Origin of the sequence: Sphingomonas sp. PP-CC-1A-547 (assembly GCF_003610375.1) — a bacterium.
Taxonomy (GTDB): Bacteria; Pseudomonadota; Alphaproteobacteria; order Sphingomonadales; family Sphingomonadaceae; genus Sphingomonas.
Genome location: NZ_RAPZ01000011.1, coordinates 1,023,023 through 1,066,163, shown reverse-complemented (window position 1 = coordinate 1,066,163; position 43,141 = coordinate 1,023,023). Strand labels below are relative to the sequence as shown.

The following is a 43,141-nucleotide window of genomic DNA, read 5'->3' as shown; positions in this document are numbered from 1 at the left end:
AGACGTCCAGACCCACGAAATGCGTCATCGCTCTCACTCCTTCCCTCGATGCACGAGGTCAGGTCGACCCCGATCCAGGCATCGTACGTGAAGGGGCTGCAAATCTCATCTGCTGTCGAAATGCAGCCGCCGCGATACACCATCTTTTCTCCCATCACGCCCTTCGCGAGCGGAAATCTAGGCCGTGAATGTCCGCCCAATAGGTATGGCAAGTATCGTTGCGAGGCGTCTGTTTCGCAGCCTCCTGTCAGAGTCGTCGCCAAACTGGCATCATGCGGCGCAGTTCGCGGTGTCGGTCGATCCATTCATGCTTGAGCGCGCCGCCGATGTGAAACGCGACCAGAGTATAGAGCAGGTAGGACAGGTAGACGTGCGAGGCGCCGAAACCATCGTGGACGGCGTCGCGCGTGGCGGGCGGCAGGGTCAATATCGTGCCGATCCGCGGCCATTCGAACAGTCCGAACAGGAACATCGGGTGGGTCGCCGCATCCTTGTACGCCGAGTCCATGATCCAGCCCGTCAGCGGCATCGCAAAGATCAGCGCGTACAGCAGCCAGTGGGTCACATGAGCCGCGCCGATTTCCCATTTCTGATAACCGCTGGGCATCTCGGGAGGCCGATGCGTCAGCCGCCAGAGCAGGCGCATGATCGCTAGGCCGAGGATGGTGATCCCGATCGACTTGTGCAGGTCGATCGCGGGGCGCACGCGGTCGTCGGCAAGATGTGGCCAGAGCCAGGGCAGGGTCAAGTTGATGACGATCCCCACCGCGACCAGCCAGTGGAAGGCGATGGCGACGCCCGTGTATTTGGTATTCATCCGCTGCAATCCGCTCCACCACCTCGCGCCGATTCCCGATCATCGACGCACTCTGCAATAGCGCGTTCATCGAGCCGGCGTTAGGCGTTGGTCGATGCAATCCCTCTCGGCTATCTTTACCGCACAGTCGCCGCGTCTGTCGCCACGGCCGATCCCATTGGCCAGCCGGCTGATCAACTTGGCCGCCCCGCTGGTGTTCGTCGTGCTGATCGCGCAGGCATTTCTGCGCCAGGGGCTTGCCATATGGTCGGTGGGGATCGCGTACATCCTGTACGACACGGCGCTGCTCGTGTTCACGGCCTGGCAGATCCGTAACCTGGCGAAGACTGCGACGCCGGCCCCGAGCGGCGTGCAACCAAGCTTCGGCGTGATCGTCGCCGCACATAACGAGGCAGGCGTGATTCGGCTGGCTATCGACCGGCTCCTTGCCCAGGACCAGCCACCCGAGGCGATCCTGATCGCCGACGACGGATCGAGCGACGATACGCCGTCCGCCATGGCAGCGGGCTATGCGTTGCCGACGCCGCCCCTCGGGGGCCTCGTCGAGATCGAGATTGGGCACACGCGGCTTCAGTGGCTCCGCCTGCCGCACGCCGGCAAGGCGCGCGCGCTCAACGCCGCGCTTGAGCGGATCGCGACGGACGTGGTGCTGACCGTGGATGCCGATACGTTGATCGAGCCCGGCTCGATTGCGGCGATGCGTGCCGCCTTTGCAGCGGAGCCCGAGTTGGTGGCGGCCACCGGAGTCCTGGCGCCGATCTGCGGTCCAAACCTGAGCGGTCGGATATTCGAGTGGTTCCAGTCCTACGAATATGTCCGCAACTTCCTGTCGCGCGACGCGTGGATGCGGATCGACGGACTGTTGCTGATATCGGGCGCCTTCGCGGCGTTCCGGCGCGACGCGGTGCTGACGGTCGGGGGTTTCGATCCCGATTGCATGGTCGAGGATTACGAACTGATCCACCGGCTGCACCGCCATGCCCACGACGTCGGACTGCGCTGGACGGTGCTGGTCGTCGGTGGCGCATTGGCCCGAACCGATGCGCCGGCCAGCATCCCCGCGTTCCTGAAGCAGCGCCAGCGCTGGTTCGGCGGCTTCCTGCAGACGCAGCACTGGAACCGGGACATGGTCGGCAACGCGCGTTACGGGCGGCTGGGTACGCGGATGCTCCCGGTGAAGGCGCTCGATACGGTGCAGCCGATCTACGGGCTGGCAGCCTTTGCCGTGTTGATCGGGCTCGTCGTCACCGGTCGCTACACGCTCGCCTTCCCGATCCTGCTCGTGATGATCGCCAAGATCGCGATCGACCTGAGCTTCCACCTCTGGTCGCTCCGCATCTACAAACGCTGGACCGGGCAGCGCGAAGGTTTGAACCTCGGCCCCGCGATCGTCGCCGCGATCGCCGAACCGTTCAGCTTCCAGCTGTTCCGTCACGCGGGCGCGATCTATGGCTGGTACGCCTTTCTGCGCGGCGGTCAGACCTGGAGCGCACAGACCCGGACCGCGCTTGAGCAGCGCGCTTGACGGAGAAGCCGGCGGTGTCCGACGACTACGCCCACGGACGAGGTCAAGTGGGAAACACTGCTCTGCCGGAGCTGATCATGCCGCATCATCCGAGACTTCGGTCGAACGGCCGAACAGTTTCTAACCGAGCAGCCCGGCGACCAGCAAGCCCACGATAACCCAGGTCAGGTTGCCGAGCAGGCTTGCGATCGTCTGAACCTGGGCCGGTTTTCGCTTAGCCCGCGTTGCGAACGCCTCGGCGTAGAGCTAGCCTCGGTCCGGGGGGCATCGACGCATGGAGTGCAAAGACCGGATCGGCCGGCGTTTCGTAACGAAGCGTTGTCGTCTGTCCGCTACGCGTTCGTCGATGCAGAACCCGAGTCCTCACCTGCGCTACGGCCTATGTTCGCGATCTTCCTGACGCCGGCTTACGCGCCGTTCGCGATCGCGTTCGTCGTGATGATCGGGATCGGGCTGATCGAGGCGATCGGCCTTGGGCTCGGTCATCTCGATCTCCACGCGGACGTCCATGCCGAAGCGGATGGCGGCAGCGTGCTCGACTGGCTCGGGCTCGGCCATGAACTGCCGATCCTGATCTGGCTGACCTCACTGCTTGGCTGCTTCACGCTGGCCGGGATTGCCATCCAGCAGGGCGCGACCGCGCTGGCCGGCGCCCCGCTGCACTGGGGCCTCGCCTCGGGCGGCGCATTGATCGCCGGCAGCCTGCTCAACACGCTCGCCGCCAACGGCCTCGCCCGGATCATGCCCGGCTTCGAGACCAGCGTGATCTCGACCGACGACTTCCTCCGGCGCCGCGGTACGATCCTCGAAGGTACCGCCCGCCGCGGATCGCCCGCCCGCGCGAAGATCGTCGACCAGCACGGCCAGGCGCATTTCATCATGGTCGAGCCGCACGACGACACCGACACGATCGCCGCCGGCGAGACCGCGCTGATCGTCCGCCGGGACGGCAAACTCTTCTACGCACTGCCCGAAGCCAACACGCTTCTGCGGTCGATCTAACCACGCATAACCGGGGAGGGTTTCATGCCCGCACAGCTTCTGAACGTCCTGATCTACGCCGGTATCGTGCTGTTCGCACTGGTGGTGATCGGCATCATCCTAACCCGGCTCTACCGCCGCGCGACCAAGGACGTGGCGCTGATCCGCACCGGCTTCGGCGGCGAGAAGGTGGTGCTCAACGGCGGCATCATGGTCATCCCAGTGCTCCACGAATTGATGCAGGTCCGCCTGACGACCGTGAAGCTGGAGGTGTCGCGCCTTAACAAGGATGCGCTTATCACGCTCGACAAACTGCGTGTCGACGTCGTCGGGCTGTTCCATATCAAGGTGAAACCCGACGCGGAGTCGATCGCCGCCGCTGCACAGACGCTCGGCGATTCGGTCAATAGCCCCGATGCGGTGAAGTCGCTGCTCGACGGCAAGCTCGTCTCCGCGCTGCGATCGGTCGCCGCGACGATGACGATGGAGCACCTCCACGCCAACCGCGCCGACTTCATCCAGAAGGTGCAGGAGGCGCTGATGACCGATCTGGACATGAACGGCTTTCAGCTCGAATCGGTCAGCATCACGCATTTCGATCAGACCGCGTTCGAGCATTTCAACGAGAACAACGCATTCGATGCCGAGGGGCTGACCGTGCTCACGCGGACGATCGAGGAGCGCAAGAAGATCCGCAACGACATCGTCGCCACCAACCGCGTCGAGATCGAGCAGCGTAACCTCGACGCCAACAACCAGTCGCTCGAAATCGCGCAGGCCGCGGAACAGGCCCGGCTGACGCAGGAGCAGACGCTGTCCGCCCGTCGCGCCGAGCAGGCGACCGCGATCGCCACCGCCGAAGCCGAGCAGACCCGTCTCGCCGAGATCGCCCGCATCACCGCCAGCCAGGCGCAGACCGTCGCGCAGACCGAAGCCGACAAGGTGATCCAGACCGCGACGATCGCCCGCGACGGCGCGATCCAGACCGCAACGATCGAGCGCGACCGCACCATCGAGATCGCTCGCATCACGACGGCTGTGCAGACCGCGCAGAAGTCCGAAGAGGAATCGACCGCGACCGCCGCCGCCAACGAGGCCCGCGCGCTCGCCGTCCGCGCCGAGGAAAGCGTCGCCACCGCCAAGGCGACCGAAATCGCCAACCGCAACAAGAACGTCGCCGTGATCGCCGCCACCCAGCGCGCGCAGGAAGAGGCCGTCGGCATAACCGTCGCCGCGACCGCCGAGAAGGAAGCGGCAGAGGCTCGCGCGAGCGCCCTGCGCACCGAAGCGACTGCCGAAGCCGACGCCGAAAAGGCGCGTGCCGAAGGGCGCGAGGCGGCGTTCAAGGTCGACGCGGCAGGTCAGGCATCGCTCAACGAGGCGACCAACCTGTTGAGCGATGCGCAGACCGCGCTGCTGATCCGGCGCGCGATGCTCGAAGCCCTGCCCGCGATCATCGCTGCCGCGAGCAAGCCGATGGAAAACATCGACAAGATCAGCATCCTCGATGCCCGAGGGCTACACGGTGACGGCGGCAGCGACGGCGCGTCCGGCGGCGGTCAGGGCAATCTCGCCGATGCCGCGGTGGCGGCCGCGATGCGCTACCGCGTCGGTGGCCCGCTGATCGACGGACTGATGGCGGAACTGGGGATGACCGGCAGTTCGTTGAACGGCATGCTCGCCGGAAGCAGCGCTGACGCAGCGCCAGCCCGAGCTTCCGCCACCGATGCCCACAAACATCCCGCTGCACTCAACGGCGGATCGGGCAAGCCTCCGGCCTGATCGGGTAGGTGCGGTCGCAAGATCCCGCGAAATCGATCTATGCGCCGCTAGGTTCGGAAATGGATTTTCAATCGCGATAATTTTGGGGCGAGGCGGGATATTCCATTGGAACGCCATCCTCGCTAACCGCGGGCTTAAGCTATCGTTCGCTGGCAACTACGGTCCACCCAGCGTCGATCACTCGACCTATGGGTCTTCCCGACTAGGGGGCTACCGGGTGATCTTCCCGATCCGGCTCGCAACACGGCATAGTCTGGCGGTCGAGTGAGTATATCGTACGAGCCGTCGAGCGTGCCTAGCCGCCGGTGGGCAATGAGGTCGTCGTGGCGTGCTCAAAGTACGCTGCCGGCTGCCGGCGTTATCGATGTGTGGGACGTCGAAAACTTTGATGCCCACCTCTTCGACACGCCGGCCGTTCATAGCGAACTGCTAATCGCAATCACCTTAGTGAAATGGTCTTCGGCGCTTGTCCGATCGCCACCTGCCGTCCTTCCAAGTGTACCGCGCCGGCGATATTCATCGGCGGAACGACCAAGGTCGACGTTCCGGCAGCCGAGTCTTGAACGATGTTGGTCTGCTTACCCTTTACGCTGGCAGTGCCGGCGCCGTCCCAGCCGTGGACGGTGACAGCGATGGTCTTCCACCACGGCTTGAAGTTCCCCTCGGGCTTGGCGAAGTCGATCGACAGGCCAGTGGGCGTAATCGTGCAGCGCACCGTCTGGCGGAAATAGCCGCGGCGGGTGTACGCCAGCGTGCGGCCGTCGTCTTCGTACAGCGTGCCGAGGCAATCCGCGCCGGGATAGACGTCCAGGCGCAGCGGGCCGTTCGGGGTTTCGCTCGTGCTCTGGACCAGGGGCTGCCGGGGCAGGATCGTACCGGCGCGGACGAACACGGGCAGGCGATCGAGACGGGGCGTCTCCGTCACGCGGTCGCCGAGCGTGCGCGCGGTCGGCACCGCCTGCGTCGCCGACTGGATCGGGCCGGCGGCGGCGGGCTCGGGCGTGCCGACGCGCTGACCGGTCCAGTAATCATACCAACCACCAGCGGGCAGGCAGACATCGTAGGTCTGCGGCGATTCCGGCTTGGGCGGCGGCGCGATCAGCAGCGACTTGCCGAGCGTGAACGCCATCGACTGATCGCACGAGGCGGTCGCGGCGGCCGGGTAGTCGTAGAACACCGGCCGCATGATCGGATCGCCGAACCGCGCGTTCTGGTCCGCCAGCGCGTAGAAATACGGCATCAGGCGATAGCGTTCCTCGATGAACCGGCGGCGGATCGCAAGGTGGTCGGGGCCGTCGACCCACGGCTCGACGCGCGGCGTGCCGGTCGCCGAATGGTTGCGGAACACCGGCGTGAACGCACCGATCTCGGTCCAGCGCGTGAGCAGGTCGGGGCTCGGGCCGCCCGCAAAGCCGCTGACGTCGGCGGCGCTGTAGCCGAAGCCCGACAGGCCGAGGTTGATGATCTGCTGCACCGACAGCTTTAGGTGATCCCAGGTCGCGCTGTTGTCGCCGGTCCAGGTGACGGCATAACGCTGCCCGCCGGCATAGCTCGCGCGGGTCATCACGAACGGGCGCTCGTCGGGGCGCAGCTTGAGCAGGCCGTCGTACGTGGCGCGCGTATTCTGCATGCCGTAGACGTTGTGCGCCTCGCGGTGATCGGTGATCCGCGCGGCGAAATCGTCGCTATCGATGCGGTGACGGGTGTCGAGCGGCATCGTCTTGGTCGGCGTCTCGAAGATCGCCGGCTCGTTCATGTCGTTCCAGAACCCCGCGATCCCGGCGTCGAGGAAGCCCTTATATTGCGTGCCCCACCAGGTCCTGGCGGCGGTCTTCGTGAAGTCCGGGAACACCGACGGGCCGGGCCACACCGGTGCGACATAGGGGCTGCCATCGGCGTTCTTGATGAACGCGTCGGCCTTCATGCCGCTCTGGTAGGGCGCGTAACCCTGCTCGACCGCGGCGATGTGGAGGTCGGTGATCGCGACCAGCTTGATCCCGTCTGCCTTCATCTCGGTGGCGAGCTTGGGCAAGTCGGGGAAGGTCTTGGCGTCGGTGGTGAACGGCCGGTTGCGATCCTGATAGCCGATGTCGAGCCAGATCACGTCGGTCGGTACGCGGTCGCTGCGCAGGCGGGCGGCGATCTGGCGAACCTCGTCGGCGCTGCCATAGCTGTAGCGCGACTGCTGATAGCCGAGCGCCCATTTTGGGGCGAGCGGCGCGTGGCCGGTCAGGTCGGCATAGCGGCGCGTGACTTCCGCCATCGATGGGCCGGCGATGAAGTAATAGTCGATCGGGCCGTCGGGACCGCCGAACGAGAGCGTCTCGGCATCGCGGTGGCCGAAGTCGAACCAGGTGCGGAACGTATTGTCGAGCAGGATGCCGTAGCTGCCGCCAGCGCCACCGGTGCCGATGAAGAAAGGGATCGACTTGTAGATCGGATCGTCCGCGCTGCTGAACCCGAACGCGTCGGTGTTCCAGTCGACGAAGCCGTGGCCGCGCCGGTCGAGCCCCTGCGTCTTGTCACCAAGGCCGTAGAAATGCTCGGCGATCGGCAGCGTCTTCGCGATCGCGAACGCCTTGCCGTCGGTCGCAACCGGCGCGGCGTCGGCGGAGATGATCTTGCCGTCGAGCGTCTCGAAGGTGATCGCGCCGCCGGCACCGACGCGGACGCGGACGCTGGCGGTGGTGAAGCCATCGGGGGCCGCGGTGACGGCGATCTTCTGGCGGCGGATCGCGGCGGGGACGGCCCAGCTGGCGTCCTCAGGGAACAGGCCGTTCTTGTCGACGCGGACGCGGACCAGACCGTCGGTCATCGCGGTGATCCGCGTGGTGGTCGTGCCGACATGGACGTCGATACCGTCGCTCCGTGGCGTCAATGTGGGCGCGGGTGCGGCGGCCGCTGCGGGCGTCTGCGCGTAGACGGGGACGCTGCAAACGCCAGCGGTGGCGGCGAGCAGGAGGGCGATGCGTTTCATACGTGATCCTTGTGGTCCGCGGCGGCGCGGAGGCGAGAGGCGTGCGACCGGAAATTCGATGCGCAACGGGTCAGGAAATCGTCGATCTTCGGCAGGTCGATGGGATCGATGTCGGCGCCGGGCGGGATCAGCCGCGCGGCATCGGGAAAAGTGCCGTAGCCCGCGAACAGGCAGTGCCAGCTGGTCGCCGAGTAATAGCGGCCGAGCCCGGCGCGATCGATCGCGGCGACAATGTCGGCGCCGGTGAACCAGGTGGACATCAGCATCTTAAGGTCATCGGACAGGACGTCCACGCCCCGCGCTTCCGCCCAATAGCCGGTCGGGTCGTCGTGGCGCTGGTTCAGCCGATAATGCGCGACGATGTAGTCGCGGACGCCGTCGTAGCGCGCTGCGATGCGCGTGTTGAACGCGGTGCGGACGGCGTCGGTCGCGCCGCCGTGATCGACCATGTCGAGGAACGCTTCAACGGTGGCAATGACGAGATGCAGTGCGGTCGCTTCGAGCGGCTCGAGGAAGCCTTGTGCCAGCCCGACCGCGAGTGCGTTGTGCGACCAGCTGTCGCGAACCCGGCCGACGCGCATCTTGAGATGGCGCGCTCCGCCGGCCTCGGCGCCGATATGCGCGCGCAGTTCAGCCTCGGCCTGTGCTTCGGTCAGGTGGCGGCTGGAATAGACATAGCCGTTGCCGTTTCGGCTGGTCAGCGGGATGTGCCACGCCCAGCCTGCCGACAGCGCAGTAGCGCGCGTCTGACTGGGGATCGGTGCGCCGGTATTATGCGCGGTCGGCATCACTACCGCGCGGTCGTTGAACAGTGCGTCGGCGTAGCTGACGAACGGCACGTCCAGCGCACCGAAGATCGTGCTGCGAAATCCGCTCGCGTCGATGAAGAAGTCGCCGGCGATGCGTCCGCCGTCGGTATCGATCAGTGCGGTGATTTCGCCGGTCAAGGCACGCTCGACGCTGGCGATCCGGCGCTGGAGATGGACGACGCCCAGCGTCTCGGTCGCGTGCGCGGCGAGGAACGCGCCGACCTTATACGCGTCGAAGTGATAGCCGTAGCTGACCTCGAACGGGAAGTTCGCGGCGGGCTGCGGCGCGCGGTGTGCGGCGGCCAGGCGGGCGGGGAGCAGGAACTGGTCGGGATGCGCGTCGACATTACGCCCGGTGCGGCGTGCCCGCGAGTTGTAGAAGAATTGCGGTGCGGTATGGCCGTCGAGCGCGGTGGGGAAGGGGTGGAAATAGCGCTCATGCCCCTCGCGGTCGGACCAGCCATCGAAGCCGATCCCGAGCTTGTAGGTCGCATCGCACGCCGACATCCACTCCGCCTCTTTGATGTCGAGCGTGTCGAAGAAATGCTTCAGCTGCGGTGTCGACCCTTCGCCGACGCCGACGATGCCGATCTCCGGGCTTTCGACCAAGGTCACGCGGACGCCGCGATCCCGCCAGCGATGCGCGATCAGGCACGCGGTCATCCACCCGGCGGTGCCGCCGCCGAGGATGACGATGTGCTGGCCGAGCCCGTCGATCACCGCCGCAACACCAGCCCGGACAGCGGCGGCAGCGTCGTCGTGTCGGCACGATCGGTTGCGAACAGCATGTCGCCATCGGTGGCAATGCCGGTCGGCCAATCACGCGCTTCGTCGCCGAGATTGAACACGCAGAGCAGCGTCTCGTCGCCGGACTCCCGTTCGAACGCGATCACCGCATCGTCGCTGTGGACGATCCGCAGGCTCCCAAGCCGCAGCGCTGGATGCGCCTTTCGCGCGGCGATAAGCGCCCGTGTCCAGTGCAGCAGCGACGTCGCGTCCGCTTCCTGCGCATCGATCGCGATCGCGCGGTGATCCTCGCCGAACGGCAGCCAGGGCTCGGTGCTGCCGAACCCGAGATCGGGCGCCGCGCCGATCCAAGGCATCGGCGTACGTGCGCCGTCTCGCGACAAGGTCAGCGGCCAGTTCGCGATCGCCTCCGGATCGAGCAGGTCGTCGAACGCTATGTCGACCTGCGTCAGGCCGAGCTCCTCGCCCTGGTACAGGAAGATGTTGCCGCGCAGCGCGACGAGCAGCAGGATCTTCATCCGCGCGAACGCCTCGCGCTGGTCGGGCGTGGTCCAGCGCGACACCGCGCGCGGCGCGTCGTGGTTCTCGAACGCCCAGCTCGGCCAGCCGAGACCCGGCGTGTCGGGCCAGTTGCCGACCGCATCGACGATCAGCTCGGGCGTCAGCCGGTCCGCGTACAGGAAGTCGAATCCGTACGCGCTGTTGAGCCGGCCATTGCCGCCGGTAAACAGCTTCATCTCGCGGTCGCTGTCGTCGCCGCCGACTTCGGCGACCGTGAACCCGGCGCCGTATTCGTCGAGCAGTGCGCGGATCCGCTCGATGAAGCCGACGATGTCCGGATGGCTCTGGTTGTACAGCTTCTGCTGGAAATCGAACGACCGCGTGCGTGCGCGATTGGTCGCGGGCGCGGGCGGATTGTCGGTCAGCGCCGGATCGTGCATCGCGAAGTTGATCGCATCGAGGCGGAAGCCGTCGACGCCGCGATCGAGCCAGAACCGCGCGGTTGCGATCAGCTCGTCCTGCACCGCGGGGTTATGGCCGTTGAGCTGCGGCTGATCCTTCAGGAAATTATGCATGTAATATTGCCCGCGCCTGGCATCCCAGGTCCAGGCGGGGCCGCCGAACACCGACTGCCAGTTCGACGGCGGCGTGCCGTCGGGCTTGGCATCCGCCCAGACATACCAGTCCGCCTTGTCGCCGCTGCGCGCGGCGCGGCTCCGGCGGAACCAGTCATGCTCCTCCGAAGTGTGCGAATAGACCTGATCGATGATGATCTTGAGTCCCAACGCATGCGCGCGGGCGATCAGCGCGTCGAAATCGGCGAGCGTGCCGAAAATCGGATCGACGTCTCGGTAATCCGACACGTCGTAGCCGAAATCCTTCATCGGCGAGGTGAAGAACGGCGACAGCCACACTGCGTCGACGCCCAGCGCCGCGACATAGTCGAGGTGCGCGGTGATACCCGGCAGGTCGCCGATCCCGTCGTCGTTCGAGTCCGCGAAACTGCGCGGATAGATCTGGTAGATCGTCGCACCCTTCCACCAGGGAAGGTCGGCGGCGGTTTCAGGCAATCGTGCAGGCATCAACGAGTCTCCGCGGCGCAGACGGCGTAGCCGAACGCAGGCAGGGTTATGGTGACACTGCCGGGGGCGGCAGCGCGGGGCGCGCATGTGCCGGCGAGCGTAGTGAAGCGGGTGGAGCCGGTCTTGACCTGCACCGCCCGCGTGATCGGCTTGGCCGAGGTGTTGAACGCGAGCAGGGTTTCCACACCCGTCGTCGGATCGAAGCGCGAAACGGCGAGCAGTCCCGGCGTTTCGCTACGGCTGCGGATGACCGTCCGGCCCCGCGTGAGAGCCGGATGCCCAACGCGAACCTTCGAAAGCTCCGCGATCTGGCGGAACAACGGATTGGTCTCGCCAAAGCTCTCGGTCGCGGTCGTCTTGGTCGTGCCGAGCAGCCGGTTATCGTTGTAGATCGCGACCTTCGACGCGAACATGTCCTCGCGCGCGTCCTGGTCGTTGCCGTCGCCGACGAAGCCCTGTTCGTCACCCGAATAGATCGTCGGCACGCCGCGCAAGGTCAGCAGCATCGCGTTCGACAGCAGGACGCGCTTGAGGACCTCGTCGTCGGACGCCTGCGGGAACGCCTTCCGTACGAACGTCGCGAAGCGTCCATCGTCGTGGTTGCCGGTAAAGGTCGGCAGGATCGCCGCGGTATCGACGCCCTTCGCATACAGCACGTCGCCGTCGAACAAGGCCTCGAACGCATCGGTGCCGCGCGTGCCCGCGACCGTCTCGACCACCGCCTGGCGGAACGCGAAATCGAGCACCGCGGGCAGCTTGTCGACGATCGTGTGCTGCGCGAGCACCGCGGGGCGGACCTCGTGATCGGAGACCTCGCCGAAGATGTGGAAGTTCGGGATGCCGTTCGCCTGCGCCCGCGTGAGCATCGCGGGCACGAACTGCGCCCAGAATTCGGGGTTCACATGGCGCGCGGTATCGATGCGGAAGCCGTCGACCTTGAACCGGTTGATCCACGATCCGAAGATGTCGATCATGCCCGACACGACGCGCGGGTTCTCCGTCATGATGTCGTCGAGGCCCGAGAAATCGCCCATCGTCGAGCTCTCGTTCATGAAAGTCGTGTCGCCGCGATTATGGTAATAGATCGGGTCGTTGAGCCACGCCGGCACCTTCACGGTCCGCTCGGCGGCGGGCACGTACGGCGTGTAGGCGTAGGTCGTGTCGGTCAGCCTGGCGAAGTTCGCCGCGGTCTGGACGCCGTCACCGACGAACCCGGGATTGATCGCCTTGCCACCGACGCCCCCCCTGCGCTGGTACGGATAGGTCGCGCGGTCGCGGTACGGGCAGGGCATGCCGACCAAGCATTCGCGGTACTGGATCACGTCGGCGGTGTGGTTGATGATGATGTCCATGTACACCTTCATCCCGCGCTTGTGGGCGGCATCGACAAACGCCGTCATGTCGGCATTGGTGCCGAGATGCGGGTCGACCTGCGTGAAGTCGGTGATCCAATAGCCGTGATAGCCAGCGGATTCGTGGCCCGGCGCGCCTTGCACCGCCTTGTTCTTGAAGATCGGCCCCAGCCAGATCGCGGTCGCGCCGAGATGCTGGATATAGTCGAGCCGCTTGGTCAGGCCCTTCAGGTCGCCGCCATGATAGAAGCCCTTCGCGGTCGGATCATAGCCGGTCTTGAGGCGATCGCCGGCGATCCCGCCGCGATCGTTGCTCGGGTCGGCATTCTCGAACCGGTCGGGCAGGACGAAATAGATGACCTCGTCCTGCGGCGCACGCGCGCGGTAGTCGGCGGGTGGTACGGCTGCCGCGCTGGACAGCGCGAGCAGGATGGCGGCGGAAATGCTCATGCGCCGAGCCCTGCCGGTGACGCACAATGCTGCGCGACGAACGCCGCGTGATCCTGCATCTGGCCTGCTTCGCGCGCGTTCAGCTTGTCGATCGTGTCCATGAATTCCCCCAGGTCGCTCGTCGATATCGCGTCCGCCAATGGATGGTGGCCCGTCGGCATGATGCCTTGTCCCGCCAGCACCTGAAGCCAGCCGACTTCGGTAAACAGCTCCTCATGCTCGCGGACGATGTGTCCGTTGCCGCGCCACAGGTCGATCTTCGCGGCGAGCGTGTCGGGCACCGCCATGTCGCGGCACTGGCGCCAGAACGGCGTGTCGTCGCGCGCCGTCGCCTTGTAGTGGAGGATGATGAAGTCGCGGATGCGTTCGTATTCGAAGTCGCTCTGGCGGTTGAACTCGGTGCGATCGGCGTCGGCGATGACGCGGCCGGGCAGCAGCTTGAGCAGTCGCGAGATTGCCGACTGGATCAGATGGATGCTGGTGGATTCGAGCGGCTCCATGAACCCGGCGGCAAGCCCGAGCGCGACGACGTTGGAGTTCCACATCTGCCTGCGACGACCCGTGCGGAACGAAATCGTTCGCGGATCGGCCATTGCAGGTGTGTCCAGCCCGGCGAGCAAGGTTGCGGTCGCCTCGTCGTCGCTCATGTGTGCGCTGGAGAAGACGACGCCGTTGCCGATACGGTGCTGCAACGGGATCCGCCACTGCCAGCCGGCAGCATGCGCGGTCGAGCGCGTGTACGGCGTGAACTTTTCGCTGCGCGCCGACGGCACCGCGATCGCGCGGTCGCACGGCAGCCAGTGCGTCCAGTCCTCGTACCCGGTGGCGAGCGCCTCCTCGATCAGCAACCCGCGAAACCCGGTGCAGTCGATATACAGGTCGGCGGCAACGGTGGTGCCGTTCTCCAGCACGAGGCCGGAGACGTCGCCGCTCTCGCCGTCGCGGGTGACGCGGACGATCTTGCCCTCGATCCGGTTGACGCCGCGCGTCTCGGAATAGCGCCGCAGGTAACGCGCATAAAGCCCTGCGTCGAAATGATAGGCGTACGGCATCGACGGCAGCGTCCGCGCGGTACGGGCAGGGCCGCGCTGCATCCGCTCGGCGAGCGCCGCATGCGTGTTGAGCGAATAGGCGCCGAGATCGCCGGCCAGCCCGAGCGACCGCGCGCGCAGCCAATATTGGTGGAACGGCAGCAAGCCGACATCGCGACCGACATCGCCGAACGCGTGCATGTAGCGATGGCCCGGCTTGAACCAGTCGACGAACTCGATGCCGAGCTTGAACGTGCCCCCGGTCGCGCGGAGGAACGCATCCTCGTCGAGCCCGAGCGCATCGTTGAACAGATGGATCTGCGGGATCGTCGCCTCGCCGACGCCGACCGTGCCGATCGCGTCGGACTCGATCAGGTCGATCTCGTACCCCGTCTCCAGGAACCGCGCGAACGTCGCCGCCGCCATCCAGCCGGCGGTGCCGCCACCGGCGATCACGATACGCAAAGGGTGATTGGCCATCGTCCGCGTCCCCGCTTCGAAACCGTCAGGTGCCGCCATTGCGGGGCAAATGCGGGGCGGCGTCAACCGCCCCGCCATCGACTTCAGAACTTATAGGTGATGCCGACATAGTAATCGCGACCATAGCGCTGGTAGTCGATCACCTGGCGGGGATCGTCGTTCTGGTAGGTCACGAACGGTCGATCGGTCAGGTTCTTCGCCTGTGCCAGGATCGCGAAGTTCGCGAGCGGACCGCTCTGGAACTCATAGCCGATCTGCGCATCCAGGATGCCCTCCGATCGCGCGGTGCGATAGGTCGGGTTGGCGGACAGGCCGGCGACTTCGGCGAGGAAACTGGAGCGGTAGCGATAGTTCGCGCGCGCCTGGAAGCCCCATTTCTCGAAGTAGATCGTGCCGCTGCCGGTCCACTTGGACAGGCCGGGCAGGGTGATTGCCTCGGTCGGGTTGCTGCCGTACTTGATCGTCGACTGGGTGTAGTTGCCGCTCGCGAAGATGCCGAAGCCGTCTAGCGCGGACGTGATAGCCTTGAACGGCAGCGACACCGTACCTTCGACGCCCAGCACTTCGCCGCGACCGGTGTTGGCGGGCGACGACACGTTGCCGATCGTCTGGCCCGCGGCGATCACCTGCGCCTGCTGCGCCGCGGTCAACGCCGGCAGCAACGCCGAGAAGTCGTACGGCAGCGAATTGTTGGGATCGACGAAGTCGGTGAGGTGCTTGAAATAGCCCGACAGCGCGACATAGCCGCCACCATTGAAATACTTCTCGAACGACAGATCGATGTTGGTCGACTGGTACGGCTTCAGGTTGACGTTGCCGCCGGTCGACGTGAACACCGGGAACAGCCCGGCGGGCGTCTGGCCGATGTTGGTCAGGTTGATCGCAACGTCCTGCGTGACGCGCTCCTGGTCGAGACGCGGACGCACCATCGTCTGCGAGGCGCCGACCTTGACGAAGCCGAGCGGGATCAGTTCGACCGACATCGTCGCCGAGGGCAGGAAGTTGGTGTATTTCAGCGACTGCTTCACGGGTGCGATCGTCACCGCGCCGCCGACGACGCTGGCGATCTGGCCGGTCGAGCTCTGGTCCGAATGCACGACCTGCGCACCGATCGATCCCTTGAGCGGCTTGTCGCCGACCAGGCCGTCGATCGTGACCTTGGCATAGCCGGTCCAGACCTTCTCGAGCACGACATTGTCACGCACCAGCGCGGACGGACGGCCATCAAACGCCGCGTTGAGCGAATTATTGTAGAGATACAGCGGATCGAGCGTCAGCATCTGCGGGATGCCGAGGTAATCGAGCGCCACGTTCTTGCCGAGCAATGCTTCGCTCGGCACGTTGCCGCTCAACGGCGAACCGCTCGCCACGGTGCAGTTGGTGCCGCCGCCGGTCGGGCACAGGAAGTACGACGTGTACGCGCTGGTCTTCTTGCGCTGGCTGTAGTTACCGCCGGCTTCCCAGCCCTTGACGACGCTGTCCGAGAACTCGCCGTTCAGGCTCGCGCGGAGCGACTTCAGATCGTCCTTGAAGCTCGGCCGGTTGAGGAAGCCCGACTGGACGACCTGCTGCGTGCCGTTGTTGCCCCACCCTTGCGGATCGGTCAGCTTGAAGATGTTGGTGTTGGTGTAATCGAGCGTCGGCGAGAAGGTGTAGGTGCCGTTGCCGTTCTGCTTGACGGTGACGGTGTCGGCGACGCCGCTCTTGGCGAACCCGGTGCCGGTGTTGGTCTCGAGCAGGAAGTCGGTGCGCTTCGCACGGCTCCAGCTCGCGTCGACGTTGAGGTGAACCGACTCGGTCAACTTAAGGTCGTTGTTCCAGCCGAGCGAGAAATTGTCCGCCTTGCGCTGGTTATAGTCGTTGCGCTGCACCGCGAAGACGTTGCCGAATGTCGCGCTGGTCGCGAAGCCGTCGGCGACGGTCACGCCGGAAACGGTCGTGCCGCCGGCCGTACCGGCACTCGCAAGCTGGCCTGCGAGCGGGAATTCGATGCCGCGCAGGATCTGCGTTTCCTCGAAGTGCGAATACAGCGCATCGAACGTCGAATGGAAGCTGTCGGACGGCTGCCACTCGATCGTCGCGACGCCGCCGTACCGCTTCAGCTCGTTCGACTGGACATAGGGCTTGGCGCCGTTGAGCAGGAACGGGCTGGCCGCGGTGCCGGCGCCGCTATAGCCCCATGCGTTGTAGCGCTCGTCCTGCGACGGGGTCTGCGTCGCCGACACGCCGATCGCGATGCCGAGCGTGTCGTTGGCGAACTTGTCGACATAGGTCGCCGACGCGCGATAGCCGTAGCGATCGCCATCCGGGTTCAGCTTGTCGATGCCGTTCATCTGCGCGCGCGCGCTGACCGCGATGATGCGGTGCGCCTGATCGAGCGGACGCAGCATGCGCAGGTCGACCGTACCGGCGACGCCGGCGGCGATCAGCGATGCGTCGGCCGACTTGTAGACGTTGACGGTCTTGAAGAATTCCGACGGATACTGGTCGAACTCGACGCCGCGGTTGTCGCCGGTCGTCACCTGTTCGCGGCCGTTGAGCAGCGTGGTCGAAAAATCGGGGCCGAGGCCGCGGATCGACAGGCGCTGGTCGCGGCCTTCGAGACGCTGCGCGGTCACGCCAGGCAGGCGGGCGAGCGAGTCCGCGATCGACACGTCGGGCAGCTTGCCGACGTCTTCGGCCGAGATCGAGTCGACGATCAGGACCGACTGGCGCTTGATCTTGGCGGAGGATTCCAGGCCGGCGCGGATACCGGTGACGACGATCTCGTCACCGCCAGCGGCATCTTCCTGGGTTGTGGGCGGCACGGCATCGGCGGGCTGCGGGGTTGGTGCGGCGACGGTCGGCACCGCGTCGATCTGCGCGGGTGCGGTCGGATTGGCATTCGCGGTGCCGGGTACTGCCTGCGCGAACGCAGCCTGTCCCGGCAGCATCAGAGCAGCGGCGAGCGCGGTCGCGCTGACGTGCAGCGCGAGGCGGCCATGCGCGGAAATGCCGGACGCGACGCGCAGGCGGCACGGAATAGACTGGCTCATGAAATCCCCTTCAGGCGAGAATAATCCCGCGCATCCTCAATTGCTTGTTTTGGTATCCCCGACGTCGTGCTGACGCGTCGGGTGTCGCAACACGGCTATATTTCGGGTGGAGGCGTTGCAAAAGGGACGGGCATACGTATTCACTGTTTCATGCAAACCGTGTCTCTTCAGGACCACGCCCGCCCCCAGTGGCGCCGGCAAGGGCGCTGACGATGGGTCGCCGCCCGACATCGTTCGATATCGCGCAATTGGCCGGCGTATCGCAGCCGACGGTGTCGCGGGCGTTGCGCGGATCGAAGTCGGTCAACGCGCAGACCCGCCAGCGGATCGAGGCGATCGCGCGCAGCTTGCACTACGCGGTCGACAAGCACGCCTCGTCGCTGCGGAGCCAGTCCGCGAACACGCTGGCGCTGCTGTTCTTCGAGGAGCCAGCGGAAGACGAGTCGACGATCAACCCGTTCTTCCTGTCGATGCTGGGCGCGATCACGCATGCCTGCGCGCGCGCCGGCTACGACCTGCTGATCTCGTTCCAGCAATTGTCGGGCGACTGGCACGTCGATTACCAGGACAGCCGCAAGGCCGACGGTATCATCTTGCTCGGCTATGGCGATTATGAAGCGTACCGCGCGCGCCTTGATCACCTCACCGAACAGGGGACCAAGGTGGTGCGCTGGGGCGCGGTCGGCACGGGGCCTGCCGGGATCACGGTCGGCTCGGACAATCGCGGCGGCGGCGAGGCGGCGACCGCGCACCTGATCGCGCGCGGCCGACGGCGGATCGCGTTTCTGGGCGCGGCGGATGGACGGTATCCCGAACTGGAGGACCGGTATCGGGGATATCTCGACGCGTTGGCGGCTGCGGGGCTGACGGCGGACGCCGCATTCCAGGTCGATGCAATCACCACCGAAGACGCCGGACAGGACGCGATCGCCGAACTCGCGCGCCGCGGCGCCGACTATGACGCTATTTTCGCAGCGAGCGACAGCATCGCGATCGGTGCGATGCGCGCGCTGGCGGCTGCGGGGCGATCGATCCCGGGCGACGTCGCGATCGTCGGCTTCGACGATATCGCCTCGGCGCAACTCACCAACCCGCCGCTGACGACCGTGACGCAGGACGCGCGCCGGGCAGGGGAGGCGCTGGTACGGACGTTGCTGGCGAAACTGCGCGGCGAGGTTTCCGACGACCCGCCCTTGCCGACCCGACTGGTGATCCGCGCGAGCAGCGGGGCGTAGCCCAGCACGATCCTCCCCCGCCAGGGGGAGGTGGCAGGCGTCAGCCTGACGGAGGGGGCGGCATGAGCAACCGCTGCTGCGCAACCTCCCCCTCCGTCAACTGCGGCGCCACCTTCCCCTGGCGGGGGAGGATCGTGTGTAAGGACGGCCGCTCAGTCGTCGAACAGGAACAGATTGAGCGTCAGCCGCCCGGCTAGCGGGTCCGAACTCAGTACCACCGCAGGCGGCAGATACGCACAGTGCAGCGTATTCCCAGCATAGACGAGCGCCCGGTTGAAACGTGCCGGCTGGACCGCAATGCGTTCGTACAACGCCGTGTCGCCGGCGATGTAGGACGCCTCGGGCATGCCGTGCGCCTGCACGCCCGCTTCCAGCTCCGCTCTGAACCGATCGAGCCGCGACGCATCTACGGTCTCGAACGCCGTCGATCGCTGGCGGTAGAACGCAGTGCCACCTTGTTTGCCGTGACCGAGGAATAGCAGCACGGCGATCCGCCCCCGCTCGACGCCGTCGAAATGCGGCAATCGCTGGATCGGCGCGAGATCGCCAGGTGCCGTGGTGACGAGCGAATAATAGGCCTCCGACACCGCCGGCGCCGGATCGAGCCCGAAATGCTCCACCAACAAAGGTGCGATCCGGCGTCGCATCGTCTCGGCGAGGCGCGGCGGCACCTCGGCGCGGACGCCGGGATAATGCGGACCGATCGGCGCCATCCGCAGGCTCGCCGCATCCTCGCGCAGTGCGTCCGGGTCGGGCCAGAAATCGTCGATCACGATCAGCGGGCGCTGCTCCTCGCCCTGAAGGTGAAGCGTGGTTTTCGGCGGTTGGGTCATGCAGGCCTTCATGCGGCCGGGCGGCATGGCGGGGCAAGGTATTCGTATGCATAGTTGTTTTGCCGGTCGCTTGGGGTCAAGCCGGTCCGTCAGATCGCCACGCACACAAGTGGCGACCGATCAGGAGAGCCGCGTTTTGACCGAGAAACCAGTCCAGGGCTTTGCCGGCCTGTGGAACATCAGCTTCGGCTTTTTCGGCATCCAGATCGGCTTCGCGCTGCAGAACGCCAATATGAGCCGGATCTTCCAGACGCTCGGCGGATCGCTCGACGACCTCTCCTATCTCTGGGTTGCCGCACCACTGACCGGGCTGCTCGTCCAGCCGATCATCGGTCATTACAGCGATCGCACCTGGACTCGCTTCGGCCGTCGCCGCCCGTATTTCTTCGCCGGTGCCGTCCTCGCCGCGCTCGCGCTGTTCGTGATGCCCGAGGCGAAGATGCTGTGGCTCGCCGCACTGACCCTCTGGGTGCTCGACGCCTCGGTCAACGTGTCGATGGAGCCGTTCCGCGCGTTCGTCGGCGACATGCTGCGCAAAGACCAGCACACCGCGGGCTATGCGCTCCAGACCGCGTTCATCGGCGCCGGCGCAGTCGTCGGCTCGATCTTCCCGTTCGTGCTGGCGCATCTCGGCGTGTCGGGCGATGCGCTGGCGGGCGTTCCCGACACCGTGCGCTACAGCTTCTGGTTCGGCGGCGCGGCATTGCTGCTCGCAGTCCTGTGGACGGTCGGCAACACGCGCGAATACAGCCCCGAACAGATGGCATCGTTCGCTGAATCCGACCGTGACGAGGCGCAAAGTGCTCCGGTCCGCGCGCTCGCCAGCCGCGGTTTCGCGACCAGCATCGCCTGGATCGTCGCCGGGATCGCGGTCGTCGTCGCGGTGCCCGAACTGGCGTTGCAGAAAGAAGTGTACCTGCTCGGCGGCCTGCTCGTCGCCTATGGCGGCGCCAGCCTCGCGGCCATCGTCCTCGCGCGCGGCGGCAACGGCGACAACGCGCTGAGCCAGATCGTCGGCGACTTCGCCGCGATGCCCAGCGTCATGAAGCGCCTCGCACTCGTCCAGTTCTTCAGCTGGTCCGCGCTGTTCATCATGTGGATCTTCACCACGCCCGTCGTGGCGCAATATATGTACGGATCGAGCGACGCGACGAGCGCCGCCTACAATGCGGGCAGCGATTGGGTCGGCGTGCTGTTCGCAGTCTACAACGCCGTCGCCGCGCTGGTCGCGTTACTGATACTGCCGCGGTTGGCCAGACGGATCGGCCGGGTCAAAACGCATATAGCCTGCCTGCTGTGCGGCGCCGCGGGGTTTGCGAGCTTCCTCGTGGTGCGCGATCCAACGTTGCTGATCGTCAGCGAAGTCGGCGTCGGCATCGCCTGGGCATCGATCCTCGCCATGCCCTACGCGATCCTCGCCTCCAGCCTGCCCCAGGCCAAGCTCGGCATCTATATGGGGTTGTTCAACATCTTCATTGTACTCCCGCAGTTGCTGGTCGCGACGCTGATGGGGTCGGTGCTGAAGGCGTTCTTCCCGACCGAACCGATCTGGACGATGGCATTCGCCGCCATCGTAATGATTCTCGCAGCCCTTGCGATGCTGCGCGTCCCTGAGGTTCCCGACAAGTTTGCCTGAGGCGAGAAGCAGCAAACTAGCGCTGTCGCTCAGGCGTCAGCCCGAGTGACGTTCTGCCATGTAGCGTCCAGGCGAGGTACCAAGCGCCTTGCGGAACATCGTCACGAAGCTGGGCACGCTTTCATAGCCCAGGTCGCTGGTCACTTGCTGGATCGAGGCGCCGCCGGCCAACCACTTCACGGCGAGTACGACCCCGAGCTGTTGGCGCCACCGGCCAAAGCTCATTCCCGTCTCCCGCTTGATCAGCCGCAACAGCGTACGTTCGCTCAGACCAGCATGTCGCGCCCAGATCTCCAACGTTCCTCGGTTCGCCGGGGACGCTATCATCGCGTCCGCAATGCTGCGCAGCCGTGGATCGATCGGCATCGGCAGGTGTAGATTCTCGACCCGAGCCGCGGCGAGTTCGTCGAGCAGGACCGCCACCAGCCGCGTGTTCGCACTGCCTTCCTCATAGAAATATGGGAGATGCGCGGCGCGGGTCAGCAGCTCGCGCAGCAAGGGGGTCACCGACACTGCGCAGCAGGTCTTCGGCAGTCGCGCGTCCACTGCGGGATCGACGAACGCGTTATACCCTTCGAGTGCGCAGGTCGCCTTGATCGCGTGCAGCGCGCCGCCGGGGATCCAGATGGCGCTGCGCGGCGGCACGACCCACAACCCGCCTTCCACTTCACAACTCAGCGCGCCGCGCTGGACCAGCAGCATCTGTCCCTTGGCGTGACTATGAGGTTCTAGCTCAAACCCGCCAACATCAGACATCTCAACACCGAACGCGACGATCGGGCGCGGCACGACATCCGGATCGACCCATTCGAAATCCTGCGACGCGTTCAGGATTGGCATAGGCGACGATCCTGGAAAAGATCCGTACTGGCGATATCACACAACATTATGTCGGTCCTTCGTAATGACGCCAAAGTCGCGCCCGGCTATCCGATCGCCATTGCCCCGTCGAGCCATTCCGGCTTCGGGCACCGGCAAGGATCGTCATGAACACGCTGAGCAGCCCCCGCCTCGCCGACCTTCTGGAAAGACTGCACGGTGAAGTCGACGCGGCTGACCGCGAACACGTCGAAGCGATGCAGGCGAAAATCGCGGCACCTGGCGCTTCGATCGAGGCGCTGGTGATGGACCTACTGGCGGATGAGCGTGCGGACTATCGCGCGACCTATCGCGACCGCGCGGACAATTTCCTTGCCGTGTCGCCGGAGTATGGTCGGTTCCTCTACGCGATAGCGCGGGCCTGCAAAGCGACCCGGATCGTCGAGTTCGGGACGTCTATGGGAATTTCGACGCTCTATCTTGCTGCGGCGCTGCGCGACAATGGCGGCGGCCACCTGGTCGGCAGCGAGATGGAGGTCAGCAAGGTGGCGCGGGCTCGTGCCAATCTACAGGCGGCCGGCCTCGCCGACCTTGTCGATATCCGCGCTGGCGATGCCCTGTAGACGCTGAAGGATGTGGGCGGTACGGTCGATCTAATATTGGTGGACGGCGCGTTCTCGCTGTATCTTTCGGTGCTCAAGACGATCGAGCCGTGGCTGAAGCCTGGCGCCGTGGTCCTGGGGGAAAATGCGTTCGAGCCTAGTTATCTGGCGTATATCCGCAATCCCGCCAACGGCTACATGTCGCTGGCCTTGCCGGACGAAGGCCGCGGCAACGAATTTTCCGTGAAATTGTCATGATGGAAACGCAGGCTGCCGAGCGGACGAAAGAGCCAGGCCGGTTGAGCAGAGCGGTGGCGCGGCTGTGGATGAAGCCGGCGACCGTCGTCGCCAACGAACGATTGGCGGATCGCTTTCATCTGATCACTCTAGAGGGCGATGCGCTCAAGACCGTGACGTGGCGGCCGGGACAGAAGGTGCAGATCGCGATGGGCTCGGCGTTCGTGACCCGGACGTACACGCCGATCGAATGGAATGCGTCAGCCGGGCGTATGTGCATTCTGGGCTATGCCCATGGCGACGGACCTGGGAGCAATTGGGTCCGCACCGCGGCGCCGGGCGAAGTATGCGACGTCTTCGGTCCGCGCGCGTCGCTGGACATCGGCGGTCTGTCTGGGGCGCTTGTCATCCTCGGGGACGAAACCTCGATCGGACTTGCTTATGCGGCGACCTTTCAAGACCCGACGCGGCATGTAACAGCGTGTTTCGAAGTCGCAGACGACGTTGGTGCTCAGCAGGTGATGGCCAGCCTGGATCTCAAGCGCGCTACACTGATCACACGGCGCCTAGATGGTGGGCACGTCGCCGAGCTGGAAGCATCGCTCTCCGACGCAGTTGCGCTTGGATCCACCTTCGTGCTCACGGGAAAGGCCGCAACGATCCAAGTGCTTCGGCAGAGCTTGCGACGAAGATTCGTTCCGACGACGCGGCTTGTTGCCAAGGCGTATTGGGCGCCTGGTAAAACAGGCCTGGACTGAGCTTGGCAGAGCCGCCTTCCGAAGCCTGCAAGGTATGATCGCAAAATCCAAGTTTCGCCATTCGAGCAAGGTTCAGGGCGATTGATTGTTCAGCTGGTCGGAACGGAAGGAACATTGCCCTCGAACCGCGTGTTGCCGGGGAGAGAATGGGCGAGGCTGAGATCGCCATTGTGCCCCCGGAAGATTTGCCGAGCGAGCGCCAGACCCACGCCCGTGCCCTCGGTCTTGGTGGTGAAGAAGGGGCGGAAGATGTCGGCCTGGTTTGCGACGGGGATACCGGGGCCGGTGTCCGTCATCGTGAATTGCGTTTGGCCGACGAGGGCAGAGATGGCGAGCGTGACCCGCGCACCGGACGAGCCGTGCAACGCCTCGGCTGCGTTCTGCAACACCGCCCAGAGCGCTGCGGTCAGTTGATCCGGGTCGGCCAGCAGATGGGCCGGTGCGTCCAGGAGGTCGGTCGTAAACGCGATTCCCGGCCATCTCGTCGTAAACAATGCCGCCAGATCGCTGACGAACCCGGCCAGAGGGATACGCTCCACCGAGGGGGCGGGCAGCTTCGCCAACGCACGGTAGCTTTCGCCGAACCGGTGCAGGCTGGCGGCGCGGCGCGCGACGGTCTCGACCGCGTCGCGTACCTTGGGCAGCATCGGGTCCGGATCGTCGAGCATCGCCACCGCGGTCTCGGCTAGCGAGGCGATCGGGGTGAGGGCGTTGACGATCTCGTGGCTCAGGACCTGGACGAGTTCGCGCAACGCGGCGGCCTCGGCGGCCTTCAGTTCGGCGTCGATGTCGATCAGCGCGCCGATCCGCGTCATCCGCCCTGCCAGCGCAAGGTCGCCGGTGGCCAGCGCGAAGCTCCGGATGTCGGTGTCATGCCCGATCTCGATCGTGGCGGTGCGGCCGGGGCGGGTGTCGGCGAGCGCGGAAACGAGTCCCTCGGGCGGATCGGCGACCAGATCGCCTGCGCCGAGCAATCGCCGCGCGGCACGGTTGACGGCGCGTAACCGACCGTCTTCGAGTGCGACCAAGGGCGCAGGCGACAAATCGAGATAGGCGTTCAGACGGCGCCGTTCCTCTTCCCCAGCAGACGGGGTCGGGATTGGTGGCGCCGGCATCGGCGAGCGCTGACCAGCATCGACCAGGTCGAGTGCGGCGATCCAGATCGCGATCATCGCCGCGAGCAGTGCGGTGGCGTACAGACCGCGTGTGGCCGCAACCGCACCACCGGCGCCGGCCGCAGCTATCACCAGCGCGCGTACCACCGCGCGCATCCGGTCAGAGGCCATAGCGCGCCATCCGGCGATAGAGCGCCGCGCGGGTCAGTCCGAGCTGTGCGGCGGCGCGGCTGACATTGAAGGCATGGCGTTCGAGTGCCGCGGTGATCAGCGTTTCCTCGTTGCGCGCGAGCGACAGATCGGGGGCGAGCGATAGCGGCTCGGCGGTGGCGGGCGAAAGTAGTAGGTCTCCGGCCGCGTAAGTCTCGCCATTGCCGAGCAGAACCGCACGTTCCATCGTCTGGCGCAGGCCGCGGACGTTGTCGGGCCAGCGATCCGCCGCGATCGCCTGCGCCGTGTCTGCGTCGAGCGGTCTGAGGGGCTTGCCGTGGCGGTAGGCGAACAGCGCAAGGAAATGGCGAGCGAGCAGCGCCACATCGCCCGCGCGATCGACGAGCGGCGGGAGGGCGATTTCGATCGTCCCGACCCGGTCGAGCAGGTCTTCGCCGATAGCTACCCGAACGCCGGTGCGATCCAGCCGGGTGGTCGCGATGACGCGGATGCCGTCGAGCGCCGACAGGAGAACGCCGTTGAGCGCACGAGGCAGGCGGTCGATGTGGTCGATTACCAGCAACCCACCAGCCGCGGCCGCCGTTTGCTGGGCGATGACGGTGGCGTCCGCGGCTTCGGCGTCCACCGTGATGAGCGGCAGGCTGGCGTGCGGCGAGGCCTGATGAACCAGTCGGGCGACCAGCGTCTTGCCGGTGCCCGCAGCGCCGTGGATCAGGATTGGGGCCGCGGTCGGCGCGACGCGAGCGACCAAGTCGCGCGCGCGCGTGATCCCGGCGCTTTCGCCGAGCAGGATGCCGTCGTGGACGGGCGGTGTCGCCGCTGTCTCCAGCTTCGCGCGGCGCAGCGCCAGCCCGCGCTCCACCGTGGTCAGCAGGCGCTCGTTGTTCCAGGGCTTGATCACGAAATCGGTCGCGCCGCTGCGCATCGCACGGACGGCGACCGCGATCCCGCTATGCCCGGTGACGACTATGACGACCGCCCGCGCGTCCGCTGCGATCAGCCGGTCGAGCATCGCGAACCCCTCCTCGCCGGTGGTCCGTCCTCGCGCGAAGTTGAGGTCGAGCAGGATGACGTCGATCGGTTCGCCGGCGAGCAGCACCCAGGCCGCCTCCGGGTTCGCCGCGGTCGAGACGCGCATGCCGTGCCGTTCGAGCAACAACCGCGCGGCCTTGGCGATGTCGGGATCGTCGTCGATGACCAGGATATGCGATTCGGTTGACATGGCCGTCATAGTGTCCGGAAACGGACAGTTGGTACAGTCGGGTGAGCGCTTCAGCTGCGTAGCGCAGAACTATCTAGCGTCGCCAGTAGCTTAGGATCTGGTCGATCCGTCCCGTACACTGTCCGCATGATAGAGACGACCCTGCCTGGAACGGGCGCCGCGATGGACCGGCGCATCGAGCGTCCGCACGCCAAGCGGCGCAAGCGTATCGTGCGCGGTGGGCTTTCGATCGCGGTGGTGGCTGCGGCGGTGCTGCTGTGGGTGCTGATGCCCGGGGCCAATGCGCTGACCGTCGACGCCGCCGCGATCCGTACCGGCGATGTCGTGCGCGCGCCGTTCCGCGATTTCGTGCCGCTCCGCGCCGAGGTTGCACCGTTGCGCACCGTGTTCGTGACCGCGATCTCGGGCGGACAGGTCGCGGACCTTGCCGCCAGTGACGGCGCGATGGTCGCGGCCGGCACCCCCCTCGCGCGGCTATCCAATCCGTCGCTCGAACTCGACGTGGCCAGCCGCTCGGCGGAGATCGTCGGTCAGTTGAGCGCGATCAGCGGCCAGCGGCTGTCGGTGCAGAATACGCGGCAGGACGGCGCGCGCGACCTGGCGGAGGCACGCAATGCGCTTTCCAAGGCGCGGACGTTGCTCGCGCAGAAGCAGGTGCTGTTCGACCGGGGAATCATCACGCGCGCCGCAATCGATCCGGTACGCGAGGATGTCGGCTATCAGCAGGCGCGCGTTGCTGCGCTCGATCGCGGGACCGCCGAAGCCGGCGCTACGCTGGCGGATCAGTCCTCTGGCATCGCCGCGACCGCGCGCCAGTTGCGCGAGAGCCTGGCGATGGTTTGGGCGAGTCTCTCCGCCCTGGTGCTGCGTGCGCCCGTCGCGGGACGGCTTACCGCCTTCACACTGCAACCCGGGCAGACGCTCAAGGCCGGCGATCCAGTCGGGCAGATCGACTCCGAGGGGCAGTGGAAGCTGACTGCCGATGTCGATCAATTCTATCTCGGGCGCGTCCGGGCCGGCCTCGGCGCGGCGGCCGACATCGACGACCGGAGCTATGCGATGTCGGTCATCAAAATCCTGCCGCAGGTGACTGAAGGCCGGTTTCGCGTCGAACTCGGTTTTCGCGGAACCGTGCCGGCCGGACTGAACCGCGGCCAGACACTCGACGTGCGGCTCGTGCTCGGCGCGGACCGGCCCGCGGTGGTCGCACCGTCGGGCGGCTGGCTCGACGCGGGTGGTACCACCGCTTTCGTGCTCGATGGGAACGCGAAGGCCGTCAGGCGCGCGATCGTCGCCGGCCGACGCAATCCCGATCAAGTCGAGATCATTTCCGGCCTCGCGCCCGGCGAGCGGATCGTGACCACCGCGCTTGGCACCTACACCCCCTTCCAGACCCTCCTCATCCGATAGGATTCGATATGATCCAGTTACAGGACCTCAGCCGCACCTATGCCTCGGACGAGGTCGAGACGACTGCGCTCGGCGGCATCGACCTAGCGGTCGAGGCGGGTGAATTCGTTGCCATCATGGGGCCGTCGGGCTGCGGCAAATCGACGCTGCTCAACATCATCGGCACGATCGACCGTCCCACGGACGGACGGTATCTGTTCGAAGGGGCCGATATCGCGCGCGCGCCCGAAGCCGAACTCGCCAAGCTGCGCCGTGATCGGCTGGGCTTCGTCTTCCAGAGCTTCAACCTGATAGACGAACTGACGATCGCCGAGAATGTCGCGCTGGGTCTCGCCTATCGGACGATGCCCGCGCGCGAGAAAAAGGACCGCGTGGCGGCGGCGATGGATAGGGTCGGCATCGCCCACCGCCAGCGCCATCACCCGCATCAATTGTCGGGCGGCCAGCAACAGCGCGCGGCGATCGCCCGCGCGATCGTCGGCGAGCCGCGGCTGATCCTCGCGGACGAGCCGACCGGCAACCTCGATACCGAGAACGGCGCGCAGGTGATGGACATCCTCGGCCAGCTGAACGCCGAGGGCGCGACGATCGTGATGGTCACGCACAGCCCGTCGCACGCCGATATCGCCAAGCGGACGGTGCACATGCTCGATGGCCGCATCCTGTCGTCGGCACGGCGCGCCGCCTGATGCGCCGCTCGCTCCAGATGCTCGTGCTGATGCTGCTTTTGGTGGTCCTCGTCCGCCATCTCGCCGCGACCAAGTCCGGCCCCAAGCCCGGCCCCGATACCGCAAGCGACGCCTGAAGGAACCGCCATGTCCGCACTCACCAGCCTCTATCGTTCGCTCGCGCATCACCGCCTATTCGCGCTCCTCAACATCGGCGGTCTCGCACTGGGGATCGCGACGTTCCTCGTCCTTTTCCTCTTCGTCCGGTTCGAGACCGGGTACGACCGCGTATTGCCGCAGCAAGACCGGTTGTGGGTGATGGAGGAGCGCTATGTGATGCCGGGCTATCCGGCGGACACCAATCCGAACACGATGGGCAGCGAACTCAAGATCCTGCAGGCGGATTACCCGCAGCTGGTCGGCACGCGCTACATGAACATGGCGGCGACGGTGCAGCAGGGCGGGCAGGCGACCGCCGAGGATTTGGGCACGGTCGACCCGAACTTCTTCGATCTCATGCGCTTTCCCGCGATCGAGGGGAATCCAGCGGCCACGCTCGCCGATCCGAACGGCCTGGTGGTCACGCAGAAAACCGCGCGGAAATATTTCGGGAGCCAGTCGGCGATCGGCCGGACGCTGCAACTGTCGATCGATGGGACGACCTATCCCTACAAGGTCGGGGCGGTGCTGCGCGACATGCCCGACGACGTCACCTTCAAGAGCGAGATGTTCGCGCAACTGTCGCGGACTCGCTTCGGCAACGAATGGTGGGAGCATTGGGGCAGCGCGTCGCTCACCACGTTCCTGCGGTTTCCCGATGCGGTGGCGGCGCGGGCGTTCGAGGCGCAATTGCCTGCTTTTCTCGACCGCCATGCCTATGCCGGCGGCAATCTGAAGAAAGGCGAGTATTTCCAGTCGCTGCGGCCGCTGACCGCGATGCATCTGTATAGTCCGGGTGATCGCGCGATCGTCACGACCTTGGGGGCGGTCGGGCTGCTGACGCTGCTGATCGCGATCGTGAACTACGTCAATCTGGCCACCGCGCGTGCCGGGTTGCGCGCGCGCGAAGTGGCGATGCGCAAGGTCCTGGGTGGCACGCGGCGATCGCTGGTGCGGCAGTTCCTGGGCGAGGCGCTGGCGACCGTCGCGGTAGCGGCGTTGATCGGTCTCGCGCTGGCCGAGATCGCGCTGCCTTTCATCAACGCGCTTGGCGGAACGACGCTGGCGATCCGCTACGTCGGATGGGACGGCGTCGTCCTTCCACTGGTCCTGCTGGTCCTGGGCATCGCTTTGGTCGCGGGGCTGTATCCTGCGTTCGTGCTTTCGGGGTTTCGCCCTGCCGCAGTGCTCGCCTCGACGCGAGCACCCGGTGGTGGGCGCAGCGGGACCCGGCTGCGAAGCGCGCTGGTGGTCGTGCAGTTCGCGATCGCGATCGCGTTCGCCATCGCGACCGGAGTCATGCTCAAACAGACCGAACATATCCGTGACGCCGATCTCGGATTTCGCCGCGACGGGTTGATGATCGTGCGGTCGCTGATGACCGGCGGGATCGACTCCCCACAGCGCGCTGCGATCCTGCGCAGCCTCGCGGCGGCCCCCGGCGTCACCGGCGTCACCGTCGCCAACAATGCCCCGGGCGACCAGAGCACGACCAATTTCTCAGGGTACAGCCGCGCAGGAGCGTCGGGCGCCAAGATATCGTTGATGGATGTCGGCACCGGTCGCGACTATTTCCGCGTGTACGGCGCGCGCCTCGTCGCGGGGCGCCTGTTCGACGCCGCGCATGCCGACGACCGCGGCCTGTTGACGCTTGCCGAACGCAAGCGGGCAGGGCCCAATGTGGTGATCAACCGGACCGCGGTGACCGTGCTGGGCTTCGCGTCGCCGGCCGCGGCACTGGGGCAGGCGATCAACGACGGCGAGCGGGACTCGAACATTATCGGCATAGTCAACGACCTGCGCTTCAGAAGTCCGCGCGATGCCGTCACGCCGGTCGCCTACACCTACAACACCGTCGATATCCTCTCGCCGTTCGCGGCGGTACGCTATGCCGGCCGCGATGCGAAGACAATGATGGCGGCACTCGAGGCGGCGTGGAAGCGCGTCGTCCCGGGCGTTCCGTTCGAGGCGCGCTCGGTCGAGGACAATCTGTACCAGCGCTATTACAAGGCGGATGCGCAACGCTCGCGGCTGTTCACGATCGGTGCGGTGCTGGCGATCCTAATCGGCTGCATCGGGCTCTACGGGCTGGCGGCGTTCGACACCGCGCGGCGCGTCAAGGAGATCGGCATCCGCAAGACGCTCGGTGCCTCGACTGCCGAGGTGTTGCGGCTGTTGATCGGGCAGTTCCTGCGACCCGTGATCCTCGCCAACCTCGTAGCATGGCCGCTCGCCTATGTCGCGATGCAGCGCTGGCTAGGCGGGTTCGACGACCGCATCGCGCTGTCGCCGCTATTCTTTGTCGGCGCCTCGCTCGCCGCGGTGCTGATCGCGAGCGCGACCGTCTTCGGCCAGGCCTGGCGCGTCGCCCGCGCCGAGCCCGCGCGCGCGCTACGCCACGAATAGGGGCCGGTCGATGTCCGCAGCCTTGCCGACGCTGTACCGTTCGCTCGCCCGCCATCGGCTATGCGCCATCCTCAACATCGGCGGGCTTGCGCTCGGCATCGCGGTGTTCCTGATACTGATGCTGTTCGTCCGGTTCGAGACGAACTACGACCGCGTGCTGCCGGGATGGGAACGGGTCTGGACGATCGCGCGCACGATCCAGTTCCCCGGCAACCCCGAGGTGCAGATTCCATCTTCGCCTACACTCTCCGGGCAATTGGCCGCGGCGTTCCCCGATCTCGTCGTGGCGCGGATGACGCCCTATGACGCCGCGACGGTGCTGACCGGGAACACGAGTACCCCGCGCAAACTGGCATTGGTCGACCGCGATTACTTTCGGATTTTTCCGTTTCCCGTCGTCGAGGGCGATACCGCGAGTGCGATCGCCCGCCCGGATGGGATTGTCGTCACCCAGAGCGTCGCGGAGGCGTATTTTGGCAAAGCAAGCGCGCTAGGACGGACGCTGACGGTTGCGATCGACGGGAAGGCGCGCACCTACCGGGTCGGGGCGGTGATCGCCGACCTGCCGCAGAACCAGACATACGCCAGTGTCCTGTTCGCGGCGATCCCGGCCGAACTCACTGACGATTCCCGATCTACCAGCAATGGTGTCGTGACGTTTCTGGCACTGCCCGACACCGCGATGGCGGACCGGATCGGAGCATTCATGCGCCGCCATCCCGATCCCGCGTTCAATCCCGACGCGCGTCAATTCCTGAAAGAAGGCATCGTGCCGCTCGCCGGGCGCCATTTTGCGGGCAACGGGGTCGGCACGGTCGTCGCCGTGCTGGGCTGCGTGGGGATCGTCGCGCTGCTGCTGGCGGTGGTCAATTACGTCAATCTGGCGACAGCGCGCGCAGGGCTGAGGGCGCGGGAAATCGCGATGCGCAAGGTGGTCGGTGCGACCCGGCGGATGCTGATCGGGCAATTGCTCGGCGAGGCACTGGCAGCCGTGACGCTGGCGGCGTTGATCGGGCTGGCGCTTGCCGAGATTGCGCTGCCGTTCGTCAACGCGATCGGCGGCACCGACTTGTCGATCGATTATTGGGGGGCGGGGTCTATCCTGCCGCCGCTCCTGGCGACGACCGCTCTGGTGACGTTGCTGGCAGGGTTCTATCCGGCGTTCGTGATATCCTGATTCCTGCCTGCGGGCGTGCTCGCCGCGGCCCGGACCCCCGGCGGCGATCGCGCGGGCGCAGGATTACGCAAGGCACTGGTGGTGACCCAGTTCGGCATCGCGGTCGCGCTGATGATCGGGACTGCGGTTCTGTTCGTCCAGACGCGGCACGTTCAGCAGGCGGACATCGGCTTCGGGCGAGACGGCCTGATCATGCTGAGTGGTTACGGCGACGCCGCGCTGGATGCGGGGCAACGTGCCCGGCTGGTCGACGCGATGCGCAAGACCCGCGGGGTTGCAGGCATCACGACGAGCGGCGTCGTGCCCGGCGGCGGCACGTTCGCAATCGCCAAGATGAAACGCGCCGGGGCGATCGGCGAGCCGCCGATGATCGTCCAGGCCACGGTCGGCGAGCAGTTCTTCGACACGTACCGAGCCCGTCTGCTGGCTGGTCGGATCTTCGATGCGGATCGGTTCGCGCTGGACGTTGGCAACAGCGGCACCGGGAGCACGGCCGTTGCGGGCAGGGTAGCGAACATCGTGCTCAACCATACTGCCGCCGAGCGCTTGGGGTTCGAGCAAGCCAACGAAGCGATCGGCCAGATCGTTTCGCTCGATGGCGCGACGGTGAGGATCGTCGGTGTGATCGCCGATATGCGCTTCGGAACGCCGCGCGAGCCGGTCGAGGCGTTCGCCTATAGCTATCGGCCTGGCGGTGGCTATCGCGCCATCGTGGTGATCCGCACCTCGGCCGATCCCGCAACCGTCCTGGAACGGCTGGAAACGACATGGCGCCGCATCGCGCCAGCGGTTCCGCCAGCAGCCACGACGGTCGACCAGAAACTGTACGACTCCTATTATCGCCAGGACGTGCAGCGGTCGCGGTTGTTTACGGCCGGCGCGGTGCTGGCAGTCGCGATCGGGTGCCTCGGGCTCTATGGCCTGGCAGCGTTCGATACGATGCGGCGGGTCAAGGAGATCGGTATCCGCAAGGTGCTGAGGGCCTCGACCAGCGACGTGATGCAGCTGCTGCTGGTTCAGTTCCTCAAGCCGGTCCTCCTGGCGAACGTGATCGCATGGTTCGCGATGTCGCATTGGTTGAGCGGGTTCGACGACCGGATCGGGTTGTCGCCCGGCTATTTCGTGGGTGCCAGCGTGCTGGCGCTCGTCATCGCGGCGGCGACTGTCGCCAGCCAGGCATGGCGCGTCGCACGGGCCGAACCCGCGCGCGCGCTGCGCCAGTTCTGGGAGACTCAAGCATGTGTGTTTCTGGTCGAGGGAGCCTGGTCCGCGGCTAGTCGTCAGACAGCGCGCGCACGTTCCTCGACGATCCGCTCGAGCATCGACAGCGGCATCGCACCGGCTTCCAGCACATCGTGGAAATGCTTCAGGTCGAAGCGATCGCCGGCGATCGCCTTGGCCTTCTCGCGTGCGCGCAGCCAGGCCGCGTGGCCGATCTTGTAGCTGCATGCCTGACCCGGCGAGACGCAGTAGCGCTCGACCTCGCGCTGCGAGCGTCCGGGGGCGAAGCCGACCGTATCGACCAGGTATTTCGTCGCCTGGTCATGCGTCCACCGCTTGGTATGAATGCCGGTATCCACGACCAGCCGTGCCGCGCGGAACAGGAATGATTGCAGATAGCCGGCGCGTTCCACGGGCGAGGCATAGCCGCCGAGTTCGTCGGCAAGTTGTTCCGCATAAAGCGCCCAGCCTTCCAGATACGCGTTGAAGAAGGCGATCTTGCGCAGCGGATGCGTGGGCGCGCGTTGCGCGGTCGATATTTGGAGATGATGCCCCGGAACGCCTTCGTGATAGGTCAGGCTCGGCAGCGTGTATTTCGGCCAGTCGTGCACGCTCTTGAGGTTGATCCAGTAGATCGCGGCGCGCGAGCCATCGAGCGGCGCGCGGAAGTAATAGCCGTTGGGGGCCCCGTCCTGGATTTCGGGCGCGACGCGGCGGATCTCGAGCGCCGCGTTGGGCGGGTTCGTGAATGCCTTGGGCAGCCGTGCCTGCATCGCCTGTACGCCTGCGTTGAGACTGGCGAGCAGCTCGGCACGACCGGCGTCCGTGTTCGCGAACAATTGCGCGGGCAGGCGGTTGAGCTGGTCGAGCCGGGCACCGACACTGCCCTGCGTGAGGCCTTGTTCACGCAGGATCGGATCGAGCTGTGCGGTGAGTTCCGCGACCTGTTGCAGGCCCATGCGATGGACTTCGTCGGGCGACAAGCTTGTGGTGGTCGCCTGCGCCAGCGCGGCGGCGTAGATCGCATCGCCGTTGGGGATCGCCCAGATGCCGGCGGCACTGCGCGCAGAGGGCCGCAGCAAGCGCAGCAAAGCGATCTGGCGATCGAGCGCCGGATAGACCTGGGTCGCGACGATCTTGGCAGCGCGTGCCTGCCAATCCCCGGCGATCTTCGCGGGGCCGGTGCGGCTGGTCAGCGCCTGGACGAGCTGGTTGTCGACCGGGCTGGGTGACCGCAGGTTCGCCATTTGGCCTAGCGCTAGATCAAGGGAGAAGTCGGGCGCCAGCCGACCCTTGGCGGCTTCGCGACGCTGAACCTCGGTTTCGTTATCCAGCTGCCGGCCCATCATCGCCAATCGATCCAGATAGGCTTCGGCATCATCCGCGGTCTTGACCGGGTGGGTCGAGGCCAGGAAGTCCGGCATGGAGAAATAGACGCCGTCCTGCTGCGTGATCGGATACGGCCCCTGCGGCGAGGAGAGGCCGAACTTCTCCGGGCCGACCATGTTCGACTGGATGCTGTAGAGAACGACTTCGCGATCGATGCGGGCCTGCGGCGACAGCGAGGCGGGATCGACGGCGGTGACGAGCGCCTGTGCCTTGCGGTTTCGTGCCAGGTCCTTCGCGATGGCGGCGTAGCTGTTGTCACCCAGCATATGGCGCAGATCGGCATCCTTGCCGGTATCGAGCCCAAGCGAGGTGGCGAATTCCGGCGATTGGCGGACGGTTTCGCGCAGGACCTGATCGAAGGCCGCGTTCAACCGGGCGTCGCCCGGCGATGGTGCCGCTGCTGTTCCCGCTGAGTTCTGCGCAAACGCGGATCGTGCGGGTAGCGTGCTCAACGCGGCGGCAGCGGCACTGGACGTGATGAAGGCGCGACGATCCATGCCGATTTCCTGACTGTGAAGCTTATCGCGCCACGCTAGGCGACAGTAGGCCAACCGTGCAACCCTACTGCACCGGGTCGGCCAGCCAGTGCCGCTTCACGGAATGTGCTGCTGAGCCAATATCGATCGTGTTTTCGCGTGGTCAGCAATTGCCTTGCTGCTGGCTATCGAGCTGCTCCGTCAACGGCAACGCAGGCTTAGAGCGCGGACAGATGCGGAAGGCGTTATCATCATCGGCGCATGGCAGGACGGCTTGGTGCTCGCCGGCGCCGCGCATCAAGGCAGCATGCTCGCCAACCGAAGTCGATCGCTGCGCATCAAGCGAAAACAAGCTCGATGTTCCGATGATCGCTGATGATCTCCACGATGATCTCGAAATAGGTTTGCCCGGTGCCACGGTCGAGCGCGTCCAGCTGGCGACCAATCGCATCCACGTCGAAGCCAGCCGGTCGCTGCAATTTTCTGGCGAGGAACGTTCGGGTCGTCTCGACACCGAGTGCCGCTCTGCTGGCCGCAACGTCCTGCCAGACGATACGAACCTTTTCCCGCCCCTCGATCGCGCCGTAGCCACCATAGAGCAGGTCGTTCAGCGCATCGAGGCTTTCGCCTAATTGCCAATCTTCCTTGGCCATAAACACCCGGTTTATCTCGGCGTAGAAGGTCGGGATATCGCTGATATTCCGGCCGATGATGGTCAACGTCTTCATCAAATTACTCCCGGACCATACCGTCGATGGGTAGCAACGAGCTTCGCCAGTTCTGCGCCTCCCGCTTCAGTTGCCGTCAAAGGCCCAGCGCAACGTTTTCGCCACCTGTCGCGTACCCGACCGAACGACGGGTTTCATGAATACCGGCGACGCTCGCAGGCCATGCATCCGACGTGCCCAGTTCGGGAGAAGGTCTACCGCCGCCTGGGCGATGGTTCGTTGAAGCGGTATTGCCAGTGGGTTGCCCGGTTTCTGATCGAGCACCAATCGCGCGACCTCGCGCGTGCGACCGTCTGCGATCAACGCTGGCTGCATATTGCGAAGCGCCTGATTTGTGCCCGCACGGTTCCGCGGGAGGGCGTCGGCACCCAATGCTGAACCAATGCTCGCGAACTCGGCGTAGTAGAGATCCTCCTGCGCGAGCGTCAGTCGACGATCTCCGTAGTGTTGCCAGGCAGCCAGGAAGGACCACGCTTCGGATACATGGACCCATGCCAATAAACCGGGGTCGTCGGCACGGTAGGGCGTACCGTCGGGAAGCGCGCCGCCAATGTGCGAATGGACCGCGCGGACTCGCGCTATTGCCGCCTCTGCCTCCGCGCGCTCGCCATATGTGGTCGCAGCGATGAATCGGGCAGTGCGCCGCAGCCTGCCGAGCATATCGGTTCGGAAGTTCGAATGGTCCCAGACTCCTGCTAGAACGGCTGGATGCAGCATCTGGAGCAGCAACGCGGACACGCCGCCTACCATCATGCTGACAACATCGCCATGCACACGCCAGATCATGGAATCGAGCGGAAACAGTGCAGTATCGCTCCGCTTCACCGGCTCCTCGCCACGAGCCTGGTCATTAAACAGAGTCCGCACCTGTCGCACGATGCCGGTCTTGGTCTGGTCACGGATCGATAGCAGGCTGTCGTTCATGCCGTCACGAACGCCCGAGCCCGTATTTAGCAACGGCGGATAGGTCATCGACATGCTGGGACCTGTCATAGATGCCGTCTTATGTTGACGGCCGCTCCCATCTGAGACCATCGCGTTTTCCATGACAAAGAGCAAGGGACGCACCGGCGCGCACGCACGCGCCAATATCCAGCCTGCACCGACAGCGACCGAGCTTGATGCAGCCAAGCGAGAGGTCACGCAGATCGAGGGGCGGCTGGTCGGCCTCGCTGCCGGGCATCCTTCGGTCAAGATCTGGAAGGCACGTCTTCGTGTCGCTCAAGCCGTGATCGCCCGCGCCCCGCGCGACGGTTAGGCGCTGCGACTACGGTGTCTGACGGAGTCAGCTTTGGTGTACGGGCGCTGTAGCGACGCGGACGCCATCAACCCCTTGAACTCGCACACGGAGCCAGCGAAGATCGGGCATCAGCACCGGGAGCGTCCTCTATGCGTCGTCGAACTTTCATTGCCGCCTTGCCAGGGGCCGCATTGCTGCCGGGCATCGGTATGGCACAAGGCGGTCAGGCCGGACCCGGCGTTCCGGGCAAGCAGGGGGCACCGGGGCCCGGACAAGGTGGTGCGCCGCAGCCAACGACGGTAACTCTTCCGCCGCGCTGGGTTGCGGGGGAGGACCGTTTCGTTCGTCCCGACGTGGCGGCGGGGGATCGCCCGGTCGGCGCCAGTTTCGCCTCGCGCACCGCAGCCTATGGCCTCAACGGCGCTGCGGGGACTGCGCATCCGCTAGCGACACAGGCGGGGATCGACATTCTGCGGCGAGGCGGATCGGCGGTCGACGCCGCGATCGCGATCAACGCGTGTCTCGGTTTCCTGGAGCCGACATCGAGCGGCATCGGTGGTGACGCCTATGCGATGATCTGGGATCCGAAGCAGCGCAAGGTCGTCGGGCTCGCCGGATCGGGCGCGTCGCCACGCGGCTTGAGCCTGGAAACGGTGCGGTCGCGGGCACGCGGCGGGGCGCTGCCGCCGCTGGGTGCGGTGTCGGTGTCGGTGCCGGGGGCGGTGGATGCCTGGTGGACGATGCACCAACGCTATGGCCGGCTGCCCTGGGCGCAGTTGTTCGAGCCGGCGATCGCGCATGCCGAGGCGGGTGCGCCGGTGCCGGACATCATCGCCTATTACATCCGGCGCAGCATGGCGGCATTCCGCCGGCCGGGTAACGGCATCGAGGAAACGGCGAACGCCCTCAGGACCTATGGCCTGGCCGACGGCAAGGGCCCGGCGATCGGGCAGGTGTTTCGCAATCCCGATCTCGCCCGCACCTATCGCGCGATCGCAGCGGGCGGGCGTGATGCGTTCTATTCCGGCGAGATCGCGCGTGTCATCGATCGCTACTTCAAGCGGATCGGCGGCTGGCTGCGCCTTGAGGATCTGGCCGCGCATCGATCGGAATGGATCGAGCCACATAAGACGGGCTATCGCGGCGTGGACGTGCACGCCCTTGGCGCCAACACGCAGGGCATCGCGACGCTGCAGATGCTGAACATCCTCGAGACCTTCGATCTCGGCGACGCAGGCTTCCAGTCGCCGCTGTCGATCCATCTGCAGGCGGAAGCCAAGCGGCTCGCCTATGAAGACCGCGCGCGCTTCTACGCCGACCCGCATTTCAGCAAGGTCCCGGTCGAGTGGCTGGTATCCAAGGAGTACGCCCGCGAGCGCGCGAAACTAATCCGCCGCGACCGGATCCTCGATCCCGTCCACCCCGGCCAAGCGCCCAGCCACGGCGACACCACCTATTTCAGCTGCGCCGACAAGGACGGCATGATGGTATCGATGATCCAGTCGAATTTCCGCGGCATGGGGTCGGGACTGGTCGCCGATGGTCTCGGCTTCATGTTCCAGGATCGCGGGCAGCTATTCAGCCTGAGGGACGGTCACCCCAACATCTACGCGCCCGGCAAGCGGCCGTTCCAGACGATCATCCCCGGTTTCGCGACGCGCGGGAACGATCCCTGGATGAGCTTCGGCGTGATGGGCGGCGACATGCAACCGCAGGGACAGACGCAGATCATCGTCAACCGCGTTGACTATGGCCTCGAGATCCAGTCGGCGGGCGATGCGCCGCGCTGGCACCACGAGGGCTCGTCGCAATCGATGGGGGAAGACAGCGCCGGGCTAGGCCCACGAGGGTTGCTGCGGCTGGAATCGGGCGTACCTGCCGCCACAAAGCAGCGTCTGGCCGAGATCGGCTGGACGATCGGCGAGCCCGACGGGGGTTTTGGTCGCTACGAATGCGTCGAGCACCGCATGGACGGTGACACGCGCGTTTATGCCGCCGCGAGCGAGATGCGCGCCGACGGCTGCGCTCTGGCCTATTGAGGGGATGACGATGCGCTACCTGATCCTTGCCGCTCTGGCTTCCGTGGCGATGCCCACGGGCGCCGCGACCTACGAATTGAAGGCGACGCCACAAACGGTTGCCTGGGGGCATTACGATGCCACCGACAAGCCGGTACTGACGATCCGGTCGGGCGACACGGTGGTGATCCACACATTGCTGACCAACAGTCCGGCGGGACTGGAAAAGGCCGGCGTCGCGCCCGCGCAGATCGAACCGGCGCTGCGTGCGGTCTATGACGGTGTCCCGGTCAACGCGCGCGGCCCCGGCGGCCATATCCTGACCGGACCGATCGCGATCACCGGTGCTGAACCCGGCGATATGCTGGAAGTGCGCATTCGGAAAGTCGATCTGGCGATCCCCTATGCTTATAACGCGTTCCGCTACGGGGCGGGGTTCCTGACCGACGATTTTCCCTATGCGCGGATGAAAATCGTGCCGCTGGACGCGAAGCGCATGGTGGGCCTGTTCGCGCCCGGCGTCGAAGTGCCGCTGGCACCGTTCTTCGGCAGCATGGGGGTCGCGCCGCCGCCGTCGTTCGGACGCTACGACAGCGCGCCGCCGACGATCAACGGCGGCAACATGGACGACAAGGCGCTCGTCGCCGGGACGACCTTGTTCCTCCCCGTCTACGCCCCAGGCGCGCTGTTCCAGGTCGGCGACGGCCATGCCGCGCAGGGCAATGGCGAAGTCGATATCACCGCTCTCGAGACCTCGTTGACCGGGACGTTCGAGTTCGTACTGCACAAGAAGGCGGCAATCACCTATCCGCGCGCCGAGACGCCCAAGGCCTATATCGCGATGGGCTTCGACGACGATCTCAGCCATGCGACCCGCAAGGCGCTGCGCAACATGATCGATTTCCTCGTCGCGGAAAAAGGCATGACGCGCGACGATGCTTACATGCTGATCAGCGTCGCAGGCGATGTCGAGATCACCGAACTCGTCGACCGCAACAAGGGCGTCCACGTCGTCTTGCCCAAGGCGGTGTTCACGAAGCGCTAGCGGCCACGGCGGACTCCGCCTGACAAGTTTACGGTAACGCCGCGGCAACTTCGGCGGCAAAGCGGGCGATGTCGAACCGCGCAGCGCCGGGGTCCTCGCCCCGCCTGACCACCACCAGATGCCGGGACGGGATCACCATGACATACTGTCCCCGGTTGCCTTGCGCGGCGTAGCTGCCTTCGGGCAAGCCCTGCTTGGGGCCGAACAGCCACATCGTCGCGCCATAGCCCGGTCCGCTCAACGGCTGCGGTCCGCTCGGCGTCGTCATGGTGCGCATCCAGCCTGCCGGCAACAGGCGCTTGCCCTGCCAGACGCCGTCCTGCGACCAGAACAATCCCAGCCTCGCCAGGTCGCGGGCGGTCGACCAGACCTGGCTGGAGAGGATGTAATTGCCGTGCCAGTCCGTCTCGGCGACAGTGTGGGCCATGCCGAGCGGACCGAACAGGCTGCCCGGCAACGCCCGGTACCGGGCCTCTCCGATCGCGTTTCGGGTGGCATAGACCGCGAGCAGAATATCATTATTGGCGTAGCGGAAGCGTGTGCCGGGCAGGGCCTCCAAAGGCCATGACACCGCCTGTTCGTCCACCGTGGTCCCGCCGAAATAAATCGCATCGGTACGATTGCCGGCGGTGTCGCTGTGCAGGCCGGATCCCATGCGCAGGAGATTGTCGAGCGTGATGGCATGACGCGGATCGCCGGCCTTCCACTGCGGCACAGCGGCGGGGGCCTTCAACGCGGCTGCGTTGTTCAGGCCGATGAGCGTGCCGGCGATCGACTTGCCGACCGACCAGGTCCGGTTGGACACGAACGGCCCGAAACCGCGGCCATATTGCTCAGCAAGAACTTTGCCGTCCTTCACGACGATTACGCCGACGGTCTTGGTGCCGACGCCGTAGGTGGTCCCGAATGCCTTGCCGACCGCGCCAGCCAGCGTGGGCGATGGGCGCGGTGCGATGCCAGCGTCACCTTGCGGCCAGCGACGAGGATCGGCTGCTCGAATCGACGGTGTCGCGGTCGACTTGCGGCTAGATGGTGCCGTGCTGCCGATCGGCAACGTCACGCAGCCATGCCCGCTAGTCCACTCCGCGCGTCTCGGAGGTAGCTTCGGATCGAACCCTACGGAGACGGATTGGCGGGTGCGGTCGACGTTCGCCGTGAGCGTCGGCACGATCTTCTCATAGTCAGGATAGATGCCGGCCAACTCATCGGCATCGATCTGCTCCGGCGTACGGCCTGCATTGAAGATGCCTGAGCAATAGAGTGCCGCCTTGTAACCGGCCGCCACGGCACGCTGGTATGTTCCTGCCGAGGGTTGTGCGACGATCTGCGCACTGGCGGGAACTGACGCGAGGAGGGCGAGACCGGCCGCTTTAAGTATCTGCATGACCGCATTCTTCCATCACGCAACCAGATCGGCAATCCGTTTCTCGGTCATGCGCGTAAAGAGAGGGGCGCGGTCAAGCGCATCCAGCGGAGACCGGCACGGCAGCGATGACTTGCCGTGCAGGTCCCCCAGCAAGCGCCTAGTCTCGCATGAATACCGCAAAGACATCGCGCCAATCCGCATGCCAGCGCGACAGGGCGGGGCGGTTTTCGATCAGGTCCCCCGCCGCCCACGCTATACGCTTCGCATCCTGTTCGGACGTTGTCTCGTTGTCCGGGCACAAGATGTAGAAGTCGCCCGCTGCCACGCGGTCCATCATCAGCGCCACGACCTGTTCAGGTGTCCACGCGCCGGGCGGTTTCTCGGCCAGTCGACCAGCCGTCATCCCGGTCCAGGTGAAGCCCGGCACAAGCAGATGGGCACTGACCCGACTTCCGGTCCGTTCGCGCAAACTGTGAGCAAGGCCTTCAGTTAGCGCTTTCACCCCGGCCTTGCTGACGTTGTGGGCAGTGTTGCCGGGCGGCTGCGTGATGCCCTGTTTGGAGCCGGTGTTGATGATGAGGGCAGGGGCCTCGCCTTCGACCATAGCCTGGACGAAGGCCTGGACGCCGTGGATCACGCCCATCAGGTTGACGCCGAGCACCTCGTCCCACTTTATTGGGTCGGCAAATACGTCACCGCCCCCGCCGATGCCGGCGTTGTTCATCAGCACCGATACAGGACCGTGACGGTCGACCACCTCCTTTGCCAGCGAGGCCATCGCGGCACGATCCGCGACGTCGGCGGACAGCGCAACCGCGCCGTCTATCGAGGACGCGGTCTGCTCCAGCGCTTCACCGGGACGGTCGACCAGAACCACCCGCATGCCCGCGTCCGCAAAGGCGCGAGCAGCGGCCAGTCCAATGCCGCCGGCCGCTCCCGTGACGACCGCAAGCTTGCCCGGTGCGATCGCCGCGAAAGACGGAACGCTCACGCGTCGATGCTCGCCATCGAGGCGTCTGGGTAGCGCGTCCCCTGCGCCGCGCCGGGCGGGAGAATGTCATCGATACGGGCGAGATCGGCATCGCTCAGCTCCACGTCGAGCGCGCCTAGATTGTCCTCGAGATACTTGCGCCGCTTGGTACCCGGGATCGGCACGATATCCTTACCCTGGCGCAATACCCATGCAAGCGCGAGCTGGGCCGGCGTGCAGCCCTTGTCCGCCGCCATCGTGCCGATCGCGGCGACGAGATCGAGGTTCTTCTGGAACGCCTCGCCTTGGAAGCGGGGATGGTTGCGGCGCGTGTCGCCAGCGTCAAGATCGTCGGGTGTCTTGAACTGGCCTGTAAGAAAGCCGCGACCGAGCGGGCTGTACGGCACGAAGCCGATCCCCAGTTCGCGCACCGTCTGCAGAATCTGGTCCTCGACGTCACGGCTCCACAGCGAATATTCGGTCTGTAACGCGGTAATCGGATGCACGGCATGTGCTCGGCGGATCGTCGCGGGGGCAGCCTCGGACAGGCCGAGATACTTGACCTTACCCGCGCGGACGAGATCGGCCATAGCGCCGACGGTCTCTTCGATCGGCACGTCGGGGTCGACGCGATGCTGATAGTACAGGTCGATGACATCGAGCCCGGTCCG

At 65.8% G+C, this 43,141-nt stretch carries 31 protein-coding genes and 2 pseudogenes (1 of these 33 only partly in view); 16 read left to right on the top strand and 17 right to left on the bottom strand.

Annotation, left to right across the window (positions count from 1 at the left end):
- Positions 1 to 247: 247 nt before the first annotated feature.
- On the bottom strand, positions 248 to 817 hold the full coding sequence (locus tag C8J39_RS10980) for a cytochrome b (RefSeq protein WP_120300429.1): 570 nt from the start codon (positions 815 to 817) through the stop codon (positions 248 to 250).
- 94 nt (positions 818 to 911) lie between these two features.
- Between C8J39_RS10980 and C8J39_RS10975 the strand changes: the two genes are divergently transcribed.
- The 3 genes from C8J39_RS10975 (at position 912) to C8J39_RS10960 (ending at position 5,105) form a co-directional block, all read left to right on the top strand.
- Complete coding sequence (locus tag C8J39_RS10975; protein ID WP_120300428.1) at positions 912 to 2,342, top strand: glycosyltransferase; 1,431 nt, start codon at positions 912 to 914, stop codon at positions 2,340 to 2,342.
- A 381-nt stretch (positions 2,343 to 2,723) separates the two neighbouring features.
- Positions 2,724 to 3,344 (top strand): OB-fold-containig protein, encoded by a 621-nt coding sequence (locus C8J39_RS10965; RefSeq protein WP_056059325.1) that lies wholly within the window; start codon positions 2,724 to 2,726, stop codon positions 3,342 to 3,344.
- A gap of 24 nt (positions 3,345 to 3,368) precedes the next feature.
- On the top strand, positions 3,369 to 5,105 hold the full coding sequence (locus tag C8J39_RS10960) for a flotillin family protein (RefSeq protein ID WP_243649920.1): 1,737 nt from the start codon (positions 3,369 to 3,371) through the stop codon (positions 5,103 to 5,105).
- A 439-nt stretch (positions 5,106 to 5,544) separates the two neighbouring features.
- Here the strand turns inward: C8J39_RS10960 and C8J39_RS10955 are convergent, their stop codons facing one another.
- Genes C8J39_RS10955 through C8J39_RS10930 form a run of 6 tightly spaced genes read right to left on the bottom strand, consistent with a single transcriptional unit; the run spans position 5,545 to position 17,569 of the window.
- A complete protein-coding gene (locus tag C8J39_RS10955; RefSeq protein ID WP_120300427.1) occupies positions 5,545 to 8,082 on the bottom strand; it encodes a TIM-barrel domain-containing protein in 2,538 nt (845 codons plus the stop codon).
- Complete coding sequence (locus tag C8J39_RS10950) at positions 8,079 to 9,611, bottom strand: tryptophan halogenase family protein (protein ID WP_120300426.1); 1,533 nt, start codon at positions 9,609 to 9,611, stop codon at positions 8,079 to 8,081. The genes C8J39_RS10955 and C8J39_RS10950 overlap by 4 nt, the downstream gene beginning before the upstream one ends.
- The gene (locus tag C8J39_RS10945) at positions 9,608 to 11,221 is read right to left on the bottom strand and encodes an alpha-amylase family glycosyl hydrolase (protein WP_120300425.1); all 1,614 of its coding nucleotides are present in this window, start codon (positions 11,219 to 11,221) and stop codon (positions 9,608 to 9,610) included. The genes C8J39_RS10950 and C8J39_RS10945 overlap by 4 nt, the downstream gene beginning before the upstream one ends.
- Positions 11,221 to 13,023, bottom strand: coding sequence for an alpha-amylase family glycosyl hydrolase (locus tag C8J39_RS10940; protein WP_120300424.1), 1,803 nt, complete (start codon positions 13,021 to 13,023; stop codon positions 11,221 to 11,223). The genes C8J39_RS10945 and C8J39_RS10940 overlap by 1 nt, the downstream gene beginning before the upstream one ends.
- Positions 13,020 to 14,573, bottom strand: coding sequence for a tryptophan halogenase family protein (locus C8J39_RS10935; RefSeq protein ID WP_243649918.1), 1,554 nt, complete (start codon positions 14,571 to 14,573; stop codon positions 13,020 to 13,022). Before C8J39_RS10935 ends, C8J39_RS10940 begins: the two co-directional genes overlap by 4 nt.
- Positions 14,574 to 14,617: 44 nt before the next feature.
- Entirely contained in the window at positions 14,618 to 17,569 is a 2,952-nt protein-coding gene (locus C8J39_RS10930; RefSeq protein ID WP_243649916.1) for a TonB-dependent receptor, read from the bottom strand.
- Positions 17,570 to 17,781: 212 nt separating this feature from the next.
- On the opposite strand from C8J39_RS10930, the gene C8J39_RS10925 reads away from it, so the two are divergent.
- Entirely contained in the window at positions 17,782 to 18,804 is a 1,023-nt protein-coding gene (locus C8J39_RS10925; protein ID WP_183037975.1) for a substrate-binding domain-containing protein, read from the top strand.
- Positions 18,805 to 18,956: 152 nt separating this feature from the next.
- Here the strand turns inward: C8J39_RS10925 and C8J39_RS10920 are convergent, their stop codons facing one another.
- On the bottom strand, positions 18,957 to 19,637 hold the full coding sequence (locus C8J39_RS10920) for a DUF6445 family protein (RefSeq protein ID WP_243649913.1): 681 nt from the start codon (positions 19,635 to 19,637) through the stop codon (positions 18,957 to 18,959).
- Positions 19,638 to 19,773: 136 nt separating this feature from the next.
- Here C8J39_RS10920 and C8J39_RS10915 point away from each other — a divergent pair, with 136 nt between their 5' ends.
- Positions 19,774 to 21,273, top strand: coding sequence for an MFS transporter (locus tag C8J39_RS10915; protein WP_243649912.1), 1,500 nt, complete (start codon positions 19,774 to 19,776; stop codon positions 21,271 to 21,273).
- A gap of 36 nt (positions 21,274 to 21,309) precedes the next feature.
- Here C8J39_RS10915 and C8J39_RS10910 read toward each other — a convergent pair whose 3' ends face one another.
- Positions 21,310 to 22,113 (bottom strand): helix-turn-helix domain-containing protein, encoded by an 804-nt coding sequence (locus C8J39_RS10910; RefSeq protein ID WP_120300422.1) that lies wholly within the window; start codon positions 22,111 to 22,113, stop codon positions 21,310 to 21,312.
- A gap of 146 nt (positions 22,114 to 22,259) precedes the next feature.
- On the opposite strand from C8J39_RS10910, the gene C8J39_RS10905 reads away from it, so the two are divergent.
- The 3 genes from C8J39_RS10905 to C8J39_RS10900 are packed head-to-tail and all read left to right on the top strand — an operon-like array spanning position 22,260 to position 23,689.
- Positions 22,260 to 22,715 (top strand): O-methyltransferase, encoded by a 456-nt coding sequence (locus tag C8J39_RS10905; protein WP_207896950.1) that lies wholly within the window; start codon positions 22,260 to 22,262, stop codon positions 22,713 to 22,715.
- Between the two features lie 39 nt (positions 22,716 to 22,754).
- On the top strand, positions 22,755 to 22,952 hold the full coding sequence (locus C8J39_RS18925; protein ID WP_207896949.1) for a hypothetical protein: 198 nt from the start codon (positions 22,755 to 22,757) through the stop codon (positions 22,950 to 22,952).
- Complete coding sequence (locus C8J39_RS10900) at positions 22,949 to 23,689, top strand: siderophore-interacting protein (RefSeq protein ID WP_120300421.1); 741 nt, start codon at positions 22,949 to 22,951, stop codon at positions 23,687 to 23,689. The genes C8J39_RS18925 and C8J39_RS10900 overlap by 4 nt, the downstream gene beginning before the upstream one ends.
- Before the next feature lie 89 nt (positions 23,690 to 23,778).
- On the opposite strand, the gene C8J39_RS10895 is transcribed toward C8J39_RS10900, so the two are convergent.
- Together C8J39_RS10895 and C8J39_RS10890 are read right to left on the bottom strand one after the other, a co-directional pair.
- Complete coding sequence (locus C8J39_RS10895) at positions 23,779 to 24,975, bottom strand: PAS domain-containing sensor histidine kinase (protein WP_120300420.1); 1,197 nt, start codon at positions 24,973 to 24,975, stop codon at positions 23,779 to 23,781.
- The gene (locus C8J39_RS10890) at positions 24,965 to 26,206 is read right to left on the bottom strand and encodes a sigma-54 dependent transcriptional regulator (RefSeq protein WP_259457532.1); all 1,242 of its coding nucleotides are present in this window, start codon (positions 26,204 to 26,206) and stop codon (positions 24,965 to 24,967) included. The genes C8J39_RS10895 and C8J39_RS10890 overlap by 11 nt, the downstream gene beginning before the upstream one ends.
- 117 nt (positions 26,207 to 26,323) lie before the next feature.
- Here C8J39_RS10890 and C8J39_RS10885 point away from each other — a divergent pair, with 117 nt between their 5' ends.
- The 5 genes and pseudogenes from C8J39_RS10885 to C8J39_RS19305 all read left to right on the top strand — a co-directional run.
- Positions 26,324 to 27,607 carry an efflux RND transporter periplasmic adaptor subunit gene (locus C8J39_RS10885; protein WP_243649910.1) on the top strand — a complete coding sequence of 428 codons (1,284 nt, stop codon included), beginning with the start codon at positions 26,324 to 26,326 and terminating at the stop codon, positions 27,605 to 27,607.
- Between the two features lie 8 nt (positions 27,608 to 27,615).
- Positions 27,616 to 28,296 (top strand): ABC transporter ATP-binding protein, encoded by a 681-nt coding sequence (locus tag C8J39_RS10880; protein WP_056481307.1) that lies wholly within the window; start codon positions 27,616 to 27,618, stop codon positions 28,294 to 28,296.
- 126 nt (positions 28,297 to 28,422) lie between these two features.
- Entirely contained in the window at positions 28,423 to 30,840 is a 2,418-nt protein-coding gene (locus C8J39_RS10875; protein ID WP_120300418.1) for an ABC transporter permease, read from the top strand.
- A 10-nt stretch (positions 30,841 to 30,850) separates the two neighbouring features.
- A complete protein-coding gene (locus tag C8J39_RS19070) occupies positions 30,851 to 32,017 on the top strand; it encodes an ABC transporter permease (protein ID WP_243649909.1) in 1,167 nt (388 codons plus the stop codon).
- Between the two features lie 15 nt (positions 32,018 to 32,032).
- Positions 32,033 to 33,208, top strand: a pseudogene (locus C8J39_RS19305) (ABC transporter permease); the annotation flags it as partial.
- Positions 33,209 to 33,297: 89 nt separating this feature from the next.
- Here C8J39_RS19305 and C8J39_RS10865 read toward each other — a convergent pair.
- The 3 genes from C8J39_RS10865 to C8J39_RS10855 form a co-directional block, all read right to left on the bottom strand.
- A complete protein-coding gene (locus C8J39_RS10865; RefSeq protein WP_120300417.1) occupies positions 33,298 to 35,124 on the bottom strand; it encodes a DUF885 family protein in 1,827 nt (608 codons plus the stop codon).
- A 317-nt stretch (positions 35,125 to 35,441) separates the two neighbouring features.
- Positions 35,442 to 35,831: a barstar family protein gene (locus C8J39_RS10860; RefSeq protein WP_120300416.1), complete on the bottom strand. Its 390-nt coding sequence runs from the start codon at positions 35,829 to 35,831 to the stop codon at positions 35,442 to 35,444.
- Positions 35,832 to 35,897: 66 nt separating this feature from the next.
- A complete protein-coding gene (locus tag C8J39_RS10855) occupies positions 35,898 to 36,809 on the bottom strand; it encodes an oxygenase MpaB family protein (protein ID WP_310793818.1) in 912 nt (303 codons plus the stop codon).
- Between the two features lie 67 nt (positions 36,810 to 36,876).
- Here C8J39_RS10855 and C8J39_RS10850 point away from each other — a divergent pair, with 67 nt between their 5' ends.
- The 3 genes from C8J39_RS10850 to C8J39_RS10840 all read left to right on the top strand — a co-directional run bounded on the left by C8J39_RS10850 (position 36,877) and on the right by C8J39_RS10840 (position 40,134).
- Positions 36,877 to 37,089, top strand: a complete 213-nt coding sequence (locus tag C8J39_RS10850) for a hypothetical protein (RefSeq protein WP_120300415.1) — start codon at positions 36,877 to 36,879, stop codon at positions 37,087 to 37,089.
- Positions 37,090 to 37,220: 131 nt separating this feature from the next.
- Complete coding sequence (locus C8J39_RS10845) at positions 37,221 to 39,110, top strand: gamma-glutamyltransferase family protein (RefSeq protein WP_120300414.1); 1,890 nt, start codon at positions 37,221 to 37,223, stop codon at positions 39,108 to 39,110.
- 10 nt (positions 39,111 to 39,120) lie between these two features.
- A complete protein-coding gene (locus tag C8J39_RS10840) occupies positions 39,121 to 40,134 on the top strand; it encodes an acetamidase/formamidase family protein (protein ID WP_120300552.1) in 1,014 nt (337 codons plus the stop codon).
- Positions 40,135 to 40,162: 28 nt separating this feature from the next.
- Here C8J39_RS10840 and C8J39_RS10835 read toward each other — a convergent pair whose 3' ends face one another.
- The 3 genes and pseudogenes from C8J39_RS10835 to C8J39_RS10825 all read right to left on the bottom strand — a co-directional run.
- The gene (locus C8J39_RS10835; RefSeq protein ID WP_120300413.1) at positions 40,163 to 41,518 is read right to left on the bottom strand and encodes a serine hydrolase; all 1,356 of its coding nucleotides are present in this window, start codon (positions 41,516 to 41,518) and stop codon (positions 40,163 to 40,165) included.
- A 139-nt stretch (positions 41,519 to 41,657) separates the two neighbouring features.
- Complete coding sequence (locus C8J39_RS10830; protein ID WP_120300412.1) at positions 41,658 to 42,491, bottom strand: SDR family NAD(P)-dependent oxidoreductase; 834 nt, start codon at positions 42,489 to 42,491, stop codon at positions 41,658 to 41,660.
- Positions 42,488 to 43,141 (bottom strand): annotated as a pseudogene (locus C8J39_RS10825) (aldo/keto reductase); it runs 332 nt beyond the window's last position. Before C8J39_RS10825 ends, C8J39_RS10830 begins: the two are co-directional and overlap by 4 nt.

Bases quoted from the DNA above. Each gene is read 5' to 3' on its own strand.
- C8J39_RS10860 (WP_120300416.1), bottom strand. From the start codon at position 35,831: ATGAAGACGTTGACCATCATCGGCCGGAATATCAGCGATATCCCGACC.
- C8J39_RS10945 (WP_120300425.1), bottom strand. From the start codon at position 11,221: ATGCCTGCACGATTGCCTGAAACCGCCGCCGACCTTCCCTGGTGGAAG.
- C8J39_RS10855 (WP_310793818.1), bottom strand. From the start codon at position 36,809: ATGTCGATGACCTATCCGCCGTTGCTAAATACGGGCTCGGGCGTTCGT.
- C8J39_RS10975 (WP_120300428.1), top strand. From the start codon at position 912: ATGCAATCCCTCTCGGCTATCTTTACCGCACAGTCGCCGCGTCTGTCG.
- C8J39_RS19070 (WP_243649909.1), top strand. From the start codon at position 30,851: ATGTCCGCAGCCTTGCCGACGCTGTACCGTTCGCTCGCCCGCCATCGG.
- C8J39_RS10900 (WP_120300421.1), top strand. From the start codon at position 22,949: ATGATGGAAACGCAGGCTGCCGAGCGGACGAAAGAGCCAGGCCGGTTG.
- C8J39_RS10940 (WP_120300424.1), bottom strand. From the start codon at position 13,023: ATGAGCATTTCCGCCGCCATCCTGCTCGCGCTGTCCAGCGCGGCAGCC.
- C8J39_RS10930 (WP_243649916.1), bottom strand. From the start codon at position 17,569: ATGAGCCAGTCTATTCCGTGCCGCCTGCGCGTCGCGTCCGGCATTTCC.
- C8J39_RS10905 (WP_207896950.1), top strand. From the start codon at position 22,260: ATGAACACGCTGAGCAGCCCCCGCCTCGCCGACCTTCTGGAAAGACTG.
- C8J39_RS10965 (WP_056059325.1), top strand. From the start codon at position 2,724: ATGTTCGCGATCTTCCTGACGCCGGCTTACGCGCCGTTCGCGATCGCG.
- C8J39_RS10980 (WP_120300429.1), bottom strand. From the start codon at position 817: ATGAATACCAAATACACGGGCGTCGCCATCGCCTTCCACTGGCTGGTC.
- C8J39_RS10890 (WP_259457532.1), bottom strand. From the start codon at position 26,206: ATGACGGCCATGTCAACCGAATCGCATATCCTGGTCATCGACGACGAT.
- C8J39_RS10885 (WP_243649910.1), top strand. From the start codon at position 26,324: ATGATAGAGACGACCCTGCCTGGAACGGGCGCCGCGATGGACCGGCGC.
- C8J39_RS10845 (WP_120300414.1), top strand. From the start codon at position 37,221: ATGCGTCGTCGAACTTTCATTGCCGCCTTGCCAGGGGCCGCATTGCTG.
- C8J39_RS10895 (WP_120300420.1), bottom strand. From the start codon at position 24,975: ATGGCCTCTGACCGGATGCGCGCGGTGGTACGCGCGCTGGTGATAGCT.
- C8J39_RS10835 (WP_120300413.1), bottom strand. From the start codon at position 41,518: ATGCAGATACTTAAAGCGGCCGGTCTCGCCCTCCTCGCGTCAGTTCCC.
- C8J39_RS10850 (WP_120300415.1), top strand. From the start codon at position 36,877: ATGACAAAGAGCAAGGGACGCACCGGCGCGCACGCACGCGCCAATATC.
- C8J39_RS10875 (WP_120300418.1), top strand. From the start codon at position 28,423: ATGTCCGCACTCACCAGCCTCTATCGTTCGCTCGCGCATCACCGCCTA.
- C8J39_RS10920 (WP_243649913.1), bottom strand. From the start codon at position 19,637: ATGACCCAACCGCCGAAAACCACGCTTCACCTTCAGGGCGAGGAGCAG.
- C8J39_RS10960 (WP_243649920.1), top strand. From the start codon at position 3,369: ATGCCCGCACAGCTTCTGAACGTCCTGATCTACGCCGGTATCGTGCTG.
- C8J39_RS10840 (WP_120300552.1), top strand. From the start codon at position 39,121: ATGCGCTACCTGATCCTTGCCGCTCTGGCTTCCGTGGCGATGCCCACG.
- C8J39_RS10910 (WP_120300422.1), bottom strand. From the start codon at position 22,113: ATGCCAATCCTGAACGCGTCGCAGGATTTCGAATGGGTCGATCCGGAT.
- C8J39_RS10865 (WP_120300417.1), bottom strand. From the start codon at position 35,124: ATGGATCGTCGCGCCTTCATCACGTCCAGTGCCGCTGCCGCCGCGTTG.
- C8J39_RS10935 (WP_243649918.1), bottom strand. From the start codon at position 14,573: ATGGCGGCACCTGACGGTTTCGAAGCGGGGACGCGGACGATGGCCAAT.
- C8J39_RS10955 (WP_120300427.1), bottom strand. From the start codon at position 8,082: ATGAAACGCATCGCCCTCCTGCTCGCCGCCACCGCTGGCGTTTGCAGC.
- C8J39_RS10880 (WP_056481307.1), top strand. From the start codon at position 27,616: ATGATCCAGTTACAGGACCTCAGCCGCACCTATGCCTCGGACGAGGTC.
- C8J39_RS10925 (WP_183037975.1), top strand. From the start codon at position 17,782: ATGGGTCGCCGCCCGACATCGTTCGATATCGCGCAATTGGCCGGCGTA.